At 66.8% G+C, this 57,671-nt stretch carries 46 protein-coding genes and 1 pseudogene (1 of these 47 running past the window's edge); 24 read left to right on the top strand and 23 right to left on the bottom strand.

Annotation, left to right across the window (positions count from 1 at the left end):
* Positions 1-69, top strand: the 3' portion of a protein-coding gene (locus tag AACX88_RS13140) for a DUF1684 domain-containing protein (RefSeq protein WP_339393393.1). 1,431 nt of this gene lie to the left of the window's left edge; only the last 69 of its 1,500 coding nucleotides appear in the window; its start codon lies off the left edge, out of view; its stop codon occupies positions 67-69.
* A gap of 91 nt (positions 70-160) precedes the next feature.
* On the opposite strand, the gene AACX88_RS13135 is transcribed toward AACX88_RS13140, so the two are convergent.
* The gene (locus AACX88_RS13135) at positions 161-2,158 is read right to left on the bottom strand and encodes a M13 family metallopeptidase (RefSeq protein ID WP_339393392.1); all 1,998 of its coding nucleotides are present in this window, start codon (positions 2,156-2,158) and stop codon (positions 161-163) included.
* A 53-nt stretch (positions 2,159-2,211) separates the two neighbouring features.
* Here AACX88_RS13135 and AACX88_RS13130 point away from each other — a divergent pair, with 53 nt between their 5' ends.
* Together AACX88_RS13130 and AACX88_RS13125 are read left to right on the top strand one after the other, a co-directional pair.
* Positions 2,212-2,718: a low molecular weight protein-tyrosine-phosphatase gene (locus AACX88_RS13130; RefSeq protein WP_339393390.1), complete on the top strand. Its 507-nt coding sequence runs from the start codon at positions 2,212-2,214 to the stop codon at positions 2,716-2,718.
* 89 nt (positions 2,719-2,807) lie between these two features.
* Positions 2,808-3,440 (top strand): copper resistance CopC family protein, encoded by a 633-nt coding sequence (locus tag AACX88_RS13125; RefSeq protein ID WP_339393389.1) that lies wholly within the window; start codon positions 2,808-2,810, stop codon positions 3,438-3,440.
* Between the two features lie 520 nt (positions 3,441-3,960).
* Here the strand turns inward: AACX88_RS13125 and AACX88_RS13120 are convergent.
* The 6 genes from AACX88_RS13120 to AACX88_RS13095 form a co-directional block, all read right to left on the bottom strand.
* Positions 3,961-4,683 carry a GOLPH3/VPS74 family protein gene (locus AACX88_RS13120; RefSeq protein WP_339393388.1) on the bottom strand — a complete coding sequence of 241 codons (723 nt, stop codon included), beginning with the start codon at positions 4,681-4,683 and terminating at the stop codon, positions 3,961-3,963.
* A 172-nt stretch (positions 4,684-4,855) separates the two neighbouring features.
* Entirely contained in the window at positions 4,856-5,533 is a 678-nt protein-coding gene (locus AACX88_RS13115) for a response regulator transcription factor (RefSeq protein WP_339393387.1), read from the bottom strand.
* Positions 5,530-5,937, bottom strand: a complete 408-nt coding sequence (locus tag AACX88_RS13110) for an ATP-binding protein (RefSeq protein ID WP_339393386.1) — start codon at positions 5,935-5,937, stop codon at positions 5,530-5,532. Before AACX88_RS13110 ends, AACX88_RS13115 begins: the two co-directional genes overlap by 4 nt.
* A 15-nt stretch (positions 5,938-5,952) precedes the next feature.
* Entirely contained in the window at positions 5,953-7,020 is a 1,068-nt protein-coding gene (locus AACX88_RS13105) for a sensor histidine kinase (RefSeq protein ID WP_339393384.1), read from the bottom strand.
* A 76-nt stretch (positions 7,021-7,096) separates the two neighbouring features.
* On the bottom strand, positions 7,097-7,621 hold the full coding sequence (locus AACX88_RS13100; protein ID WP_211978266.1) for a hypothetical protein: 525 nt from the start codon (positions 7,619-7,621) through the stop codon (positions 7,097-7,099).
* 114 nt (positions 7,622-7,735) lie between these two features.
* Positions 7,736-8,671, bottom strand: a complete 936-nt coding sequence (locus tag AACX88_RS13095; protein ID WP_339393382.1) for a LysR family transcriptional regulator — start codon at positions 8,669-8,671, stop codon at positions 7,736-7,738.
* A 77-nt stretch (positions 8,672-8,748) separates the two neighbouring features.
* Between AACX88_RS13095 and AACX88_RS13090 the strand changes: the two genes are divergently transcribed.
* On the top strand, positions 8,749-10,506 hold the full coding sequence (locus tag AACX88_RS13090; protein WP_339393381.1) for an FAD-binding protein: 1,758 nt from the start codon (positions 8,749-8,751) through the stop codon (positions 10,504-10,506).
* 2 nt (positions 10,507-10,508) lie between these two features.
* Here AACX88_RS13090 and AACX88_RS13085 read toward each other — a convergent pair whose 3' ends face one another.
* Positions 10,509-11,444 carry a helix-turn-helix transcriptional regulator gene (locus tag AACX88_RS13085; RefSeq protein ID WP_211978263.1) on the bottom strand — a complete coding sequence of 312 codons (936 nt, stop codon included), beginning with the start codon at positions 11,442-11,444 and terminating at the stop codon, positions 10,509-10,511.
* Positions 11,445-11,612: 168 nt separating this feature from the next.
* On the opposite strand from AACX88_RS13085, the gene mhpA reads away from it, so the two are divergent.
* From mhpA to AACX88_RS13045, 8 genes are all read left to right on the top strand, one after another.
* Entirely contained in the window at positions 11,613-13,274 is a 1,662-nt protein-coding gene (gene mhpA, locus AACX88_RS13080) for a bifunctional 3-(3-hydroxy-phenyl)propionate/3-hydroxycinnamic acid hydroxylase MhpA (protein WP_339393380.1), read from the top strand.
* Positions 13,271-14,434 (top strand): alpha/beta hydrolase family protein, encoded by a 1,164-nt coding sequence (locus AACX88_RS13075; protein ID WP_339393379.1) that lies wholly within the window; start codon positions 13,271-13,273, stop codon positions 14,432-14,434. The genes mhpA and AACX88_RS13075 overlap by 4 nt, the downstream gene beginning before the upstream one ends.
* 184 nt (positions 14,435-14,618) lie before the next feature.
* Positions 14,619-14,861, top strand: a complete 243-nt coding sequence (locus tag AACX88_RS13070) for a hypothetical protein (protein WP_211978260.1) — start codon at positions 14,619-14,621, stop codon at positions 14,859-14,861.
* Positions 14,858-16,528 (top strand): potassium-transporting ATPase subunit KdpA, encoded by a 1,671-nt coding sequence (kdpA, locus tag AACX88_RS13065; RefSeq protein WP_211978259.1) that lies wholly within the window; start codon positions 14,858-14,860, stop codon positions 16,526-16,528. The genes AACX88_RS13070 and kdpA overlap by 4 nt, the downstream gene beginning before the upstream one ends.
* A 1-nt stretch (position 16,529) precedes the next feature.
* Complete coding sequence (gene kdpB / locus AACX88_RS13060; protein ID WP_339393378.1) at positions 16,530-18,734, top strand: potassium-transporting ATPase subunit KdpB; 2,205 nt, start codon at positions 16,530-16,532, stop codon at positions 18,732-18,734.
* 102 nt (positions 18,735-18,836) lie between these two features.
* Positions 18,837-19,430 (top strand): potassium-transporting ATPase subunit KdpC, encoded by a 594-nt coding sequence (gene kdpC, locus AACX88_RS13055; RefSeq protein ID WP_339393377.1) that lies wholly within the window; start codon positions 18,837-18,839, stop codon positions 19,428-19,430.
* Positions 19,430-22,084 (top strand): DUF4118 domain-containing protein, encoded by a 2,655-nt coding sequence (locus AACX88_RS13050; protein WP_339393376.1) that lies wholly within the window; start codon positions 19,430-19,432, stop codon positions 22,082-22,084. The genes kdpC and AACX88_RS13050 overlap by 1 nt, the downstream gene beginning before the upstream one ends.
* Positions 22,081-22,761: a response regulator gene (locus AACX88_RS13045; protein WP_211978255.1), complete on the top strand. Its 681-nt coding sequence runs from the start codon at positions 22,081-22,083 to the stop codon at positions 22,759-22,761. Before AACX88_RS13050 ends, AACX88_RS13045 begins: the two co-directional genes overlap by 4 nt.
* A 51-nt stretch (positions 22,762-22,812) precedes the next feature.
* Here AACX88_RS13045 and AACX88_RS13040 read toward each other — a convergent pair whose 3' ends face one another.
* Positions 22,813-24,051 carry an MFS transporter gene (locus tag AACX88_RS13040; protein WP_339393375.1) on the bottom strand — a complete coding sequence of 413 codons (1,239 nt, stop codon included), beginning with the start codon at positions 24,049-24,051 and terminating at the stop codon, positions 22,813-22,815.
* A gap of 260 nt (positions 24,052-24,311) precedes the next feature.
* Between AACX88_RS13040 and AACX88_RS13035 the strand changes: the two genes are divergently transcribed.
* Positions 24,312-25,361 carry an LCP family protein gene (locus AACX88_RS13035; RefSeq protein ID WP_339393374.1) on the top strand — a complete coding sequence of 350 codons (1,050 nt, stop codon included), beginning with the start codon at positions 24,312-24,314 and terminating at the stop codon, positions 25,359-25,361.
* A 597-nt stretch (positions 25,362-25,958) separates the two neighbouring features.
* Here AACX88_RS13035 and AACX88_RS13030 read toward each other — a convergent pair.
* Together AACX88_RS13030 and AACX88_RS13025 are read right to left on the bottom strand one after the other, a co-directional pair.
* Positions 25,959-27,437: an MDR family MFS transporter gene (locus tag AACX88_RS13030; RefSeq protein ID WP_339393373.1), complete on the bottom strand. Its 1,479-nt coding sequence runs from the start codon at positions 27,435-27,437 to the stop codon at positions 25,959-25,961.
* Positions 27,438-27,442: 5 nt separating this feature from the next.
* The gene (locus AACX88_RS13025) at positions 27,443-27,808 is read right to left on the bottom strand and encodes a DoxX family protein (RefSeq protein ID WP_339393372.1); all 366 of its coding nucleotides are present in this window, start codon (positions 27,806-27,808) and stop codon (positions 27,443-27,445) included.
* A 134-nt stretch (positions 27,809-27,942) separates the two neighbouring features.
* Between AACX88_RS13025 and AACX88_RS13020 the strand changes: the two genes are divergently transcribed.
* Entirely contained in the window at positions 27,943-28,338 is a 396-nt protein-coding gene (locus tag AACX88_RS13020) for a winged helix-turn-helix transcriptional regulator (RefSeq protein ID WP_339393371.1), read from the top strand.
* A 172-nt stretch (positions 28,339-28,510) separates the two neighbouring features.
* Positions 28,511-30,187 (top strand): AAA family ATPase, encoded by a 1,677-nt coding sequence (locus tag AACX88_RS13015; protein ID WP_339393370.1) that lies wholly within the window; start codon positions 28,511-28,513, stop codon positions 30,185-30,187.
* A 179-nt stretch (positions 30,188-30,366) separates the two neighbouring features.
* On the opposite strand, the gene ykgO is transcribed toward AACX88_RS13015, so the two are convergent.
* Together ykgO and AACX88_RS13005 are read right to left on the bottom strand one after the other, a co-directional pair.
* Positions 30,367-30,489 (bottom strand): type B 50S ribosomal protein L36, encoded by a 123-nt coding sequence (ykgO, locus tag AACX88_RS13010; RefSeq protein WP_339393369.1) that lies wholly within the window; start codon positions 30,487-30,489, stop codon positions 30,367-30,369.
* A 77-nt stretch (positions 30,490-30,566) separates the two neighbouring features.
* Complete coding sequence (locus AACX88_RS13005) at positions 30,567-31,907, bottom strand: FCD domain-containing protein (RefSeq protein WP_339393368.1); 1,341 nt, start codon at positions 31,905-31,907, stop codon at positions 30,567-30,569.
* A 429-nt stretch (positions 31,908-32,336) separates the two neighbouring features.
* Here AACX88_RS13005 and AACX88_RS13000 point away from each other — a divergent pair, with 429 nt between their 5' ends.
* From AACX88_RS13000 to AACX88_RS12965, 7 genes and pseudogenes are all read left to right on the top strand, one after another.
* On the top strand, positions 32,337-33,797 hold the full coding sequence (locus tag AACX88_RS13000; RefSeq protein WP_339393367.1) for an MFS transporter: 1,461 nt from the start codon (positions 32,337-32,339) through the stop codon (positions 33,795-33,797).
* A complete protein-coding gene (locus AACX88_RS12995; protein WP_339393366.1) occupies positions 33,794-35,083 on the top strand; it encodes a class-III pyridoxal-phosphate-dependent aminotransferase in 1,290 nt (429 codons plus the stop codon). Before AACX88_RS13000 ends, AACX88_RS12995 begins: the two co-directional genes overlap by 4 nt.
* Before the next feature lies 1 nt (position 35,084).
* Positions 35,085-35,669 carry an urea carboxylase-associated family protein gene (locus AACX88_RS12990; RefSeq protein ID WP_339393365.1) on the top strand — a complete coding sequence of 195 codons (585 nt, stop codon included), beginning with the start codon at positions 35,085-35,087 and terminating at the stop codon, positions 35,667-35,669.
* A complete protein-coding gene (locus tag AACX88_RS12985) occupies positions 35,666-36,310 on the top strand; it encodes a DUF1989 domain-containing protein (RefSeq protein WP_339393364.1) in 645 nt (214 codons plus the stop codon). Before AACX88_RS12990 ends, AACX88_RS12985 begins: the two co-directional genes overlap by 4 nt.
* Positions 36,307-38,339: pseudogene (locus AACX88_RS12975) on the top strand (hydantoinase/oxoprolinase family protein). The gene AACX88_RS12985 and the pseudogene AACX88_RS12975 overlap by 4 nt, the downstream one beginning before the upstream one ends.
* A 17-nt stretch (positions 38,340-38,356) precedes the next feature.
* Complete coding sequence (locus AACX88_RS12970) at positions 38,357-40,072, top strand: hydantoinase B/oxoprolinase family protein (protein WP_339393361.1); 1,716 nt, start codon at positions 38,357-38,359, stop codon at positions 40,070-40,072.
* The gene (locus AACX88_RS12965; RefSeq protein ID WP_339393360.1) at positions 40,069-40,467 is read left to right on the top strand and encodes a nuclear transport factor 2 family protein; all 399 of its coding nucleotides are present in this window, start codon (positions 40,069-40,071) and stop codon (positions 40,465-40,467) included. The genes AACX88_RS12970 and AACX88_RS12965 overlap by 4 nt, the downstream gene beginning before the upstream one ends.
* A gap of 71 nt (positions 40,468-40,538) precedes the next feature.
* Here AACX88_RS12965 and pgm read toward each other — a convergent pair whose 3' ends face one another.
* The gene (pgm, locus tag AACX88_RS12960) at positions 40,539-42,182 is read right to left on the bottom strand and encodes a phosphoglucomutase (alpha-D-glucose-1,6-bisphosphate-dependent) (protein WP_339393359.1); all 1,644 of its coding nucleotides are present in this window, start codon (positions 42,180-42,182) and stop codon (positions 40,539-40,541) included.
* A gap of 187 nt (positions 42,183-42,369) precedes the next feature.
* Positions 42,370-42,696: a rhodanese-like domain-containing protein gene (locus AACX88_RS12955; protein ID WP_339393358.1), complete on the bottom strand. Its 327-nt coding sequence runs from the start codon at positions 42,694-42,696 to the stop codon at positions 42,370-42,372.
* A gap of 244 nt (positions 42,697-42,940) precedes the next feature.
* Between AACX88_RS12955 and AACX88_RS12950 the strand changes: the two genes are divergently transcribed.
* Entirely contained in the window at positions 42,941-43,717 is a 777-nt protein-coding gene (locus AACX88_RS12950; RefSeq protein WP_339393357.1) for a pyridoxamine 5'-phosphate oxidase family protein, read from the top strand.
* Between the two features lie 1,300 nt (positions 43,718-45,017).
* Here AACX88_RS12950 and AACX88_RS12945 read toward each other — a convergent pair.
* The 6 genes from AACX88_RS12945 to AACX88_RS12920 all read right to left on the bottom strand — a co-directional run bounded on the left by AACX88_RS12945 (position 45,018) and on the right by AACX88_RS12920 (position 50,830).
* Positions 45,018-46,499: an FAD-dependent oxidoreductase gene (locus AACX88_RS12945; RefSeq protein ID WP_339393356.1), complete on the bottom strand. Its 1,482-nt coding sequence runs from the start codon at positions 46,497-46,499 to the stop codon at positions 45,018-45,020.
* Complete coding sequence (locus tag AACX88_RS12940) at positions 46,496-46,855, bottom strand: (2Fe-2S)-binding protein (protein WP_339393355.1); 360 nt, start codon at positions 46,853-46,855, stop codon at positions 46,496-46,498. The genes AACX88_RS12945 and AACX88_RS12940 overlap by 4 nt, the downstream gene beginning before the upstream one ends.
* Positions 46,852-48,087 carry an NAD(P)/FAD-dependent oxidoreductase gene (locus tag AACX88_RS12935; RefSeq protein ID WP_422614445.1) on the bottom strand — a complete coding sequence of 412 codons (1,236 nt, stop codon included), beginning with the start codon at positions 48,085-48,087 and terminating at the stop codon, positions 46,852-46,854. The genes AACX88_RS12940 and AACX88_RS12935 overlap by 4 nt, the downstream gene beginning before the upstream one ends.
* Before the next feature lie 10 nt (positions 48,088-48,097).
* Entirely contained in the window at positions 48,098-48,787 is a 690-nt protein-coding gene (locus tag AACX88_RS12930; RefSeq protein WP_339393354.1) for a GntR family transcriptional regulator, read from the bottom strand.
* A 35-nt stretch (positions 48,788-48,822) separates the two neighbouring features.
* Positions 48,823-49,830 (bottom strand): proline racemase family protein, encoded by a 1,008-nt coding sequence (locus AACX88_RS12925; protein WP_339393353.1) that lies wholly within the window; start codon positions 49,828-49,830, stop codon positions 48,823-48,825.
* 76 nt (positions 49,831-49,906) lie between these two features.
* Entirely contained in the window at positions 49,907-50,830 is a 924-nt protein-coding gene (locus AACX88_RS12920; protein ID WP_339393352.1) for a dihydrodipicolinate synthase family protein, read from the bottom strand.
* 262 nt (positions 50,831-51,092) lie between these two features.
* On the opposite strand from AACX88_RS12920, the gene AACX88_RS12915 reads away from it, so the two are divergent.
* Positions 51,093-52,604 (top strand): alanine/glycine:cation symporter family protein, encoded by a 1,512-nt coding sequence (locus AACX88_RS12915; protein ID WP_339393351.1) that lies wholly within the window; start codon positions 51,093-51,095, stop codon positions 52,602-52,604.
* A gap of 21 nt (positions 52,605-52,625) precedes the next feature.
* On the opposite strand, the gene AACX88_RS12910 is transcribed toward AACX88_RS12915, so the two are convergent.
* Together AACX88_RS12910 and AACX88_RS12905 are read right to left on the bottom strand one after the other, a co-directional pair.
* A complete protein-coding gene (locus AACX88_RS12910; protein ID WP_339393350.1) occupies positions 52,626-55,901 on the bottom strand; it encodes a hypothetical protein in 3,276 nt (1,091 codons plus the stop codon).
* 583 nt (positions 55,902-56,484) lie between these two features.
* Complete coding sequence (locus tag AACX88_RS12905; RefSeq protein WP_339393349.1) at positions 56,485-57,525, bottom strand: hypothetical protein; 1,041 nt, start codon at positions 57,523-57,525, stop codon at positions 56,485-56,487.
* Between the last annotated feature and the right edge of the window lie 146 nt (positions 57,526-57,671).

Below are 57,671 nucleotides of genomic sequence, written 5' to 3'. Positions count from 1 at the left end.
AAGGCGCCCATCGGCAGCTGGGAGGAGTTCGACTTCCGCGTCGTCACGATGGTCCGTCGCCACCGGTAGAGGCCGCGCCCCCTGCCTCCGAGCAACCTTGAGGGCGCTGAGCAACCCGGCACAGGGTTGCTCAGCGCCCTCAAGGTTGCTCGGACGAGACCTACCAGATCGTCACGCGCTCCGCGGGAGCGAGGTACATCTCGTCGGTCTCCTCGACGCCGAACGCATCGTGGAAGACCGTCATGTTCTTCACCACCTGGTTGCAGCGGAACTCCTCGGGGGAGTGCGGGTCGATGCTCAGACGGCGGACGCGCTCCTCGGTGCGCATCTTCACCCGCCACGCCTTCGCCCACGCGGTGAAGAACTCCGCGGCCTCCTCCGCGCTGGGCTCCCGGCCGAGTTCGAGCTCGAGGGCCTTCCAGCCGATCGACAGTCCGCCGAGGTCGCCGATGTTCTCACCCACCGTGAGCGCGCCGTTGACGTGCTGGGACGCTTCGAGGCCCGCGGGGACGAGGGCGTCGAACTGGGCGATGAGGGCCTGCGTGCGCTCCTCGAAGCGCTCCCGGTCCTCGGCCGTCCACCAGTCGACGAGGTTGCCGTCGCCGTCGTATCGTGAGCCCTGGTCGTCGAAGCCGTGGCCGATCTCGTGGCCGATGACCGCGCCGATCGCCCCGAAGTTGTGCGCCGCCGAACCCTCGGCGTCGAAGAACGGGGGCTGGAGGATCGCTGCCGGGAAGACGATCTCGTTCATCACCGGGTGGTAGTACGCGTTGACCGTCTGCGGGGTCATCAGCCATTCGGTGCGATCGATCTCCCCGCCGATGCGCCCGATCTGGCGAGCATGCTCGGCGCGGGCCGCGCGACGGACGTTGCCGACGAGATCGGTGGGATCCACCTCGGCGGGGTACTCACGCCACTTGACCGGGTAGCCGACCTTCGGGGTGAACTTCGAGAGCTTGACCAGCGCCCGCTGCTTCGTCTCCTCGCTCATCCAGTCGAGCTCGGTGATCGACTTCTCGTACGCCTTGATGAGCATGTCGACGAGGTGGTCGATCGCGTCCTTCGCCGCCGGCGGGAACTCGGCCTCGACGTAGAGCTTGCCGACGGCCTCGCCGAGGAGGGACTCGACGAGCCCGACCCCGCGCTTCCAGCGGTCCCGCAGCGCCGGGGTGCCCGAGAGGGTGCGGGAGTTGAAGTCGAAGTCCTCTTCGACGATGTCGTCGGTGAGCAGCGAGGCGTTCGAGGTGAGCACGGACCAGCGCAGCCAGGTCTTGAGCGTCTCAAGGTCGGTCTCGGCCCACACACCCGCCATGCCCTCGACGAAGGAAGGCTGGCCGATGACAACGGTGTCGAACTCTCCGTCGATGTCGGCGGTCAGCGAGGTGAACCACGCGTCGAAGTCGAAGCCGGGACCGAGCTCGCGCAGCTCGGCCAGGGTGCGCTTGTTGTACGTCTTCTCCGCATCCCGGGTGGCCACGCGGTCCCAGTGGTGGCGGGCGAGCGCGGTCTCGAAGGCCATGACCTTGGCGGCCACCTCGGCGTCGGAGATCCCTGCGGCCTCACCGAGCCCAGCGAACGCGGACATCCTCTGCACGTGCGCGAGGAACTTCGTGCGCACCTCGGCGAAGTCGTCGTTGAAGTAGTAGTCCTCATCGGGCAGGGAGATCCCGGCCTGGACGAGGTAGAGGGCGTAGACGTCGGAGTCCTTCGCATCGGCGGTGACGTACCCGCCGAGGAGCCCGCCGATGCCCTCGGTCTCGAGGCGGCCGAGGAGGTTCGCGAGCTCGGACTTCGACTCGGCGGCGTCGATCGCGGCGAACGTCGCCTCGAGCGGGGAGACCCCGAGGTCGTTGATGCGCTCGAGGTCCATGAACGAGGTGAAGAGGTCGGCGACCTTCTGCCCCTCGGATCCCGGCTCCTGCTCCGCGTCGACGGTGTCCTTGATGATCGCCCTGACCTTCGTCTCCGCGGTGTCGAAGAGCTCACGCATCGCCCCGTCGCCGGCCCGGTCGTCGGGGATCGTGAACGCGTCGATCCACCGGCCGTTGATGTGGCGGAAGAGGTCGTCCTGCGGGCGCACCGACTCGAGCGGGGCCAGGTCGGCGGCGGAGCCCGCGGACTCCGGATTGACCGGGGAGTTCGAGGTATGAGATGTCATGGTGCAACAGTATCGTGGACACCGGTCCAGCCCGCTGAGTGAGGAGTGAGAGTATGCCCCTGCCGTCCGTCGTGTTCGTGTGCACCGGCAACATCTGCCGGTCCGTCACCGCCGAACGCGTCCTTGAGCGTCATCTTTCCGACACCGGCGCCGAGGCGGTCGTCGACTCCGCCGGGATCAGCGACGAGGAGGAGGGCAACCCGATCGACCCCCGGCAGGCCCGGGTGCTTGAGGCGGCGGGCTACCGCACGGAGGGTCATGCGGCCCGGCAGATCACGCGGGAGTGGCTCGCGAAGCGCGACCTTGTCATCGCGATGACCGACCGACACCGCCGTGCCCTTGAGGGGCTCATCGCCGACCTGCCCGCCGAGGCGCGCCCGGAGCTGCGGATGCTGCGCGAGTTCGATCCGGAGGCCGCCGGTCAGAGCCCCGTCCCCGACGTCGCCGACCCGTGGTACGGCGGTCGGTTGACAGATTTCGAAGAAACTCTTGAGACAATGGTGAGGTCCGTGCCGGGAATCACAGATCACCTGCACGTCGTCGCCGGGCAACCTCGGTGATACTGACATCAGGGATACTGACACCAGGGACGAGGTTGCCGGTCGGCTGGGCGTCAAGGCACCCGAACATCGTTGAAGGAGAAACTCGCATGACTCGCACACAGAGGTCCGCTCTCAGGCTGGTCTTCGCCGCACTCATCGTCGCCGCCCTGAGCGTCGTCGCGGCGGCACCGGCCAGCGCTCACGACCAGCTGATCTCGACGAACCCCGAGAACGGGGCACAGCTCGACAAGCAGCCCGAGTGGCTCGAGATGAACTTCTCCGGCGAGATCCAGGCCGTGGGCTCCGAAGTCATGGTCAAGGTCGACGGCACCGACGTCTCCGCAGGTGAGCTCACCGCCGAAGGCAAGAAGCTCTCCGTCGCCCTGCCCGACAACCTCAAGCCCGGCGCGTACACCGTCGTGTGGCGCGTCGTCTCCTCCGACGGCCACCCGATCTCCGGCAACTTCGCCTTCACGATCGGCGACGCCGAGGGTGCCGGCGGCTCCGTCGAGGCGACGACGCAGGCCGGTCTCGGCGGCGCGGTCGTCGATGAGCCGGGTCAGAACACCGAGACCCGCGGTGAGATCGGCGAATCGACCGGCAGCGACACCGGCATGTCGACGCCGATGATGGTCCTCCTCGGCGTCGGTGCCCTGGCGATCATCGTCATCGTCGTCCTCCTCATGCGCCGCAAGGCCCAGGGCCTGCCCGGCACGAAGGACGACACGACGAAGGACTGACGCCCGGGCCCGTGCTGTGGCTCTCGGCCCGGCCCGGCGCGGCGCGACAGACCGCGCTCGAAGCGGCGCAAGGCGCGCGGCAGGAGATACGGCGCGCGGCGTGGCACACGGCACGCGTCGCTCTGCACGGCGCGACGCGGCACAGGGCGTGACTACAGCGCTCGGCGCGGCACACGGCGCTCTGCGCGGCACACGAGGTCCCCGGATGAACGCATCCGGGGACCTCGTGCATTCACGGTAGCCTGTCGTTCAACGCGGGGCTCGAATATCGACGCGTCCGCGAATCGTGGCTCGCTCGATCCACGCGGGGCCGGAAATCCGCGTCGCCCGCGACGCGGAATTCGTGCTCGGCGTGGATCGACGGTGGTGAGAGGTGCGTGGGTCGGGCGGCTTGAGTCCGTGGACGGTACAGGTCGACTCAGCCGTCCGGGGCCACCGAGGCACGGATCGACTCAACTGTCCGGGCCCGCCGCGGCGCGGGATGGCTCAGTCGTCCGGGCCCGCCGAGGTACAGCTCAGTTCAGCTGTCCGGACCCGCCGAGGCGCGGGCGACGCGGGCCCCGGTCGCGCGGTCGCGCGCGGACAGGGCTGTCGTGTCATCGGTAGCCTGCCTCGCCGAGGCGGCCGCCGCCTCGACGATGTCGCGCACCGGTTCCGACGCCCACGCGGCCATCGCGACCTGCTGGGCCACCTGTCCATCCCAGGTCAGCGGCGGGGAGACCTCGTCGGCCGCCTCGGCGGCATGGAGGAGGGCGATGATCGTCCCCGTGCGCACATCCGGCTGGCCCCCGCCGTCGAGGACCGCAGCGAGCGCTGCCCGCAGACGTTCTTCAGGGCCCGGGTCGACGACCTCCCACGACGAGGTGGGGAAGAGGCCGAGGAAGCGCGAGCGGTGATGGTCGAGGATGCCGTGGTTGCCGAGCCGGACGAGGAGAACATCGTCGAGACGGGGCAGCAGGATCGGCAGCGCCGAGGCGAGCGGACGCTCCTTCTGTCCGAGCAGAGCGATCGCGTTGACGAACATCGGATCGGTGGGGCGGGGGACCTCGGCGGGTCGGATGAACGGCGAACTCGGATCGGGTCCGGGGAGGATGTCGACGAACCCGGCCTCGGCGAGGTCGACGAGGAGGGCTCCGGTGAGCGCGGACTCGAGGCCCGGGGTGATCGTCGGGACCTTCCCGCTCTCGGGCAGGAGGAGCAGCATGAGGTCCTCGCTGATGAGGAGGGTGCGGCGAGCGGTCATCGTCGGGTCCTTCGTCCGTGGGCTGGAGGGCTGGAGTACGTGGGCTGGAGTGAGGGTCTTCGTGGGCTGGTGGGTTCGTCGGTGGGCTGGTAGGTGAAGCGGCGTGGATCGAGTCGCGTGGCGCGGTGCGGATCGCCGCGAACTTGCCACCGGCGTCCGGGTTCCGTGGGAGTCAGTGTAGTCTCCGGTCGCGGTCGCCGGGCTGTGGTCGGTGACCGCCGTCTCCACGGGCGAGAGCGATCGCGTCGCTGCGCCGGCTCACCCCGAGCTTCGCGAAGAGGGAGTTGATGTGGGACTTCACGGTCGAGACTCCGAGGAACAGGTGCTCGGCGATCTCGGGATTCGTCGCCCCCTCGGCCATGAGCCGGAGGACATCGGCCTCGCGCGCCGTAAGTTCGGGGAACCGTTCGTGCAGGGAGACGGGGTGGGCTTCGGGGAGGCCGGCGACGACCCGACCGGCGATGCGGGCATCGAGCGGAGTTCCTCCGGCCGCCGTGGCCCGGATGGCGGCGATCATCTCCTCCCGGCCGGCATCCTTCGTGAGAAATCCGGCGGCCCCAGCCCGCAGCGCCGAGTCGATGCTCGCATCGTCGCCGAAGGTGGTGAGCACGAGGACCTTCACCCCTGGACGGGCCTGCGCGAGTCGCGCGGTCGCCTCCGCCCCGCCGAGGTTGGGCATTCGCAGGTCCATGAGGACGACGTCCGGGGTGAGCTCTTCGGCGAGGGCGACGGCCTCAATTCCGTCGGATGCTTCGCCGATCACGTCGATGCCGTCGGCGAGGGAGAGCACGGTGACGATGCCGTCGCGGACAAGCGCCTGGTCGTCGGCGACGAGGACGGTGATGCTCAACGTTCGGCCCCTGCCTGTGCGGCGGACTCATCGGGCGACGCCAGGTCCACGGCAGTCGAAGGTGCGAGCGGGATCCACGCTGTGGTCTCGAAGGTCAGTTCGTCGACGAGGCGACCGTGCGCTCCACCGCCGAGTGCCTCACAGCGCTCCCGCATGCCGCGCAGCCCGAATCCGCCGGGCCCGCTCGTCGTGGTGGTGGCGGCACTGGTGGGAGTCGTGGCACCGGGCGTAGTCGAGGCATCGGTGGGAGTCGTGGCTTCTGCGGGAGTCGAGGAGTCTGGGGGACCCTGGGATGTCGGCGAATCATCGACGACGGGGTTGCGGGCGGTGACGAGGACGACCGGGACGATGTCGGACTCGGTCTCGTCGGTCCCGGAGCCGAACGGCCGCTGGTCGATCCGCACCTCGAGGGTGACCGGTCAGCCGGGGGCATGACGGCGGGCGTTGGTGAGCATCTCCTGGACGGCGCGCAGCAGAGCCTCGGTGCTCGACGGGCTCAGCCGCTCGAGAGCCCTGGCCTGACTGTCCGGCACAGCGCCGTCCTGCCCACTCGGCGCAGCCCCGGCCGGCCCTTCAGGCACAGCCTCACCCTGCCCCTCCGGCAGCGTCGATTGAACCTCACCGCCGCTGTCCCGGTGGGCGCGCAGCAGTTCGCGGGTGCCGTCGAGCAGATCCTGCTGCGGCGTTTCGCGGAGCGCCGCGACGGCTCGGCGCGATTCGCCGAGGCCCTCGGCGGCCAGCCCGCGGGCCCGGTCGATCCGGGTCTCGAGTTCGTCCCAGCGCCTGGCCTGCGCCAGAGCGGCGGCCGCATCGAGCTGGAGCGTCAGCGCCCCCAACGAGTGCGCGAGCACGTCGTGGAGATCGCGGGCGATCCGGGCGCGTTCGGTCAGGGCGGCCGTCGTCGCCCGTTCCCTCTGCAGGGTCAGCTGTTCCTCGAGAAGCGCCCGCGCCTGCCGTTCGGACTGGATGCGACCGGCGCGCAACCGGGTGAGCAGCCCCACCCCGGCGCCGACGAGGAGATTGATGATCACGAGCTCCGCCGGCGCCCCCACGACGAGAGCCGATACCGTCAGGCCGCAGACGTCGGCGACGATGGTCAGCGTCACGAGCAGCACCGAACGGTCGGACCGGCGCAGGAGTCGGACGAGTCCGGCGATCGCCAGGGGCACCATCGTCGTCTCGGGGGCGAACGCCAGAGCACACGCCGTGACCTGGGAGACGACGAGGAGCAGGGTGCCCGTCGTGTGCTGCCTCGGCGAGGCCTCCCGGTAGTCGTCGGTGAGCGCCCCGAGGAACATCTCCGCCACCCACAGGGCGACCGCCGCGAGAGCCGCCGCGCGCAGAGCGGGTTCGGTGACCTGCCAGGAGTTGACGGCGAAGAACACGCCGAGCACGATGCCGAGGCCGAAGGTCAGCGCCTTCGCCTGGCGGGATCGAAGCCGGATGCCTCCGCGCGCGTCGTGACGGCGGGAGGGATCCGGCTTCATGGCGGCGATCATACCGCACCCCGGTGCGTCCGAGTCTCCACTGACGATCATGTCGACCGGCTCGGGATCAGCGGGGTCACTGCCCGCTCTGGGCGGCAGCGGGAACGGTGTGCGTGAGGCCCGAGTGCGCCCGCTGGACGGCGATCTGGGTGCTCGTAAGACGGGCGAGGCCGAGCGAGATGAGGAACAGGCCCGTGACCGAGACGAGCTGAGGTGAGATCAGGGCGGCGATCCCCACGTTCATGCCGATCCGAACGATGATGAAGCCGATCCACAGGCCGACCCCGAGCCAGCCTCCCCGGACCCGGACCTGGCCTGCGGCATCCGTCTCGACCGCGGAGAGCCTGCCCATGACCCATCCGCCGGCCAGCGAGACGAGGACGGTGAGCGCGATGACGAGCATCGCCGAGACCAGCGAGGCTTTGCTGCCCTGCAGCTGGAGCGGCAGACTTGCTACTCCGATGATGATGACGACCACGGCGATGCGCGTCATCCTCGCGGCGCTGCGCCAGCTGAGCTGACGGAAGAGGATGAGAGCGAGCACCACTGCGATGAGGAGGACATCGACGATCGACATCCAGGGGACGGTGGAGAGATTCATGACTGGGCCTCCAGACGGGCGACGGGATCGCCCGGTGCGATCCACTGCCCCCATCCTTCGCCGCGCCGCCGCCCACGCGAACCACCCGCGGGTGGAGATCCGGGTGGAGAAGCCCTAGACCTCCATCCGCACGTACCGGGCGAGCTCGGAATCAGCGGCGGTCAGTGCCCGTGCCGTGCTCAGCACCGTCCTCTCCATCGCCGAGGCGGCCGCCGTGGGCCGGACGTCCGCGCGGGAGGCGAGGCTGACGATGCGGGAGAGACCGGGATCGACGAGGCGGATCGACCGCAGGCGGGGCCGGTCGACGAGGACCATGGCCGGGACGATCGCGAGCCCGAGTCCGCGTTCGACGAACCGGATCGCCGCATCCATCTCGACGCCTGCGACGACGACATCGGGGGTCAGTCCCGCCGCCTCGAATGCCGCCGAGGTGGCCTCCCGGAGGTCGTACCCGTGATGGAAGACGACCTGCGGACGGGCGGCTACCTCGGCGAGGGTGATCGTGTCCCCATCGTCCCCGTCATCGCACGCGGTGATGACGACGAGGTCCTCGCGCAGCACCTCCTGCATCTGCAGCCTGGGCGTCTGAGCGCCGAGGTCGACGGTGCGGGTGATGAGCGCGAGGTCGAGCTGCCCGGCGCCGAGGGCCTCGACGAGTTCGCGCGATCCCTTCTCCACGACCTCGAGCTCGATGCCGGGATGCTCGGCATGGAACCGGCTGAGCGCCTCGGCGACGAGGCTCACGCACAGCGTCGGGGTCGCGCCGAGGCGGACCCGGCCCTGCCGCAGCCCGGCGAGCTCGTCCATGTTGAGGCGGATCGCCTCGGCGTCGGCGAGCATCCTCCGCGCCGTCGGCAGCAGGGCGGCCCCGGCCGCGGTGAGCGTGATGTGCCCGCGGGCGCGGTGGAAGAGCTCGGCACCGAGCTCCTTCTCCAGGGTGGAGATCTGCCGGGACAGGGACGGCTGGGCGAGGTGGAGGGTCGCGGCGGCCTTCGTGAAGTGCCCGGTGTCGGCGACCTCGACGAAGCTCGCGAGCTGTTCGAGATTCATGGCAATAGCGTATCGCTATCGTGTTGAGTCAAACAATGCATTGGACGTATCGAATAGGCAATCCTAACGTGGAACGCATGAGCAGAGAACAGGGCAATGCCCGAAAGAGAGAACACTCGCTGTCGACCTCGGTGCTCGTCATCGGCACCGGCGGATCCGGCCTCCGTGCGGCCATCGAAGTTGCGGAATCAGGTGCCGATGTCATCGCCGTGGGCAAACGGCCGAAGTCCGACGCGCACACCTCGCTCGCCGCCGGCGGCATCAACGCCGCGCTGTCGACGATGGACCCCGAGGACTCGTGGCAGCAGCACGCGGCCGACACGATCAAGGAATCCTACGACCTCGCCAACCCGCGCACCGTCGAGATCGTCACCCAGGGCGCCGAGCAGGGCATCGCCGACCTCGAACGCTACGGCATGAACTTCGCCCGCGAAGAGGACGGGCGGATCTCCCAGCGCTTCTTCGGCGCCCACACCTGGCGGCGCACCGCCTTCGCCGGGGACTACACGGGACTCGAGATCCAGCGCGCGCTCATCCACCGCGCCGAAGAGCTCGACATCCCTGTCCTCGACACCGTCTACATCACGAAGCTCCTCGTCTCTGGCGGCCGGATCTTCGGCGCCTACGGCTTCGACCTCGTCGACGGCACCCGGTACCGCATCCACGCCGACGCCGTCATCCTCGCCGCCGGCGGACATAACCGCATCTGGCGGCGGACCTCCTCACGCCGGGATGAGAACACCGGCGACTCCTTCCGCCTCGCCGTCGAAGCCGGCGGCCGCCTCCGCGACGCCGAACTCGTCCAGTTCCACCCCTCGGGCATCCTCGAACCCGAGAACGCCGCCGGGACCCTCGTCTCCGAGGCCGCCCGCGGTGAGGGCGGCATCCTCCGCAACGCCCTCGGCGAGCGGTTCATGGAACGCTACGACCCCGAACGGATGGAGCTCTCGACCCGTGACCGGGTCGCGCTCGCCGCGTACACGGAGATCGCCGAGGGACGCGGGACGGAGAACGGCGGCGTATGGCTCGACGTCTCCCACCTGCCGCGCGAGACGATCATGACCCGACTCCCGCGCGTCTACCAGACGCTCATGGAGACCCAGATGCTCGACATCACGACGAGCCCGATCGAGATCGCCCCGACCGCGCACTACTCGATGGGCGGGGTGTGGGTCGACCCCGTCGACCACAGCACCGACGTCGAGGGCCTGTGGGCCATCGGCGAGGCCTCGTCCGGGCTGCACGGGGCCAACCGCCTCGGCGGGAACTCCCTCATCGAGCTCCTCGTCTTCGGCCGGATCGTCGGCCGTTCCGCCGTCGCGTACTCCGATGAGCTCGAGGCGCAGGTGCGGTCCCAGGAGTCCCTCGCCGAGGCGCGTGCTGAGATCGATGACCTGCTCGCCTCCGATGGGGCGGAGAACGTCCGGGCCCTGCAGCGCGAGGTCCGCAATCTCATGACCGAACACGCCGGCGTCGTCCGCGATGAGGCCGGTCTGCTGGCCGGGCTCGAGAAGCTCGCCGCGATCGAGGAGCGCATGGCGGGCGTCGGCATCCACCCTGACATCGCCGGATTCTCCGACCTCGCCCACGCCTTCGACCTCAAGTCCTCGGTGCTCGCGGCCCGGGCGACCCTGGAATCGGCACTCGAACGCCGGGAGACCCGCGGCTGCCACAACCGCAGCGACTTCCCGGAGCTCGATCCGGAGCTCACGGTCAATCTCGTATGGTCACCGTCGACCGGTGTCGTCCGGGAGACGATCCCGGCCGTCGACCCCGAGGTCGCCGAGCTCATGCACACCGGTGAGATCAGCCAGGAGGGCAAGCTCGTCGAGTGAGGTCACCGCCCGGCGCGGGTCTGCGAGGGCTGTTCGCCGAAGACGCGCCGGTAGGCGGCGGCGAAGCGGGAGGGATGCGAGAAGCCCCACCGGAACGCGATGTCGCTGATCGGCTCCTCCCCGGCGAGGATGTCCGCCCGTGCCGCATGGAGACGCTCCTGCTGCACATGGTCGAGCGGGGAGGTGCCGAGCTGTTCGCGGAATGCCCGTTGCAGGGTGCGCACGCTCAGGCCGGCCGCCTCGGCGATGTCGGTCACGGTCAGCGGTTCGCCGAGGTGGTCGGCGATGTGATCGAGGGCCAGCCGCACCCGCTTCGTCGTCGCCGGACCCGCGCTCGCCGCGGAGTCCTCCGCAAGCCCGAGGTCGGGGTGGCCGAGGACGAGCTGGGTGAGGAGGAGGTCCTCGACGGATTTCGTCATCAGCTCAGGCATGTCACCGCCGGCACGGCCACCGGACACGAGTCCCTGGAGGACCCCGAGCCACGCGCCGAACCCCGGGCCCAAAGGCAGGGAGTGGCTGCGGAAGCGGGGCGACGGAGGTGCCGCGCGACCGAGCACGGACTGGCTGTGGGCGCGCAGCACCGCGGGGTCGACGCGCAGGTGGATCTGGTCGTACTCGGCGCCCAGGGGCATCCGCACCCGGGCGCCGGGGAGGAGGATCGCGGCACTCGAGGCGGGGGCGACGGGGATCGAGTCGGATCCGATGTCGACGCGGGCACTGCCTCGGCGGGCGATGAGGAAGCCGAGGTAGTCCTCGTGTTCGGGCAGGTCGACCCTGACCTCGGTGCCGAGGGAGAACTGGAGGATCCGCAGCCGTTCAAGGTCGAGCTTCCAGACTTCGGGCGCGAAGGAGCCCTCGTCGACGCCGAGCAGCCGGTGCGGGCTCAGCGAACGACCGACGTCGCGTTCGAACTCCCCGACGCCTGCAGGCTTGGTCACCCCGGTCATGGTCCCCGATATTACCGCGCGGGTGTTGCGCAGCTCACAGATTCGTGTCGCAGATCGGACAGCGGTGTCGCACATCGTGTCGTCGGGGGCGTGAGGGATTCCTATCGTGAGGACACGGTTCTAGAGAGAACCTGCCATGTCAGACACGAAGGAGTGCCCATGAGCACCACCGATCAGCGCACCGTCGGAAGCGATCCCACCGAGGCGGCCGCGTCGACGACCTATGACGTCGCCGTCGTCGGCTACGGTCCCTCGGGACTCGTCCTCGCCTCGGCGTTGGGCCGGCGCGGCCACCGCGTCGTCGTCATCGAACGCTGGAAGACCCTCTACGGGCTCCCGCGGCTCAACCACATCGACGGGGAGGTCGCGCGCATCATCCAGAACGTCGGCGACGTCGAGGTCGCGCTCAAGGGATCCGCCCCGGCCGACGAATACGTCTGGCGCAACGGCGCGGGCGAGAAGCTGCTCACCGTCGACTGGTCGGGGGAGTCCTCGGGCTTCGCGGCGCACTACACGATGTACCAGCCCGACATCGAGGACGCGATCGACGCCGACGTCCGCACCCGCGACAACGTCGACGTCCTCCAGGGGTTCAAGGGCATCGACTTAAGCCAGGACGCCGACGGCGTGACCCTGCGCGTGCGCCCGTGGTCGCGGGACGATGAGACCGCAGCCGACCACGGTGAGGACGACCTGATCATCCGCGCGAAGTACATCGTCGGCGCCGACGGGGCGAACAGCTTCGTGCGCACGGCGCTCGGCATCGACCGCGACGACCTCGAATGCAACGACGTGTGGCTCAACCTCGACACCGAGAAGGTGCGCGATCTGCCCGAGCGCTTCGACGTGAGCACCCAGTTCTGCGACCCCCTGCGCCCGAACATGTCCATGCCCATCGGGCCCGGGCGGCAGCGCTTCGAGGTCGCCGTCCTGCCCGGTGAGAACCCGGAGGAGGCGCTGACCGAGGAGCATGCGTGGAAGTGGTTCCGGGAACGCCACGACCTCGGTCCCGAGGACGTGCGCATCCTCCGGCACATCGTCTACGTGTTCTCCGCCCGCACCGCGCACCGGTGGCGCGACGGCCGGGCCTTCCTCATCGGGGATGCCGCCCACACGATGCCGCCCTACATGGGGCAGGGCGCGTGCTCGGGCATGCGCGACGGGCTCACGCTCGCGTGGAAGCTCGACCTCGTCCTCCGCGGGCACGCCGACGAGGCCTTCCTCGACACGTACGAGGAGGAGCGTCGCCCCCACGTCGCCGCGATCCAGGCCGGAAGCATCGCGCTGGGTAAGATCGCGAACATGCTCGACGTCGATGCCGCGAAGGCCCGCGATGAGGCGTTCTTCGCCGGTGAGACGCTCGATGCGCCGCCGTTCCCGACGATCGAGTCCGGGTACCTCGCCCGCGGTGAGCAGCCGTATGCCGGCACCCTCTCCCAGCAGGGCAGGATCGCCAAGGACGGTGCCACGGCGCTCTTCGACGACATCATCGGCAACGGCCTCCACCTCGTGACCTCGGGTGATCCCGCGACCGTGCTGTCGGCGGAGCAGTTCGACCGCCTCGCCGAGGTGGGGGCCGCCGTGGTCTCGACCGCGCCGGGCACCCCGTGGTCGGTGACCGATGTCGACGGCACGTACCGCGACTACTTCGCCTCGACGGACTCAGAGGTGTTCATCGCCCGCCCCGACTTCGTCGTCTTCGGCACCGGGGCGATGGCCGATGCGCCGGCCCTCGTCGACGACATGATCGCCCAGCTGCGCTCGGGTGGGCAGGATGCGGCGGCGTCGCGTTCGTCCTTCGCCGAGGCGGGGGTGCGATGACGCGAGCCGACCACCCGAGCAGCGGGGTGTGGCGCCGACCCGATGTGTGCACGTTCGCCGCGCACGCTCCCGACGAGCACGGCGGCGAACAGAACGGCGCAGGCCAGTCCAGCGCTGAGCTGCGCAAAGAGCTCGATGCGCACTGGCGGGCCATGCCCGCCCAGCGGCTGCTCGACGGCGGCATGGTCCACGGTGACGTGCTGCGTCTGCAGGCGGCCACCGACTCGGGACAGCGGTGGGACGAGGCGGCCGAGCACCTCGGTGAGGCGCAGTTGCTCCGCGCCGAGGCGGCCGCCGGACAGGGCCGCACCCGCACCGCGATCGACGCCTACAGGGCCGCGGTCGCCGACTTCCTCTTCGCCCAGATGCCACTGCCCGACGGCGACCGGAAGTCCGCGCTCTACTCCCGGGCCAGGGCGGCACTGACCGCGATCACGCAGATCCCTGCCTCGGGTCTGCGGCGGGTCGAGGTGCCGTTCGCCTCGGGCAGCCTCGTCGGTTGGCTGCGCGTGCCCGCTGAGGCGCGGGCGAGCGTCATCGTCTTCGGCGGCCAGAGCGGCTGGGGTGCGACGTACTACCGGCTCTCCGATGCGCTCGCCGACCGGGGGATCGCCACGCTCATGGCCGAAGGCCCCGGTCAGGGGGAGAGCCGGCTGGTCTCCGGCATCCACCTCGACGTCGACGTCCCCGCGGCCTTCTCGCATTTCGTCGACGCCCTCGAAGCCGTTCCCGAGCTCGAGGGGCGGCCGGTGGGGATCTGGGGCAACAGCCTCGGCGGGACCTTCGCTGCGATCACGGCGGCGGCCGACCATCGGATCACCGCGACCGTCGTCAACGGGGGATTCGCCGCCCCGACGCTGCTGCCGTTCCAGACCTTCCGGGAGCAGGCGGCGATGCTCGGCTCCGACGACGAGGCGGCGATCGAGGCGAACTTCGCCCGCCTGGCCTTCGACCCGGAAACCGACCGGGTCAACGGCGGGATCCTCGTCATCCACGGCGGTGCCGACCCTCTTGTCGACCGGGAGGACCAGACGCCGTTCCTGAAGGCGAGCGAGGACTCGACCCTCCTCGAATGGCCGGCCGGGGACCACACGATCTACAACGACAGCGAAGCACGCACCGCCGCGGTCGCCGACTGGCTCGCCGACCGCCTGAGCTAGGGCGCAAGCCAGGTCGCAACGCCCGATCCTGGAGGTGTCAAAAGTGCGTTAGGAGGTGTTAAGACGGTGTCAAGATCGGCCCCGACGGCCTCGGGGCGCATGTGAGATGGGTGAGTACCGCACGACGGCGCACTGCGCCGCCGTGCACTGATCGCCAGCTCACGAGAAACCGAGGCCCCACCGTATGGATGCCCCCTTCGCCGATCTCCTCTTCCTCCTGCTCGCCCTCGCGACGATCGTCGGGCTCGTCGCCCTCGCGAAGGTCTTCGAGAAGGTCACCGCCGAGAGCGCGAGAACCGCGCGCGCCGCCGACCCGACCACCCCCGGCACCCAGCCGGGCGCAGGTTCCCCCGGCTTCCAGCCGGGAGCAGGCTCCCCCGGCTCCCAGCCGACCACCCCCGGCACCACGGGGGAGGCCCGCGCATGACCTGGCTGACCGGCATCACTCAGATCCTCCTCGTCCTCGGCCTCCTCGCGGCCGTGCATGTGCCCTTCGGCAACTACATGGCCGGGGTGTTCCTCTCGACCAAGGACACGAAGGCCGAGTCGCTCTTCTACCGGCTCACCGGCGTCGACCCGAAGTCCGAGCAGCGGTGGAAGACCTACTTCCTCTCCGTCCTCGGCTTCTCCCTCGTCTCCATCGCCGTCCTCTACGGTCTGCTCCGCCTCCAGGAGTTCCTGCCCCTGTCCAACGGCAAGACCGCGGTCGCGCCCGACCAGGCATTCAACACCGCGATCTCCTTCGTCACGAACACGAACTGGCAGTCCTACTCCGGTGAGGCGACGATGGGCTTCCTCACGCAGATGGCCGGCCTCGCGGTGCAGAACTTCGTCTCCGCCGCCGTCGGCATCGCCGTGGCCGTTGCCCTCATCCGCGGGCTTGCGCGCCAGCGCTCGCTGTTCATCGGCAACTTCTGGGTCGACCTCACCCGCACCGTCATGCGCATCCTCCTGCCGATCTCCGTGATCTTCGCGATCCTCTACATCGGCCTCGGCGTCATCGACAACCTCACCCCCGACCAGGTGGTGCGCACCGTCGCCGGCGGTGCCGAGGCCACGCAGACGATCCCGGGCGGGCCGGATGCCAGCCAGGAGGTCATCAAGCACCTCGGCACGAACGGCGGCGGCTTCTTCAACGCGAACTCCGCGCACCCGCTCTCGGCCCCGAACGCCCTGGTCAACCTCGCCAACGTCTTCCTCATCCTCCTCATCCCCTCCGCCCTGCCGCGCACCTTCGGCGTCATGGTCGGCAGCCGGAAGCACGGGTGGGCGATCCTCGGGGTCATGGCCACGTTCTTCGTCCTCTCGCTCACCGCCGTCATCCTCACCGAGACCACCCTGTCCACCCCGGCCACCGATGCCGCCGGGGCGGCGATGGAGGGCAGGGAGACCCGCTTCGGCGTCATTCCCTCGGCTTTCTTCGCGGTCTCGACGACCCTGACCTCGACCGGTGCCGTCGACTCCTTCCACTCGAGCTACTCGGGGATCGGCGGCGGGGTGCTCATGCTCAATATGATGCTCGGCGAGATCGCTCCCGGCGGGGTCGGCTCGGGCCTCTACGGCATGCTCGTCGTCGCGATCGTCGCGGTCTTCGTCTGCGGCCTCATGGTCGGCCGGACCCCGGAGTTCCTCGGCAAGCGGATCGGCCGCACGGAGATCACGCTCGCCTCCGCCGTCATCCTCATCACCCCCACCCTCGTGCTCGCGGGCACGGCCGTGGCGACGATGTGGCCCGGTGCCGCCGACTCGATCCTCAACACCGGCAGCCCCCACGGCCTCTCCGAGATCCTCTACGCCTTCACCTCGGCGGCGAACAACAACGGATCCGCGTTCGCCGGGCTGAACGCGAACACACCGTTCTTCAACACCGCCCTGGGTCTGGCCATGCTCATCGGCCGGCTCGCCCCGATCTGCGCGGTCCTCGCCCTGGCCGGTGCGTTCGCCGCCCAATCCACCGCCGAGGCGACCCCCGGCACCCTGCCCACCCACCGACCCCTGTTCGTCGGGGTCACCGTCGGCGTCGGACTCATCGTCAGCGCCCTGACGTTCCTGCCCGTCCTCGCCCTCGGCCCGATCAACGAAGGACTCCTCTGAGATGAAGACCGACCTGTCCACCACCTCCACGCCCCACCTCGTCGAGGACACCCCGACGCCCGCTCCCGGCGCAGACCACCGGACCACGGCGACCCACCGGCCGACGAGCACGGGCCGTTCGATCACCCTGCCCGCCCTCGCCCAGGCCACCGTCCTCGGGCTGAGGAAGTTCGACCCCAGGGTCGCGTGGCGCAACCCCGTGATGTTCCTCGTCGAGATCGGCGCGGTCGTCACACTGGTCCTCGCGATCGCCGATCCGACCCCGTTCACGTGGGCGATCAGCGTGTGGCTGTTCCTCACCTGCGTCTTCGCCAACACCGCCGAGGCGCTCGCCGAAGGCCGAGGCAAGGCGCAGGCCGACTCCCTGCGGGCGAGCCGGGTGAGCGCGAACGCGACCCGCATCCTGCCCGGCGGCACCCGAGAGACGATCCCCGCCTCCCAGCTGCGGGCCGGGGACACCGTGCTCGTGACCGCCGGTGAGGTCATCCCCGGCGACGGCGACGTCATCGAAGGGGCAGCGACCGTCGACGAGTCCGCGATCACCGGCGAATCCGCGCCCGTCATCCGGGAGGCCGGCGGGGACCGGTGCGCGGTGACCGGGGGGACGAAGGTGCTCTCCGATTCGATCACCGTCTCCGTCACCGCGAGCCCCGGGGAGTCCTTCCTCGACAAGATGATCGCGATGGTCGAAGGCGCGAGCCGGCAGAAGACCCCCAACGAGGTGGCCCTCGGCGTCTTCCTCTCCGTGCTCACCCTCATCTTCATCCTCGTCGTCGCCACCCTCGCCCCGATCGCGGCGTTCTCCGGCGCCCCGCAGTCGCTGACCGTGCTCATCGCCCTCCTCGTCTGCCTCATCCCGACGACGATCGGGGCGCTGCTCTCGGCGATCGGCATCGCCGGCATGGACCGGCTCGTCGCCGCGAACGTGCTCGCGAAGTCCGGTCGCGCCGTCGAGGCCGCCGGCGACGTCTCGACCCTGCTGCTCGACAAGACCGGGACGATCACGATGGGCGACCGGCAGGCCACCGACTTCGTTCCCTTCGGGGGCACCACCGATGAGCAGATCGCCGAGGCGGCCCGCCTGTCCTCCCTGGCCGACGAGACCCCGGAGGGGCGGTCCGTCGTCGCCCTGGCCGAAGGCGAGTTCCGCATCGACGCAGCCGGACTCGAGGCCTTCCCCGACGCCGAGTTCATCCCGTTCTCCGCCTCAACCCGGCTCTCAGGCATCGTCCTCCCCGGTCAGGCGGGTGCCGGGTCCCGCACGGTCGTCAAGGGGGCGGCCCGGGAGGTCATCGCGTGGGCGATCGACCGCGGTGCGGACATCCCCGCCGAGGCGAGTGCTGAGGTCGAACGCATCAACACGGGAGGCGGCACCGCCCTCCTCGTCGCCGAAGCCGTCGACAGCGCCGCCGACACGACCGCCGCGAACGGCACCGCCCTCCTCGTCGCCGAAGCCGCCGAGAAATCCTCGGCCCGGGTCCTCGGGGTCATCGACCTCCGCGACATCGTCAAGCCGGGCATGGCCGAGCGCTTCGCCCAGCTGCGGGCCATGGGCATCCGCACGGTGATGATCACCGGGGACAACGAGCTCACGGCCCGGTCGATCGCGAAGGAGGCCGGGGTCGACGACTACCTCGCCGAGGCCACCCCTGAGGACAAGCTCGCCCTCATCCGGTCCGAGCAGGTCGGCGGCCGGATGGTCGCGATGACCGGGGACGGGACGAACGATGCGCCCGCGCTCGCGCAGGCCGATGTCGGGGTCGCGATGAACACGGGCACGACCGCGGCGAAGGAGGCCGGCAACCTCGTCGACCTCGATTCGGATCCGACGAAGCTCATCGACATCGTCCAGATCGGCAAGCAGCTGCTCATCACCCGGGGTGCGCTGACGACGTTCTCGATCGCCAACGACGTCGCGAAGTACTTCGCGATCGTACCCGCGATGTTCCTCGCAGCCTTCCCCGGCCTCGGGGCGCTCAACGTCATGGGTCTGCACAGCCCGGAGTCGGCGATCCTCTCCGCGGTGATCTTCAATGCGATCATCATCCTCGCCCTCATCCCCGTCGCCCTGCGCGGGGTGCGGTTCCAGGCGACGACCGCCTCGGCGCTGCTGAGAAAGAACCTGTTCGTCTTCGGCCTCGGCGGGCTCATCGTCCCCTTCATCGGGATCAAACTCATCGACCTCGTCATCAGTCCCTTCCTCTGACAGGTCACCACACCCCCGTCCGCGGCGGCCGGGTCTCACGCCGCCGCGGCGCCCACCCCAGCACTATCCACCCGCATCCGTACCTCACAGTCAGGACCTCCCATGCTCATCCGCCAGGCCTTCACCGGGCTCCGGGCCCTCCTCGTCTTCACCCTCCTCCTCGGCCTCGCCTATCCGCTGGCGATGGTGCTCATCGCCAAGGTCGTGCCCAGCCAGGACTCGGCGATCCGGAACGCCGACGGCGTGGTCGTCGGCTCCGCGCTCATGGCCCAACCGGTCACCGGCGACGACTGGTTCTACCCCCGGCCGTCCGCCGGGGACTACGACGGACTGTCCTCGGGCGGGTCGAACCTTGCGGCGACGAACCCCGAACTCGTCACCGCGATTACCACGCGGAGGGCTGAGATCGCCGAGCGCGAAGGCGTCGATGAGGCCTCGATCCCCGCGGATGCGGTCACCGCCTCGGCGTCCGGTCTCGATCCGGAAATCAGTCCTGAGTATGCTCGACTGCAGATCGCTCGGGTCGCCAAGGAGACCGGGCTGAGCAGGGAGGAAGTCGAGACGATGGTCGAGGCCAACACGAAGCAGCCGCTGCTGGGCTTCATCGGCGTGCCCCGCGTCAACGTCGTCACCCTCAACAACGACCTCGCGAACGACTCCGGCGCCCGCATCGACCTCGCGGACCCGCAGAACTGATGGGCTCACCTCGGCGGGGGAAGCTCACGGTCTTCCTCGGGTATGCACCCGGAGTCGGCAAGACCGTCGCGATGCTCGAAGCCGCCGCCGGGGCCAGGGACGCCGGCCGGGACGTCGTCGTCGGCATCGTCGAGGACCACGGTCGCGCCCACACGGCCGCGCTCGCGCAGGGGTTCGAGACCCTCGACCGCGCCCAGGTGCCCTACCAGGGACGGACCTTCGAGGAGCTCGACGCCGAGGCGGTCATCAATCGGGCCCCGGAACTCGTCGTCGTCGACGAACTCGCCCACACGAACGTGCCCGGGTCGGGGGAGCGGGAGAAGCGCTGGGAGGACGTCGCGGCGATCCTCACCGCCGGCATCGACGTGTTCACCACCGTGAACATCCAGCACCTCGAATCCCTAGGCGACGTCGTCGGGTCGATCATCGGCCGCGTCCAGCACGAACGGGTCCCCGACCCGTTCCTCCGCACCGCCGATGAGATCGAACTCGTCGACATCTCCCCGGTCGCCCTGCGCGCCCGCCTGTCCGAGGGCAACATCTACGCCGCGGCGAAGGTCGATGCGGCGATGTCGAACTACTTCCGCCTCGGCAACCTCACCGCGCTGCGCGAACTCGCGCTGCTGTGGTTGGCCGACCGCGTCGACGAAGGCCTCGAGGAGTACCGGGACGCCAAGGGCATCCGCGACACGTGGGCCGCCCGCGACCGCATCATCGTCGCCGTCACCGGCGGGGCCGAATCGGTCACCCTCATCCGCCGCGGCCTGCGCATCGCCGGGCGGGTGGCCGGGCGCGAACTCCTCGTCGTCCACGTCGTCGAACCCGACGGCACCCGTTCGGCCACGGCCCCTGACCTCATGCGGGCCCGCGAACTCGCCGAGGGCAACAACGCGACCTGGCACACCGTCGTCGGCGACGACGTCGCGAAGGCCCTCGTCGAGTTCGCCCGCACCGTCAACGCCTCCCAGATCGTCCTCGGCGTCTCCCGCACCCCCTGGTACGGCCGCATCTTCGGTCCCGGCGTCGCCGGCCGCGTCATCAGCACCGCCGCCGACATCGACGTCCACATGGTCACCCACGCCCAGGCCGCCCGCGTGTGGCGGCCCAGCCGGGAGACCCGGCCGGCCAACCCGATCTCGAAGGTGCGCCGGATCGCAGGCTGGGTCATCGGTGCGCTCGCCCCCTTGGCGCTCACCGCCCTGTTCATCTCGCTCGGCCCCGGGGCGGCGTCGCTGAGCATGAACTTCCTCAGCTTCATCACCGTCGTCGTCATCGTCGCCCTCATCGGCGGACTGTGGCCGGCACTCATGACCGCGCTGCTCGGCACCGCGCTCATCAACTGGTTCTTCACCCTGCCCATCGGCTCGTTCACGATCGCCGAGGTCGAGAACATCGTCGCGCTCATCATCTTCATCGCCGTCGCCGTGGCCGTGGCCACCGTCGTCGACCTCGCCGCCCGCCGGTCCCGGCAGGCCCAGGCCGCCGAACACGAGGGGTCGGTGCTCAGCGAACTCGCCCGGTCGATGATCGCCGAGGGCGACAGTCCCGAGTCGATGGTCGAGAGCATCCGCACGACCTTCGTCCTCGACGGGGTGGCCGTGCTGACGAAGGATGAGACCGGTGAGTGGGCGGTGACCGCGGCGGCGGGGGAGCCGGTGACGGACCGCGCCGAGGCGACCGAGACCTTCGACCTCGACGACGACACCGCGCTCATCCTCAAAGGGCAGCCGCTCAGCGCCGGCGAACAGCGGATCCTCGACGCGTACGCGGGCCGGCTGCTCCGTGTCCTCACCGAATCCGAGCTCGCCGCGACCCGCTCGCAGGCCAGGGAGCTGTCGGCCGGCAACGCCGTGCGCACGGCCCTGCTCACCGCGGTCTCCCATGACCTGCGGACCCCGCTCGGGGCGATCAAGGCCGCCGCCTCGACGCTCATGCTCGAGGAGATCGAGCTCAGCCCCGAGGACGAACGGCTCATGCTCGCCACCATCGACAACGGCACCCAACGGCTGGAGAAGCTCATCGACAACCTCCTCGACATGAGCCGCATCCAGTCCGGTGCGGTGACGATCTCGACGTCCCCGGTGCCCGTGGCCGATCTCGTCTCCTCCGCCCTCGCCGAGGTGGGCGTCGAGAATGTGCCGAACGACGTCAGCGTCGACATCGACCCCGACGCGTGGGTCGACGTCGACTTCGGGCTGCTCGAGCGGGTGCTGGTCAACATCGTCGAGAACTCGCTCAAGTACGGTGGGGGAGCGCCCGTGACGATCGATGACTCGACCGGCGCCGAGGCGGTCTACCTGCGGATCGCCGACTCCGGTCCCGGGGTGAGCGACGAAGCCCTGGAGACGATCTTCACCCCGTTCACCCGCCTCGATGAGTCGAATGCGAAAGGACTGGGCCTCGGGATGGCCGTGGCACTGGGGCTGTGCCGGGCGATGGGCATCGACCTGACCGCCGAGCACACTCCCGGCGGCGGGTTCACCGCGGTGCTCACCTTCCCCCGGTGCGCACAGACCGCCTCGGCGGACGGTGTTGACCCCGCACCGGCGGAGAACGACATGATCGGCAGGGTCCCGGGAGCCGCCTCGGCGAGAGACGACGAACTGCCGGCAGGAGCCGATGACGAACTGCCGGCAGGGGGACGGGGCCGATGAAACGAGTGCTCATCGTCGAGGACGACACGGATATCGCCACGGCTGTGGGGATCGGTCTGCAGGCGAAGGGACATGAGGTCGTCGTCGCCGGCACCGGTCGGCGGATGAACGAGGTGCTCAGCGAGTCCGAGATCGACGTCATCCTCCTCGACCTCGGGCTGCCCGACGTCGACGGGATGGAGCTCATCGCCCAGGTGCGGCGGTGGAGCGAGGTTCCTATCGTCGTCGTCTCGGCCCGGCACGATTCGCACGGGAAGATCGCGGCCCTCGACGCGGGTGCCGATGACTATGTGACGAAGCCGTTCTCGCTCGGCGAAGTGCTCGCCCGGTTGCGGGCGATCGAACGGCGCACGGGGAAGACGGGGGAGACCGGTCTCGTGCGCACGGCCGATGGTCGCGTCGTCATCGACCTCGCCGCCCACCTCCTCGAGGTCGAGGGCGAACCGGTGCACCTCACCCCGATCGAGTGGAAGATGCTCGAGGTCTTCGTCAAGCACAAGGGCGCGCTCGTCGAAGCGCAGACCCTGCTCACCGAGGTGTGGGGGCCGGAGTTCGGCAAGGAACGGAACTACCTGCGCGTCTACATGTCGCAGCTGCGGTCCAAACTCGAAGCCGACCCCGCCCGCCCGCAGTACCTTCATACGCAGATGGGCATCGGGTACCGCTTCACGCCGTAGGTGTCGAAGCGCCTGAGCGCGGGACGCTGGCTGGCCCCGCAGCGCCGCCGCCTAGTCCGCGATCCGGGCCCGACGGCGATCCTTCTCGATGCGAACCTCGTGGCTCGACCGTGAGGGGTTGAGCAGTTTGAGGAGGGTGAGGGCGAGGATCGCGCCGAGCACCGCGCATCCGGCGGGCAGGAGCATCGCGGTGTGGGCCCCGTAGTGGTCGATGAGGTTGCCGGCGATCGCCGAACCGAACGCGACACCGAAGCCCAGGGACGTGCCTAGCCACGCGAAGGCCTCGGTCAGCCGCCTCGGCGGGGCGAGCTGCTGGATGACGGAGTTCGCGCCGACGAGGCTCGGGGCGATCGTGAAGCCGACGACGAAGAGGATGAGCCCGAAGGTGAACATGTCACGGGCGAGCAGCATCGTGCACGTGCCGATGGCCAGCAGGGACACCGTGACCCCGAAGCGGTGGTGGGTCGCGGAGTTCCAGTTCCGCGCCCCGTAGATCGTGCCGGAGATGAGCGAACCGAGGGCGAAGGCGCTGAGCAGGAAGCCGGCGAAGGACTTCACCCCCTGTTCGTCGGAGAACGCGACGGCGATGACGTCGATGGCGCCGAAGTTCACGCCGAGGAAGACGTTGACGATGATGATCGTGAAGATCCCCGGGTTGGAGAAGACGTGGCCCTTCGCCTCGGTGGAGCGTTCGATCGGTGGGGGTTCGGTCGTCTTCTGGATGTAGAGCAGCGCCGATCCCACACCGGCGGAGATCATCGAGAGGATGATGCCGGCAGGCGGCCACACGGCGGTGGCGAGCACCGTGGCGAGCACGGGTCCGGAGACGAAGAGGAGCTCATCGGCCACGGACTCCCAGGAGAACGCCGTCTGCAGCTGGTTGGGTGTGGTGACCAGATGCGACCAGCGCGAGCGCACGAGCGAACCGACGGAGCCGACGGTGGCGCCGCCGATGCCGGCGAAGACGAAGGTGAAGCCGACCCACCAGTCGAGGTAGACGGAGACGATGAGCAGGGTCAGGGCGATGAGGTGGACGATGACGATCGGCACCATGACCTTCGCCTGGCCGCGACGGTCGACGAGGCGCGCGATCCCGGGACCTGCAAGGGCTTGGACGATCATGTACACGGCGGCGACGATGCCTGCCAGGCCGTACGAACCGGTGACGCCTTGGATGAAAAGGACGATCCCGAGTCCGAGGACAGCGATCGGCATTCGTGCAACAAGACCTGCCAAGGAGAACTTGAGAGCACCGGGAAGCGACAGAATTTCCCGATAATTTTTGAACATCAGACGAGTCTATCCCCGCAGGCGCGGCCCGCAAGCGCGAACCCGGGCGGATGAGCGGCATCTCACCACCGGCTTCTTCTCACCTTCGCTTTCCACCGCCTCGGCGAGCCCACAAGCGGCCCTGTCATCAGGGGCGGAGCCGGTCACGCCGGCATCCGCCGCAGGTCACCGGCGCGTCACGCGACCCCTATACAATGGGCGGGATTGCTCAATTCTCCCCGACGGCCAGCGTGCCGCCCCGAACCCCTCCCGGAGTGCCGATGACGGACAACAGCTCGTTCGATGACATCTTCGACAACCAGAACGACGAGCCGCAGCGGCCCCGCCGCAAGAAGAAGCGCGTGTGGCGCAAGGTCCTCGTCGGTGTCCTCGTCGTCGTCGTCCTCGGCGTGCTCGGCGTCGGCGTCTACCTGTGGAACGTCGGCCGGACCTTCGACGACAAGGCCAACCAGCTGAGTGACGAGCAGGTCTTCGGCACCCAGTCGCCCACGGCCAACAAGCAGGAGGGCGGGACGAACATCCTCCTCCTCGGCTCCGACGAGCCGATGAAGAACGTCGACGTCAACTCCTCCCGCGGGCTGCGGTCGGACTCGATCATGGTCATGCACCTGCCGGAGAACGGCTCGAACGTCCAGGTCATGTCGATCCCGCGTGACAGCTGGGTGAACATCGAGGGCCAGGGCAAGGCGAAGATCAACGCGGCACTGTCCTACGGCGGTCTGCCGCTGGCGGTGAAGACGGTCTCGGACTTCATCGGCACCCCCATCGACCATGTCGCGATCATCGACTTCCAGGGGTTCAAGGGACTCACCGACAGCCTCGGCGGGGTCCGGGTCAACTCCGAGCAGGCGTTCACGCAGAACGGCTACACGTTCACCAAGGGCGAGAACCTCCTCAACGGCGACCAGGCCCTGACCTTCGTCCGCGAGCGCAAGAAGTTCAAGGACGGCGACTTCCAGCGCGCCCGCAACCAGCAGGCGTTCATCAAGGGACTCGTCAGCGAGCTCATCTCCGCCGACACCCTGTCGAACCCGAAGAAGATCCAGGACATGGTCACGCAGTTCGCGCCGTACATGTACGTCGACTCCGGGCTCAACGCCCAGTACATCTCGTCGACGGCGTTCGCGATGCGCGACGTCCGTCCCAGCGACATCCAGTTCTTCACCGCCCCGACCGCCGGTGTCGGCCGGTCTGCCGACGGTCAGTCGATCGTCAACGTCGACAAGGCCGAACTGAAGAAGGTGCAGGACGCGTTCAAGAACGACACCCTCGCCGAGTACGTGAAGAACGCCCCCGAAGCGCATCTCTGATCCCTCGCCGAGGCGGTCCCGTCTGGGCCGTCGACGCGCAGTGACAGCGGAACCCCGTCCCAGGTGATCCTGGGGCGGGGTTCTGCTGTGTGCCGCGGAATCCGCTCAGCCTCGCCGAGGCGGGACAGCCTTCAGCCGAGCTGATCGGACAGATGAGGCGAAGTACCTCTGATGTGTCGAGCGCAGAGTCTCCTCATCTCGGCTCGAGAGAACAGCCAATTCCCAGTCGGAGCCGAAGTGAGTCTGAGACAACTCCATACGCCGCCGGACTGCGTCCTTGGACTCATCGAACTTCTCCAGAACCACAAGCTCAGCGGTGCGCTTGTTATAGGCGAGGACGAATTTAGTCATCACGGTCCCCTCTCACTATCGCGAGCAGCCTTTGCTCCATGTCCTGCAACGCCCGCAGGATCGGCTCCTCGCCCTTCTTGTTTTCATCGTACTTGGACGCCAGGATCTCGCGTGTGGCTTCGTCGACTGGTGTGGCCGCAATCGAAATTTCTCCCAGACACCGCGAACCCCGTCCCAGGTGATTCTGGGGCGGGGTTCTGCTGTCTGCCGCGGCATCCGCTCATCCGCGCCGAGGCGGAACCGAGGTCACGCCCGTGCAGCCGGTGCCTGCCGCGGTGCCGGCTTGCGGACGAACCAGCTGCCGACGACGGCGATGAGGGAGAGCACGGCTCCGGCGAGGAACGCCGTCGAGACGCCGTCGGCCTGGGCGACCACCGGGGCGGCGCCGCTGCCTGCCGCTGCCAGCGTGCCCAGACTGAGGACGGTGATGAACAGAGCCGTGCCGATGGCGCCGGCGACCTGCTGGATCGCCCCGACGGTGGCCGAACCGTGCGAGTACAGCTGCGGCGGCAGCGACCCGAGCGCGGAGGTGAGCAGCGGGGTCATCATCATCGCCACCCCCAGCGACAGGCCCACATGCCCGAGGAGGACGAACCATGCGGGGCTCGTCTCATCGAGTCCGGTGAGCGCCCAGAGCACGGCGCTGGCGATGAGCGCGCCGGGGATGACGAGCGGGCGCGGACCGAACCGGTCGAAGAGTCGCCCGACCAGGGGTGCGGCCAGGCCCATGGCAAGGCCGCCGGGCAGAAGCATGAGACCGGTGGTCACGGCGTCCAGGGCGAGGACGTTCTGCAGGTAGATCGGCAGGAGGATGATCGAGCCGAACATCGCGGCCATCATGACGACGACGAGGCCGATCGCCAGCCGGAACGTCCGCGACCGGAACACCCGCAGGTCGAGCAGCGCCCGGTCCCCGCGCTGGAGAACGAGCTGGCGCCGGATGAAGAGTCCGAGGCCCAGCACGCCGAGGGCGAGAGCCGCCACGGCGACGGGAACCATACCGGGATCAGCCGAGCCGAGGGTGCTGAAGCCGTAGACGAGTCCGCCGAAGCCCAGAGCCGTCAGCGGCAGTGAGACCCAGTCGAGCGGAGCCGTGGTCGTCTCGCCGACGTTGCGCAGGCGCAGGGCGCCGATGATCATCATGAGGATTGCGACCGGCAGGATGATCCAGAAGAGGAACGGCCAGGACAGAGTGCTGAGGATGAGGCCGGAGAGCGTCGGGCCGAGTGCCGGGGCGACGGCCATGACGATCGTGATCCGCCCCATGAAGCGGCCGCGTTCGGACTCGGGGACGACGGTCATGATCGTCGTCATGAGCAGCGGCATCATCATCGCGGTGCCCGAGGCCTGGATGACGCGGGCGACGAGGAGGACGGAGAACTCGGGCGCGAGGGCTCCGAGCAGTGTGCCGGCGGTGAAGAGGCTCATCGCCAGGAGGAACACCTGCCGGGTCGTCAAGCGCCTGAGCAGGAAGCCGGTGGTCGGGATGACCACGGCCATCGTGAGCATGAATGCCGTCGTCGTCCATTGGGCGACGCTGAGAGTGACGTCCAAGTCGGTGACGAGGTGCGGGATCGCCACACCCATGACCGTCTCGTTGAGAAGGGTGACAAAGGCGGCGCCGAGGAGGAGCCAGATCACGCCCGTGCCACCGGACCCGGGAGCGGACTCCCGGGTCCGGACCGGGGCGGGCGCCGCCTCGGCGAGGTCAGTGGATCTGCGCATCGGGATCAGGCTCCGATCAGGCGGAGGACCGCGACGAGGAGGGCGATGACCATGAGGACGATGTTCATCGTGAACTGCTCACCGTGGCGGCGGTGGGCGAAGATCGCGAGGAACTGGATCGCGGCGAGACCAAGGGCGGAGACGACGGTCAGCCACGGGAGGACGCCGAGGAGTGCGGGGAGGATGACGCCGATCGCGCCGAGGATCTCGGCGATGCCGATGACGCGGACCTGTCCCGGCGTGTAGTCGAGGAGGGTGGGCATCGGCTTATCGGCGTTGTGGGGATTGATGACCTTCATCGTTCCCGCCATGAGGAAGAGCGCTGCGAGCAGGCCCGAGAGGACCCAGGTGAGGATTGTCAGTGCGAGCATGGACCAACCTTTCATTAGTTACTGGTGGTAACCTAGATACCGTTGGTGATTATTCCCGATGGGGTGGCACGCACAGCAACCTCACCAGGGCACACAGAGGTAACCATTTGGCCTGGCCGGGGACGGAGGAGACGATGAGCGAGCAGGTGCATGAGCCGCGGATGCAGTCGATGTGCGAGGGGCCGCAGGGTGACCCGGAGGTGTTCCGGTCGATCCTCGCGCGAGTGGGCGACAAGTGGTCGATGATGCTCATCGGCATGCTCCAGGAGGGGCCGCGTCGGTTCACCGAGCTCAAGGCGATGACGCAGGGGATCTCCTCGCGGATGCTCACGCAGACGCTGCGGCAGCTCGAGCGTGACGGGCTCGTTAAGCGGGAGATGTTCGCCGAGATCCCGCCGCGGGTCGAATACAGCGTGACCGATCTGGGGCGCTCGCTCATTCCCGCGGTGCTCGCGATCGCCGAGTGGGCGTCGGCGCACACGAATGAGATCGCTGCGAACCGTGAGGACTACGACGCGGCGGTCGAGTGATTGACGTCCACGCGGGGACGTCGGGACACGGGGACACAGCCACGCGGTGTGCAGTGGGACAGGCGTCCCCGTGGACGCCTGTCCCACTAGTGTACGGACACGAGAAGGGCGCCGGTTCCAACCGAAGTCTTGTGAAGCGCCCCGTTGATGCATGAGGTGGCATCATTGGCGTATGAACAGCGGAGCAGAGTGGCAAGTGCCTAGAATTGACAATGACAATCCGCTAATTTTGGAGATCAAACAAGGAGAAGTCGTACTTTTTGTTGGACCGAATGGAGCAGGAAAATCGGCGCTCAACTATTGGATGTACACCAATAGTAGCAGCTCAAAAACCAAAAGATTGCTCGGCCATCGGCAGATTTGGCTAAAGTCCTCTGGTCCAGAGGTGACACGTAGCGATTACCAAAACACAAAAAGCTCGGTTGAGCACATGAATCGACAGCGTGTGTCGCGAATTCAAGATTTTCGCGGCGATGACAGGACGATTGGTCTACTTTTTGACCTCGCAGCAAAAGTAAACGGTCGGAATTCTCGAATTGCTGATCTGGCAGACTCTGGGCGAATTACCGAAAGGAAGGAGCCTTTGGAGCCTTCGCCGCTGGCGCAGATCGACGAGATTTTTCGCCATTCGGGTATGGATTGCAAGTTCTCTATTAACGATCATTTTGAGTTTGTGGTTACCCGTTCAACAAAGACTTACCCGATTGCTGAAATGTCTGACGGGGAAAAGTCGGCGCTAATTCTAGCTGCGGAAGTCGTGCTTTCGGATCCGGGCACTGTACTTCTAATTGATGAGCCCGAGCGTCATCTGCATCGAGCGGTATCTCCCGATTTCATTCGAGCGCTTGCAGCTTCCAGGATTGACGTGTCGATTGTATTGTTCACCCACGATATCGAGCTTTTAGATGCTATGACAGCGGAAAATGCGCAGGCCTATTATGTTCGTTCGGTGAACTGGAGTAGTGGGGATCCAAAGGCCTGGGATATAGTCTCTCTCGCTGAGCTTCCTGACTCAACTGAACCTTTGAGAAGAGCGCTATTGGGTGGCAGGACCCGGCTGATGATGGTGGAAGGCGACGGCCGGAGTCTTGACAAGCCGCTCTATGAATCCTTGTTCCCTACATGGACAATAGTCCCAAGTGGAGGTAGCGATCAAGTCATTAGGGCGGTCGCGGGATTAAATGAGCAACGATCTTTTCATTGGATTGAGGCGGTTGGAGTAATAGACGGAGATTGTATGGGAGATGAGGCTAGGGAGGTATATGAAAAAAAGAACATTAAAGTGCTTCCCTTCAATGAGGTCGAAAGCATATACTATTTGCCGGAAATTGCAGAGCGAGTATCCGAAAATCAGGGAGCGACCTTCGGTTGTGACCCGGAAACTCTGCTGTCAGCGGCAAGAGATGAGGCGCTTAAGTCGATCAAAAATGAACAAAGTTTGATGAATCTCGCAAAAGATAATTCTATTAAGATTATTCGGCGAAGCATTTTTGAAAGAATACCGAAAAAGACCAGTCTCGGCACTGACAAGGATCTTACTATTACAATCGATTCCCCAGTGCTTTCTGAGTTCGATTTGGCTGAGAAGCTCGTCGCTGAAGGTGATCACAATGCGATCGTCAATCGATTCTCGATCAAAAGTTCGCCGTACTGCGATAAAATTGCGAAAGGGCTTCGATTTAGTTCAAAAGAGGACTACGAGGCGGCTGTTCGTGTGACGATGAAGAACGATGAGGAGCTTGTGAACCGCAGTCGTCAAGCCGTGGGGCCGATACCGGCCGGATCGCCGGCCACCCACACGGCCGAGATCGCTGCGAACCGCGAGAACTACGACGAGGCCGCGGACTGATCGTTGCAACGAAAAACGTCCCCGCGGGGACGCTCCGACCCTGCGTCGCGATGGGACGTCCCCGCGGGGACGCTCCGACCCTGCGTCGCGATGGGACGTCCCCGCGGGGACGCCCGGACGCACAAGGGCGCCGGCTCCCATTGCGGGAGCTGGCGCCCTGGTCGATCGGTGTCCGGGTCTCAGCCCTGACGCGACTTGAATCGCGGGTTGAGCTTGTTGATGACGTACGTGCGACCGCGACGACGCACCACCTGCGACCCCGGGGCCTTCTTGATCGAGCGAAGTGAGTTCCGTGCCTGCATAGCAACCTCCTGAATGTTGATTGCCTACTCAACAGAGAGTCGGCTCCGAGTATTCCGCGGGGCCGAATCGGGCGATCTCAGATCTTCGAGGACACGAGGGTCTCGGCGTCCCCGCCGAGGCGGGTGATGACGCTTTCGATCGACGAGAAGATGTGCTCCTCAATGATGTCGGCAGCCCCCACCTCGTCGCCGGCTTCGATCGCCTCGAGGATCGGTTCGTGCTCGGCGGCGACATCGCCGAGGTCGGAGTACTCGGCGTCATCGAGGGTGAGCGCCATGAGGATCTGCCCCTCGAGGGTGCGGAAGAGGTTCGTCAGCGGTTCGTTGTCCGCGGCCAGACACAGCGCCTCATGGAACTTGAACTCCGAGACCGCGACCTGGCGGGCATCGCCGGAGGCCGCCGCGGCCGCGATCTCGTCGATGAGTCCGCGGAGGAAGGAGACGTCGACCTTGCGCTTGACGACGAGCCGGACTGTCGTGCGCTCGAGCGAGGTCCGCACGTTGTAGAGGTCGACGAGCGATTCCGCGTCGAACTCCATGACCACGGCTCCCTGGTGCGGGCGCTCGCGGACAAGTCCCTCTTCGGAGAGCCGCCGGATCGCTTCACGGACCGGGGCGCGGCTCGTGTCGAGTTCGGCGGCGAGGTGGACCTCGTTGAGTCGCGACCCCATGGGGTAGTGACCGCTGATGATGTTCGTCCGGATCGTCGCGTACACGAGGTCGGCCAGCCGGGGTCGTCCGCTGCCGGAATGGTCCGCCGAGGCGGGGGCCGGGATATCGACGGCCGTGGCCAGCGTGGTTGTACCGTCTGTCGTCGAACCGCCTGTCGTCAGACTGTCTGCCACCTGCCGGGCGCCAGCTGCACTCGCGTCGATCGGTCGCTCGGACTCTTGCGCGTGGTCGGGATCGACGCCGTCGTGCAGTGATCTGCCGCAATGCGGGCAGAACGACGCAGATCGGCCGTCGCTTGAACCCACTGCCGTCTCCGGACCTGCGTCCCGTCGACCGTCCTGACTGCCGGAGCGCGTCGGCTGGGGGAGTCCGATCTCCCGGAGGACTTCGGCGACGCTCGTGTGGCTCAGCGGTGTGCCCTCGCGGGCGAGTCGTGCGGAGATCTGGTAACTCGAGAGGCCGCGCAGCCGCAGCTCGACGATCCTCTCGCGTGCCCGGTCCTTCGCCGGGGAGAGTCCGCGCGGCGGGCCGGGCTTCTTCGGGTCGGCGAACATCTCGACCTCACCGCGACGGAACTTGCGGACGAGGTCGACGACGGTCCACCGGGAATAGCCGAAGCGCTCGGCGATCTCAGCATGGGTGGCGCCGTCGACGAAGAACGCCCGCAGTGCCTCGTAGCGGCGGTGATTCATCTGCTCCGGTGCGGAGAACCAGTCCGAGTCGGGTTGTGCCGATCCATCTGCCATGATTCTTTTCTATCGCAAGGAAACCAGCTTTTCCAGAGGCGATCTCCCGCGCTGGCGGACGCCAGGTGCCACCGCAGCAGAGATTCGTCATCGTTCAATGCGGAGACCGGCCTCTGACCTCGACAGACGGGCGACGGTTGCCGTCCGCGGCGCCCGTCTCACTGGGTGAGCCTGAATCCGCCTGCTCAGCAAATGCCCAGCAGACAGATCAGCACAATTGTGTTGGTCGTAGTGGGAAGAAACGGTCGAACTGAGGCGCACAATTACTGGATCCAAAGCAGAGCGAGGCCGCGCATACCGTGAGTCGAACCGCCGTCCACTCCTCCGCAAAATGCTCCCGATCAACGAATAAGTGTCGACATTTCGTTGACCGGCAGACGCCCGCCCTCCTAATGTGACTGTCGACACCAGTTGATCGGAGGATCGACCATGACAGGCCAGACGAGTACGGACACCGGAGCCGCGCCCGCACCCCAGAAGAGCATGCTGCGACGCTCGATCATCGCCAGCGTGTCCGGCACGACGCTCGAGTGGTACGACTTCTACCTCTACGGCACGGCTGCGGCGCTGGTCTTCCCGAAGGTCTTCTTCCCCGAGTACGACGCGCTGACCGGAACGCTCTTCGCCTTCTCGACCTACGCCGTCGGATTCTTCGCCCGCCCAGTGGGCGGAGCGGTCTTCGGACACTTCGGCGACCGTATCGGACGCAAGACCGTCCTCGTCTTCACCGTCTCCCTCATGGGCGGTGCGACGTTCCTCATGGGACTCCTGCCGACCTACGACCAGGTGGGCATCGCCGCGCCGCTCATCCTCGTGACCCTGCGCTTCATCCAAGGGTTCGGACTCGGCGGCGAATGGGCCGGCGGCGCCCTGCTCATCGCCGAACGCGCCCCCAGCGACCGGCGCGGCTTCTGGACGAGCTTCGTCCAGGTCGGAGTGCCCATCGGCAGCCTCATGTCGACCGCGGCCCTCGGCGTGCTCTCGGCGACACTGAGCGAGGAGGCGTTCCTCAGCTGGGGCTGGCGGGTGCCGTTCCTCCTCTCCGCCGTCGTCGTCCTCATCGCTCTCATCATCCGCGCCAAGGTCACCGAGACCGAGACGTTCGCCGACCTCGCCCGGAAGGGCGCTGCCGTGCAGAAGTCCCCGGTCGCCGAGGTGATCCGCCGGTCCCCGAAGCGCATCATCCAGGTCATCGGCCTCCGCGTCGGCGCCGACATCTGCTACTACACCTTCGTCGTCTTCGTCGTCACCTACGTCACCGTCTTCCTCGGCATGGACTCGCAGGTGGCCCTGCGCGCCGTCCTCGTCGCCGGCATCGTCGAGCTTTTCCTCTACCCGGTCTGGGGGCGCCTGTCGGACCGCATCGGCCGCAAGAAGGTCTCGATGATCGGCGTCATCGGCTGTGCGCTCTGGGCGGTGGCGTTCTTCTCCCTCCTCGACACGAGGTCCCCGCTGCTCATCATCCTCGCCGTCGTCGGCGGGCTCACGCTCCAGGCCGCGATGTACGGCGTCTCGGCGCCGTGGATCTGCGAACTCTTCGACACCGACATCCGCTACTCCGGCGCCTCGATCGGCTACCAGTCCGCCGCCATCGTCGGCGGCAGCCTCGCCCCGATCATCGCCGTCGCCCTCCTCCGCCAGTTCGACACTCCGTGGGCGGTCGTCGCCTACCTCCTCGTCGGACTCGCCGTCACATTCGTCGCCGTCCTCACGATCCCCGAGACCAAGGGACGCGACCTCACCCAGCCTCTGCGTCCGCCTGGACGTGCAGGCGCCCGCCGGGCCGCCTCGGCGATGTCCGCGCAGGGAACCGGATCCGCACAGCGGACCGGATCCGCACCGAGAACCTCAGCCACACAGCTGCTGTCAACGAAGGGAGAAGACCAATGACCAACCGTCTCATCTACACCGGCCTCAACGCGGGACGCAAGCCTCTGGCCAGCGTCGTCGGAGGACAGGGAGTGCGATTCCTGCTCTCCGACGGACGCGAGGTGCTCGATGCGAGCAACACCGGCGGACCGCTCGGACACAACCATCCAGCCCTCGTCGAGGCGGCCACGAAGGCACTGACGGCCCCGGTCATCAACGAAGGTTGGTTCTGGGAGGAGCGCGAGCAGGCCGCCCAGGACCTCATCGACATCGCCTTCGCGGGTGAACACGACTGGGTCGGCGGAGTGCGCTTCGCGCTCAGCGGCAGCGAAGCCAACGACCTCGCGCTCTCCTTCGCCCAGGCCTACACCGGGCGGAAGAGGATCGCGACCCGCGAACGCGCCTACCACGGCACCGCCGGACTCGCCCGCGCCGTCACCGTCCAACCCCAGTGGCACGGCGGGCTCTCCGTCGCAGGCGGCGGCACCAGCCCCGCCCCGGCCACCGCCGAGGTGACGGTCCTCCCCGGACCCACGCATGCCACGTGGGGCGGCACCAACGCCTCGACCCCCACCGCCGCCGACCTCGCGGCCCAGGGCCTCGACGACGTCGCCGCGACGATCATCGACTACACCCAGGGCGGGGTCTACTACGACCCCGACTACCAGAACGCGATCGCCGAAGCCGCCCGCGCCGCCGGATCCCTGTGGATCGCCGACGAGGTCGTCACCGGTCTGGGACGCCAGGGCCGCTGGTTCGCGTTCCAGGGCGCGGACTCCCGGCCGGACATCGTCACCCTCGGCAAGCCGTTGGCCGGCGGCATCGCCCCCGCCGGTGCGATCGTCATGTCCCAGGACATCATCGACTCGATGTCGGACAAGACCTGGCAGACCTACAGCACCTTCCGCGGCCACCCGGTCGCCGTCGCAGCCGCCCGCGCCCACCTGCGCATCGTGCAGGAGGAGAACCTCATCGCCCGCGCCGCCGAACTCGAAGAATCGTTCGCGAAGAACCTCACCGCCATCGCCGAGGCGCACCCCAGTGTTGCCCGGGTCGACGGCAGCGGCATGCACTGGACCGTCGAACTCGCTGGCCCCGATTGGCGCACCTGGGACGGCACCGCGACCGAACCGCCGCTGGCCTCCCGCGTGGCCGCCCGGGCCCTCGAGGCCGGGGCGATGATCGGCACGAGCGGTGAGCAGACCTCGCTGTTCCTCGCCCCCTCGCTCATCATCGGCGATGATGATCTCAACCAGATCTTCCAGGCCCTCGACCACGGTCTCGAGCTCGCCGACGAGGAGGCATGAGATGACCCAGTCCACTGACACCGTCACCGTGCTCGGGCCCGGGGAGACGACGACTCTCACAGTGCCCTACGGTGCGGTCCTGCGCCTGCGCGACGTGGGCGGCGGCGCCTGCGGTCAGCTCGTCGTCGTCAACCACGGCGACGCCCGGGAGCGGTTCTCCGCCCCGAACACGATGCTGCTGAATAAGAAGGTCTACTTCGATGAGGGCTCGGTGCTCCACTCCTACCTGTGCAACCCGATGATGACGATCACCGACACCGACGTCACCCACGACGCCCTGCCGGGGACCCTGGCCAACCGCGGTCCGCGCCCCGGCGCCGAACTGCTCGCCCGGGAGGCCGCGGGGCTCGGGCTCGCACCCCACCAGGTGCCGTACCCGTTCCTCGCCTTCACCCATCACACGATCACCGACTCCGGCTACGTCGGGGCCGCGGTATCCGTCTCGAACCCCGGCAGCTTCATCGACCTGCGCGCCGAACTCGACGTCGACGTCGTCATCGCGAACACCCCCGACCTCCTCGGCGAGGGAATCGGCGACGAGCCGCCGGGAGTGCTCGAGATCGAACTGCTCAAGGAGGACGCATGAGGACCGAAGACCTGCCGGAGATCCACCTCGATACGACGATCCCGGCCCGCCGCGGCGACCTGTTCCGCCTGGCGGCGGGACAGACCCTGCGCTTCATCGACGTCGACGGGCAGCAGTGCTCCGACCTCATCGCTTTCGACGCGAACGACATGACCCGGGCGATGTCGCCGACGATGAGTGTGGCCGTCAACGACGGTCACCTCTACCTCGGCGAAGGGGACTGGCTCGTCGACGACGACGGGGACGTCATGCTCACGATCGTCGCCGACACGGTGCAGGACCACGACATCCTCTGCGGCAGCTGCAGTCCCGGACTCAACCGCACCCGCCACCACGGTCGCGGCGCCGGGAAGCGGACCTGCCACGTCAACTTCGTCGAAGCCCTGCGCGAGTACGGGATCCCCGCCGAGGACGTGCCCTACTCGTTCAACATCTTCATGAACTACCCCGTCGGCCCCGACGGGGACATGGAGTACGCGACGTGCAAGTCCGTGCCCGGGGACTACATCGACCTGCGGGCCGAACGCGACCTCATCGTCGCCATCTCGAACTGCCCGCAGGAGCTCACCCCGCTCAACGGCTTCAACCCCACGCCCAGTCGCGTGATCATCTATTCGACAGAGGAAGGAACGGACGTATGAAGCGCGCTGGAGTCGACGTCGGGGGCACCTTCACCGACGTCGTGGTCATCGACGAGGACGGTCAGGTCACCCAGAACAAGGTCCCGTCCAACCCGCAGCACCTCGAACGATCCGTCGTCGACGGGCTCGTGCGCACCCTCGGCGGGGATGAGCACACCGCTGACCTGGGGTTCCTCGGTCATGAAACGACGGTGGCGACGAACGTCACACTGGAGCGCACCGGTCCCCGGGTCGCGATGATCTGCACCCGCGGGTTCCGCGACATCATCGAGATCGCCCGCCTGGCCCGGCCTGGTGAGAAGCTCTACACGCTCAAGGACGTCATGCCCGACCCGGTCGTCGCCCGCGCCGACTGCTTCGAGGTCACCGAACGCGTCGACGCCACCGGTCAGGTCGTCGCGGCCCTCGACGAGGCCGACGTCCGTGAGGCGATCACGACGATCGCGGCCCGCGGCATCACGTCCCTGGCCGTGTGCCTGATGTTCTCCTTCCGCAATCCCGGCCATGAGCGGCGGATCCGTGAGATCGCCGCCGAGGTGGCCCCGGAGATCCAGGTGTCCCTGTCCTCCGAGGTGTGGCCCGAGTTCAGAGAGTACGAGCGGGCGAGCACGACCTCGCTCAACAGCTACCTCAAACCCTCCGCGTGGAAGTACCTCTCGAAGCTCCAGGACGCGTGCGCTGCCGCGTTCCCGAACTCGAGCCTGTGGGTCATGCAGTCCAACGGCGGCCTGACCACCGCGGACTCCGCCTCCGACCAGCCGGTGCGACTCGTCATGTCCGGGCCCGCCGGTGGGGTCATCGGCGCCCGATACGCCGCCCAGCAGACGGGTCTTCCCAACCTGCTCGCCGTCGACATGGGCGGGACGAGCTTCGACGTGTCCCTGCTCCAGGGCGGGCAGGCCACCCTCGTCGATCGGCAGGAGGTCATGGGTCTGCCCCTGCAGGGGCGGGCACTGGACATCATGACGATCGGCTCCGGCGGCGGGTCGATCGCCTGGGTCGATGCGGCCGGGCAGTTCCGGGTCGGTCCCCGCAGCGCCGGCGCCTACCCGGGACCGGCCTGCTACGGTCGCGGCGGGACGAACCCACCGTCACGGACGCGAACTACGTGCTCGGTCTCTTCTCACCCGATTCCCCGATCGCCGGCGGCGACCTCGAACTCGACTACGACGCCGCGTACACGGCGTGCGCGACGCTCGGGGCGAAGCTCGGGCTCACGGCTGTGGAGACCGCGTGGGGGATCAGGCAGATCGTCAACGCCTCGATGGCCGGTGCCGTGCGCACCGCCTCGGTGCGGCGGGGGCTCGACCCGCGTGACTTCGCGCTCCTCGGATTCGGCGGTGCCGGGCCCCTCCATGCCGCCGACATCGCCTCGGAGATGGGCATCACCGATGTCGTCATCCCCGCCGTCGCCGGTTGCTTCAGTGCCCTGGGCATCGCGATCACCGACGCCGTCCACGACTTCGTCCACACGCAGTCGCGACTCGTCGACGCTGATGCCTCCAGGGATGCCGGAGACGACCTGCGATCGCTCATGGACCAAGGCGCCGAGGAGCTGCGCGACAGCGGCATCGACGACGCCCTCCACCAGTTCGAATGCTCCGCCGACCTGCGCTACCAGGGGCAGAACTCGACGCTCAACGTCCGCCTCGGCGAATCCGGGGACCTCACCGGACCCGGCGAGGCCTTCCACGCCGAGCATCTGCGGCAGTTCGGGTACGAGATGCGCGATCAGCCGCTCGAACTCGTCAACCTCCGGGTGCGGGCGATCGGCACGATCGGGCAGGACTTCGAAGCCTCCCGGACCGCCGAGGCGACCGTCCCGAAGTCGCAGGGCGCTAGGGAGATCGTCACCTCCCCCGGGGAGACGGCGAGCGTTCCCGTCTACGACCGCGACCTGCTCACCCCAGGCGCCGAGTTCGCAGGCCCCGCGATGGTCACCTCACGCGACACCGCAGCCGTCATCCCGCCGAGCGCCCACGCCCGCGTCGACGGCGGCGGGCACCTCAGGATCGGATTGGCACGATGACACAGACAGGAACCCCAGTGAGCACTTCGATCGACCGCATCACCCTCGAGGTGATCAGGAACGGGCTGCTCACCGCGGCCGATGAGATGAAGAACGTCGTCCTGCGCACCGCGTACTCGAACCTGTGGAAGGAGGCCGGGGACCTCTCGTGTGCGCTGCTGCGGCCCACCGGCGAGGTCGTCGCGCAGGGTTCGGCGGACATCCCCATCCACCTGCCGACGATGCCGTTCAGCTTCGCCGGGCTGACCGAACGCTTCCCCGTGGAGACGATGCTGCCCGGGGACGTGTTCATCCACAACGACCCGTTCCGCGGCAACAACCACCTGCCGGACTTCTTCATGTGCAAACCCGTGTTCTTCGACGGGACCCTGCTCGGCTTCGCGGCCGTGCGCGGGCACTTCATCGACGTCGGCGGCAACGGTCCAGGCTCGTATTCGTCGACGGCCCCGGACATCCAGGCCGAGGGCTTCCGGATCCCGCCGATGCGCGTGTGGAAGGAGGGGGAGCGCAACGAGGAGCTCGTCGGGCTCCTCGAATCCAACCTCCGCAACCCGCGCGAACGCATCGGCGACCTCCAGGCCCAGTACGCCGGCTGCAACACGGGTGAACGTCGCCTGCAGGCGCTTGCTGAGAAGTACGGGGCACAGACGCTGAGCATCGCGATCGAGAGGGTCCTCGACGACGCCGAGACCCTCGCCCGTGCCCACATCGCGGAGATCCCCGACGGCCGGTACGAGTTCGAGGACTTCTGCGACGGCGACGGCATCGTCAACGAACCCTTCGCGATCCGGTGCGCCGTCGAGGTCCAGGGTTCCGACATCGCCATCGACTTCGACGGCACCTCACCGCAGACCCACGGGGGCATGAACATGGCCCTGTCCGTGTGCTACGCCGCCTGCGTCTACGCGATCAAGGCGCTCACCGACCCGGACAGTCCCGCGAACTCCGGGGCCTACCGCCCGATCACGGTGACCGCCCCGGAGGGCACCGTCGTCAACGTCAGCTATCCCGGCGCCGTCGTCGCCGGCAACCATGAGACGTCTGCCCGGGTTGCCGACTGTGTGACCGGGGCCCTCGCCGAGGCGCTGCCGGACAGGGTGGTCGCCGCCGGGGCCGGGAGCACCGGGGTCCTCGTCTTCGGCGGGCATGACGCCGACCGTGACTTCATCTGCGTCGAGATGCACGGTGCGGGCCAAGGTGGGGGAGCCGGCGCCGACGGGGGGAACGCGCACCGCGTCAACATCGCCAACACCGGCAACACCCCCACCGAGGCGCTCGAACTCGAGTATCCGATGACCGTCATCGAGTACCGGATCACCGACGACGCCGGTGGGGCCGGGGAGTTCCGCGGCGGCTGCGGCATCCAGCGTCGGGTCCGGTTCAATGCACCGGGGTGGATCACGATCGTCGCCGAACGCGGCACCGTCGCCCCCTACGGGCTCTTCGGCGGTGGTCGTCCCGAACCGACGCAGGTCGTGCTCACCCGGGCCGACGGCACGGTCGAGGAGCTGCCGACGAAGACGGCGCCGCTGCTCGTCGCCGCCGGTGATGAGCTGTTCCTCAAATGCGCGGGCGGCGGCGGGTACGGGGATCCCGTGGACCGCACCGTCGAGGCGCTGCAGGCCGATGTCGACAACGGCTACGTGTCTCCGGATGCGGCGGCGACGATCTACGGAGCCGTCGTCCTCGAGGATGCCGGACGAGCGGATGGGAAGTGGGTGGTCTCCCGATGACCGACGACCAGCAGAATGCCGGTGACCAGGGGACGAACGCCGAGGCGATGCGGACCGTGCAGACGTACCTCGACGGGCTCTACGCCGGCGACGTCGACCTCCTCGGTGAGGCGTTCCATGAGAAGGCCAGGCTCTTCAGCGCGACCGAGGACGAGCTCGTCGCCCTCGACGTGCCCGCCTATCTGGCCATCGTCGCCGGTCGGCCGTCACCGGCCAGTCGCGGGGACGCCAGGGTCGATGAGATCGTCGAGGTCAGTCCCGCGGGACCGTCGACCGTCCACGTCCGGGTGCGCAACCGCTACCTGCCGAAGCAGTTCACCGACGACCTCGTCATCGTCGAGGACCGCGGCCGGTGGCAGATCGTCAGCAAGGTCTGGCACTACGACCTCATCTGAGGGCAGGCGCGAGCGCGCGGTCCGCACTACGTGCACCCCTGCGCTCGCCGCCGCCTCGCGGTGCTCGGGCTCTACTTCCCGAGCACCCCGTCGACGAGGATCCGGGCATCGTTCTGGACGGCACGGAGGTGGTCCTCGTCGCGCAGGGACTCGGCGTAGATCTTGTAGACGTCCTCGGTGCCCGACGGTCGCACGGCGAACCATGCGTTGTCCGTGGTCACCTTGAGCCCGCCGATCGGAGCGTCGTTGCCGGGTGCCGTGGTGAGCACCGAGGTGACGTCCTCCCCGCCGATCGTCGACGCGGTGACCTGCGAGGGTTCGAGGGCACCGAGGCGGGCCTTCTGCTCGCGGTTGGCCGGGGCGTCCTGGCGAGCGTAGGCGCTCGTGCCGAACTTCTCGGCAAGCTTCGCATAGCGCTGCGAGGGAGTCTGCCCGGTCTTCGCCGTCATCTCCGAGGCGAGGAGGGCGAGGATGATGCCGTCCTTGTCCGTCGACCACACCTTGCCGCCTCGGCGGAGGAAGGAGGCACCGGCGGATTCCTCACCGCCGAAGGCGAGCGTGGAGTCGAGGAGGCCGGGGACGAACCATTTGAAGCCGACGGGGACCTCGAAAAGGCTGCGGCCGTGGGCGGCGACGACGCGGTCGACGATCGAGGAGGTGACCAGGGTCTTGCCGATCGCGGCAGTGCTTGGCCAGTCGGGGCGGTTCTCGATGAGGTAGTCGATCGCGGCGGCGAGGTAGTGGTTGGGGTTCATCAGGCCCGCATCGGGGGTGACGATGCCGTGCCGGTCGGCGTCGGCGTCGTTGCCGGTGGCGATGTCGTAGTCGGCGCGGGAGGCGATGAGGCCGGCCATCGCGAACGGCGAGGAGCAGTCCATGCGGATGTTCTCGTCCCAGTCCAGGGTCATGAACGACCAGGTGGGGTCGAGCTCGGGGTGGACGACGGTGAGGTTGAGGTCGAAGTCCTCGGCGATCGCCGCCCAGTAGTCGACGCTCGCGCCGCCGAGCGGATCCGCGCCGATTTTCAGTCCCGAGTCGCGGATGAGGTCCATGTCGATGACCGAGGAGAGGTCGCCGACGTAGTTGGAGATGAAGTCGAAGTTCTCGGTGTTCTCGAGGTGGAAGGCCCGCTGGAAGCTCGTGCGCGGGATCTTCTCCCAACCCGCTTCGAGGTAGGCGTTGGCGCGGTCGGCGATCCACTTCGTCGCCTCGGTGCCGGCGGGGCCTCCGTGGGGCGGGTTGTATTTGATGCCGCCGTCGGCCGGAGGGTTGTGGCTGGGGGTGATGATGATGCCGTCGGCCTGCGCGTCGGTGACCGACTTCCCGGCGTTGAAGCCGAGGATCGCGTGGGAGACCGCCGGGGTCGGGGTGTAGCCGTCGCGTTCGTCGATGAGCGCGGGGACGCCGGCTGCAGCGAGGACCTCGAGAGCGGTGAGGAACGCCGGTTCGCTCAGGGCGTGGGTGTCACGGCCGAGGAAGATCGGCCCGCGCACTCCGTGGTCCTTGCGGTAGTCGACGATGGCCGCGGTGATCGCGGCGATGTGGGCTTCGTTGAACGCCCGGTGGAAGCTCGACCCGCGGTGTCCCGAGGTTCCGAAGCTCACGGCCTGGCCCGGGACCGAGGGGTCGGGGACGAGATCGTAGTAGGAGTCGAGGAGTGCGGGGACATCGATGAGGTCCCTGTCCTGGGCCAGCTGGCCGGCGCGAGTAGTCATATGCCTACCTTGCCAAACACTGCTGGCCGGTCACAGTCAGCGCACCCGAGTTCTTGCATCGTGGACGCAGGGGCCCACCTCGGACGAAAGGACTCAGGAGGTGGTCAGCGGGCATCCAGGGTGGAGGGGTCGGCCCCGGTCGTAAGCAGGGTCGGTCCCGGTCGTGTGCAGAGACGCGGGCTCAGGTCTACTTGACCCAGGGTTCCTGTCCGGTCTCCGAGACGATGGGCTTGCCGTTGTCGATGTTCCACGACCCCATGCCGCCTTCGACGTTGAACGCGTCGAACCCGTTCAAGTTCAGCCATGCCGTCGCGCGCAGCGAGCGACCGCCGGTGCGGCAGATGATGTACATGTCGTCGTCGAGCGGCAGATCGTCGAGGCGTTCGGGCAGTTCGCCGAGGGGAACATGGATCGCGCCCTCGATGTGCCCGGCCTCCCATTCGTCGTCCTCGCGCACGTCGATGATCGCGGCGCCGTCGGGGATCTCGGTCACGGTGACAGATGGTTCGCTCATGCCTCCCAGTCTAAGACCGTGCCCTGACGCTCGCATCGGCCCCATCCCCTCGCCGAGGCGGTCGTCCCGGGAGCCGGCCACTGCCGCCGCGTCGACGCTCAGTCCCGACCTGTGCCCGGCCACCAGTTGAAACAAGGACACTGTTCTTTTCTGCGTTCGCGTGTGAGAATGACGGCACCGCCGCGGTGCGACTCGTCCGCACTCCGGCGCAGGTCACCGGAACCCGTCTGCGAAGGGGAGCACCATGAGCCGCAATACGAATGAGTCCACCGGCGAGGAGAAGGCCCGCGACGTTGCGGCCGGCCTCGACCGTGCCGCCGAGAAGATCGCCGGCACCTCCGACATCGAGCAGGGAGCGAAGACCGGCTACACCGAGGCCGACGTCGAATCCCGCGCTCAGACCACGGCGACCGCCGAGGGCTTCACCCTCTACCGCAACCCCGACGGCTCGCACACCGCGATCGACGAATCCGCGACCGTCGGCTACGCGGCCGCGCCCCCGCAGCGCGAACCCACCGACCGGCGGCATCGCCGCGAGCAGCCCACCGAGGGCCTCGACCAGAAGGACGTCGTGCGGATCCTGCGCGACAGCAGGTACGTCATGCTCACCACCGCCCTGTCCGACGGCAAGTTGCTGGCCCACCCGATGGTGCCCCAGCAGGTCACCGACGATGCCGACGTGTGGTTCTTCATCGGCCTCGACGGCGACCAGGCGAGCGCCCTGCGGCAGAACCCGCACGTGAACATCGCCGTCTCCGAGGCGGGCAACTGGCTCTCGGTGGCCGGGATGGTCGAGTTCGTTGACAGCCAGGCCAAGGTCGACTACCTGTGGAACGACGAGGCGGCCGCCTGGTTCGACGGCGGCAAGGAGGACCCCAACCTCGGTCTCATCCGGGTCGTCGGCGACTCCGCCCAGCACTGGGGCCTCAAGGGCGGCAAGGTCGCCGGCATCGCGCAGATGATCAAGGCGAAGGTCACCGGTCAGCGCGCCGAGGGTAGCAGCCAGACGACCGAACTCTGAGGCAGCCCCTCGTTCAAGCCGGAGAGCACTTTTCGATCGTTCCTCGGGTCCAAAAGTGCTCTCCGGCTTGACCGAGAACGGTCTTCGTCTTCACAGGTCGAAGAACGTCGACAGCGGCACCGGCTGGGCGACCGGCCGCTCGAGAATCGGATCCGCGACGGCTGATACTACTTTCCGGTACGCGAAGCGCATCGCTTTTGTTGTGCGTTCATGACACTATTTGAGAATGACTTTTAGTGTTTCAGAGAGCTTGTCGACTGTGTTTTCCTACCTTGGGGATTGGCCATGGGCGACGTTGGCCGCGGTAGCCTCTGCAGGCTTCGCTGGGACGCAGATTGCCCTTACACGGCGCCAGACCGCCCGACGATCTGGGTCCGGACTTTCTGGACAATACTATGAACAAGCTAAAACGATTCCAGATGACTTTCAACCGGATGAACCCGGTCCCTGGTCCGACGCTCAGTTGGTCTTACGAATTGACAATGTTTTAAACGAACCATTTGTTTCAGTGATTGCGCTACTTCAATTAGCAGATGGTCGAACATTTCGGGCGTTCGCAGATTGGGTGCCACCAAACAGTGTGATGTACTGTTTAGTTGGAGATACTGACGAGCACGATTTTATCTCATTGAGAAGATCCAGCGTTGTTGAAATGACATACGTGGATAGTAGCGGGAAAGTGTGGCATCGTACCTCGACGGGAAGGCTTACGTCTGGATTCCACCCCTTAGTTCGCATTGCGTGGGGCGCTTATAGTAGGTTCCCTAGACTCGCGAAATGGTGGCCAAGAAAATTTTCTCCCCGAATGATTAATGGCAAGTTCAATTTTGCGGCTTCGTTTCGAGGCGTCGGGGATTTGTATTCGGATGACCCTCCATATAGCGGTGAATCATGGCATGTGTTTGAGGCTAGCCAAAGGACTGTCGAAGAGGACCTGGCATCAATTCCGCAGATCCAGTATGAACCCACCGAAAGTGAATGGAGAGATTGGGGCCCGGATGGCAAATGTAGGACGTCATAATTTCCGCCCAATGTAAGTAAATGACGCGGCGAAATGCCAGTCGACATTGTATTTTTCGTTTCTATGAGGGAGTTCGAGAGGTGAGAGGAAATTCATTTCAAATAGATAATTCTTGATCGTTAAAGTAAGATCTATTTTAGGGCGGTATTGCGCGTAGCTGGCTCGCTCTTGATTTTGGGTTACGCTCTTAGTGCAAAGTTCTGAAACGTACAATACCTGCGTTCGAATCGGGTGTTCTTAAACAGGAGCAATGTGAGCGAGAAACAAGATGAGACCAACTCACAGGTCGAAGAATGTCGACAGCGGCACCGGTTGCGCGACCGGCCGCTTCATCGTCTGCGCCAGTGAGGTCGTAGTCGCCTCGGGTGCGGCGGCGATCGCATTGTCGGCGTCCCCCGAACGGTTGGCATCGGGTGCAGCATCGCCGGAGACTCTTCGACCCGAAAGGCACGTCACCGCGAACCCGCACTCGCGTCCCTGACACCAGCCCATGCCCGCCTGCGTCATGTTCTTCTGCGCCCTGGCATCGGCGGCAGCCAACTCGTCGCGCGCCCGGACGATCTCCCCCGCCGACACCTCTTCGCACCGGCATACGATCGTCTCCTCCCCGAGGCGGCCCTGCCACCCAGCAGGCACCGGATGGGCCATGTGCATCGATGCGGCGAACGCCCGGTGGCGCGCGATCGTCGACCGTTCGGACCGCAGGGTCGGTCGCGGACGACCAGTCACCTCGGCGGCGGCGATAGCTCCGGCCGTACGACCTTCGGCGACCGCGAGGACGGCACCGCCGACCCCGGTGACCTCGCCGGCGAGGAGGAGTCCGGGCACCGATGACCGCTGGGCCCCATCGACGACGGCGACGAGCGACCCGTCGACGTCGACGCGTGTGCTCGCCCCGAGCGCGACCGGCAACTCGAGCTGCGGGGTGAACCCCCACCCGAGTCCGACCGCGTCGATGCCGTCGAGGATCCGTTCGGTGCCGGGCACCACCTCGCCGAGGCGGTCGATCCGTGCCGTGCGCACGGCCTCGACCCGGACCTCGCCGAGGATCTCCGTGACCACGGTCTGAGTCCGATACGGGATGCGCTCGCGGAGGAACGTCCACGCGTAGCTGGCACCTTCGACCGCCTTCTCCGGCACCCCGACGGCCGACCTCACGTGGGGAAGCCACCCGGTGAGGCGGGACGATTCGAGGACGGCGGCGACCTCACCGCCGAGCCGGACGACGGTGTCGGCGACGGGGAGGAGGAACGGGCCGGTGCCGGCGATGACGAAGCGCCTGCCGGGCAGCAGGCCGTTCTGCTTCGCGAATCCTTGGACGCCGCCCGCGGCCATGACCCCGGGCAGGTCCCAGCCGGGGATCGGGATCTGCCGGTCGTAGCCGCCGGTGGCGATGATGAGCCGAGTGGCTCGCACGACCGGGTCGAGGCTGCGTCCGGGGCCGTGGCTGGGCGCGAGGCGGAGGACGAACCCGCCGGTGTCGGCCGTGACCATCCACACCGAGGTCGAAGGCCGGAAGTCGATGACCCCCGTGGCGATGCTCGCATCGAATGCCGCCCGCAGCGCCAGATAGTCACCCCACCCGTGGTGGAGTCGGCCGTCGTCGCTCGCCGAGGCTTCGGTCCGGTGCCGCCAGAACTGACCTCCGGGTTGGACGGCAGAGTCGAAGACGACGATGCTCCTCGCCCCGCCTGCCGCTGCGGCATTCGCAGCCGCCAGGCCCGCGGGTCCGGCGCCGATGATCGCGATGTCGACGCTCATCGGTCGTTCCTGCCTTCTTCAGGGATAGTCCCGCCGCCAGCGTTGCTCGCTGGAGAAGCTTCGGCTGCCGGATGTTCTCCGCCCTCCCGCCGCTCTCCGGGAGCTCGGCTGCCTGCGCTGCGGATATCCATGCCCTCGGCGAGCGGGATCATGCAGGCGCGGTGTCCGGATTCGCCGTCGATGTCGACGAGGCAGTCGAAGCACACGCCGATGCCGCAGAAGAGCCCGCGCGGTCGGCCCGACCGGGTCGTCCGCCAGCCCGTGCGCCCCGAGGCGAGCAGGGCCGCGGCGACACTCGCTCCCGCCGGGGCGCTGATCGGCGAGCCGTCGAAGGACGCGGTCACCTCATCGCTCATGCCGACTCCTCCTTCGCCGAACCGTCGACCCACTCGAACCCGCTGTTACTCTCGACCCCGTCTAACTGCTCGACCCCGCCGAAGTTCTCGAACCTCTCCGGGGCGAAGGGTGCGAGGTCGAGATCGGTCTCGGCGCCGCTCATCGCCTGGGCGAGCAGCTTCCCTGTCCCGACCGACAGGCCGATGCCCGCGCCTTCGTGCCCGCACGCGTGCCAGAGCCCAGGCGCCCTTGGGTCGGGGCCGATGACGGGCAGATGGTCGATGCAGTACGGGCGGAACCCGTGATAGTACCGGAGGATGCGCGTGTTTGTGAGGAACGGGAAGAGTGCTGCGGCGTTGCGCGCGATCGCCCCGAGCGCCTCGGTGCTCACTCGCCCATCGAAGCCGACGCGCTCCCTGCTCGAGCCGATGAGGATCGTCCCACCCGGGGTGCCCTCGACGACGGGGCTCGACTGCAGGCCGTCGGCCGAGCTGCCGACGTTGTCGATGTACTCCGCGGCGTAGACCTTGTGTCCGATCATCGGCGGCAGGGGTTCGGTGACGAGGACGAAGCCGCGCCGAGGCAGCACGGCGAGGTCGACCCCGGCCAGGGCGGCGATCTCACTCGCCCACGTGCCCGCCGCATTGACGACATGGGCGGCGGAGAAGTCCCCGACCGGAGTCCGCACCCCGGTCACCCGGTCACCGGAGCGGAGCAGGTCGGTGACCGGGGCGCCGGTGACGACCCTGGCCCCGTGGTTTGAGGCGAGGGCGAGGAGATGGGAGGCGGCGAGCATCGGCTGGACCTGGGCGTCGTCGGGGTAGAACGCGGCGCCGAGTGCTGCCGGAGTGATGTGGGGTTCGGCCTCGCGCAGCTGAGCGGGATCGAGCGGAATCGCCTCGACCCCGAAGTCGCGTTGGGCGGTGGTGACCCGGTCGAGGGAGTTCAGGCTCGTCTCCCGGGAGGCGACGATGATGCCGCCCTTGGCTTCGAACTCCCAGAGGCCCGAGAACTCGGCGAGTTCACCCGTCCACAATCCCAGCGAGTACTGGGTGAGGGTGAGTTCGGGGCCGAGTTCCTTGTCGGAGACGAGGAGGTTGCCCTCGCAGCGCGACGAGGTGCCCGAGGCCGGGAGCCCGCGGTCGACGACCGTGACCCGCAGGCCCGCGAGGCTCGCGAAGTAGGCGACGGCGCAGCCGACGATGCCGGCGCCGATGACGAGAACGTCGCTGGTCCCGTCCGCACGCATCATGCCAGCCGCCTCATCCGTCACCCGCCCGGGCCGCTGCCGCGTCGTCCTCACCGGTCGCCCAGATCGAGCGGGCATGGCCGATGTGGGCGCGCAGGAGCGCCTCGGCGCCGGCCCCGTCGCGTTCGCGCAGCAGCCGGATGAGTTCGTGGTGCTCCTGCGCCGAGGCGACGAGCCTGCCCTCCCGGGCCAGGGCGGCGATCCCGTAGAGGCGGGTGCGCAGCCGCAGCGAGGTGGCGAGTTCGGTCAGCTGTGGATTGTCGGCGAAGGAGAGGACCCGGGCGTGGAAAGCGCGGTCCTGGGTGAGGTATTCGGTGAGGTCCTCCTCGGCGGCACCTCTGGCGCACGCATCGGCGAGGCGGGTGAGTTCCTCGCAGGCCTCCTCGGTGATGGCGGCGGCGACATCGTGCATGACGGGCGGTTCGATCAGGAGGCGGATCGCGGCGAGGTCGTCGAGGTCCTTCTCCGTCATCGTCGTCACCCGGAAGCCCTTGTTCTTCACGGTCTCGACGAGGCCTTCGCGGGAGAGGTCCATCATCGCCTCGCGCACCGGGGTTGCGGAGACGCCGAGCTGCTGGCCGAGGACGGGAGCGGAGACGAGCTGGCCTTCGGCGAGGTCGCCGGTGATGATCGCCGTGCGCAGGCGGGTGAGCACGGTCTCGCGGAGGTTCTGCGGGCGATCGAGGCGGGGGAGGTCCGGCACCGAGGCGTCCTTTCGTCGACTGCTTGACACGATACTCACAGGAGGAAGCCTGCCGGGAACGGGTCGGTCGGATCGAGGAAATACTGTGCGGTGCCCGTCACCCAGGCCCGTCCCGTCACGGTGGGGATGACCGCGGGTCGGCCGGCCACCGTGGTCTCCGCGATCAGCCGGCCGACGAAGCGGGAGCCGATATAGGACTCGTTGACGAAGTCGGTGTCCAGGGGCAGTTCGCCGCGGGCGTGCAGCTGCGCCATCCGTGCGCTCGTGCCCGTCCCGCACGGGGATCGGTCGAACCAGCCGGGATGGATCGCCATCGCATGCCGGGAGCGCTGGGCGTCCGAGCCAGGGGCGGCGAGGTAGACGTGGTGGCAGCCGCTGATGTCGGGGCGTTCGGGGTGGACCGGAGGGTCGGTCGCATTGATCGCGTCCATGATCGCCAGGCCCGCGGCCAGGAGGTCGTCCTTGTTGGACCGGTCCTCCCGGAACTCGATGCCGAGGTCGCCGGTGTCGACCATCGCGTAGAAGTTCCCACCGAACGCAAGATCAAAGGTAACAGTGCCCAGCTCGGGGACGTCCACCTCGGCGCCGGGGCGGTCGACGAAGGAGGGCACATTCGTGATCGTCACGGATTCGGCATGACCGTCGGTGACGGCCACCTCGGCGGTCACGAGCCCGGCCGGGGTGTCGAGGCGCACGGTCGTGATCGGTTCGCTCACCTCGACCATGCCGGTCTCGACGAGCACGGTGGCGACCCCGATCGTGCCGTGCCCGCACATCGGCAGGCATCCGGAGACCTCGATGTAGAGCACGCCCCAGTCGGCGTCGTCGCGGGTGGGTGGTTGGAGGATGGCCCCGGACATCGAGGAGTGGCCGCGGGGTTCGGTCATGAGCAGGGTGCGCAGGTCGTCGCGGTGGGCCATGAACCAGGTGCGGCGTTCGGCCATGGTCGACCCCGGCAGCACGCCCACCCCGCCGGTGATGACGCGGGTGGGCATGCCCTCGGTGTGCGAGTCGACGGCGTGGAAGACGCGGGACGTGCGCAAGGGGCCTCCTCGGTGAGCGCCGGGAACCGGTGACAGGCACCGGGACGTGGTCCTCGAATGATAGCCAGCGGAATCCTCAGACGGCGACGGGCTGGGTCTCGGTCGCGTAGCCCTTTGCGGCGGCGGCCTGCGTGTCGGCGACGATGCGGTCGACGAGCGGCTGAGCCAATGGCAGGCGCGGGGGACGGCAGATGCCGCCGCGCAGGCCGAGGACGTCCATCGAGAGCTTGATCGCCTGGACGAACTCGGTCTTCGAGTCCCAGCGCAGCAGCGAGTGGAGGTCGCGGTAGATCTCCTGGGCGCGGACGAGGTCGGCGACGTCAATGGAGGTGCACAGTTCGAAGAGTTCGATGCACGCCCGCGGGATCGCGTTCGGGTAGCCGGAGACCCAGCCGACGGCGCCGGCGAGCCCGACTTCGAGGACCGTGTCGTCGGTGCCGATGAGGATGTCGAGGTCGGGGGCGAGTTCCTTGATCTCGTAGATGCGGCGGGGGTCGCCGGAGAACTCCTTGACACCGACGACGTGGCCGGCGGCATGGATCTCGGCGATGAGTTCGGGGACGAGGTCGACCTTCGTGTCGATGGGGTTGTTGTAGGCGACGACGGGCAGGCCGACGGCGGCGACCCTCGCGTAGTGGTCCTTGACGATGGCGGCGTCGGCTCGGTAGGTGTTCGGGGGCAGCTGCATCACCGAGGTGGCCCCCGCCTCGGCGGCCTGCTCCGCCCAGCGCACCGACTGGAGGGCACCGTATGCGCCGGTGCCGGCCATGACGTGGAAGCCGGCTGGGCTGGCCTGAACGGCGGTGGAGATGACGCGGGCACGTTCGTCGTCGGAGAGCGTCTGGTATTCGCCGAGCGAGCCGTTGGGGGCGACACCGTCGCAGCCGTGGGCGGCCAGCCAGGCGACGTGGTCGGCGAAGGCGTCGTAGTCGACGGAGTAGTCGTCGGTGAATGGCAGGGCGGTGGCGACGATGACTCCGTGCCAGGGGGTGGTCGACATGAGTGTCCCTTTCGATCGGTCCGCATCTTCCTCGATGCTGTGTGACATGTTACTGTGCAATGGTACACACGGAAAGTGGCGTGTGTCACTCCCTGAAATGCCCGGACCATCCCCAGCCGATCGCAGGTGCCTCGCCGGGTGCCGATCCAGCACCCGGCGGGGCCCTCACCCCGGCCCCAACCACCATTCCCCATCACAGTCCCTATCAGCAGTCCCAGTCACCTGTCCCAGTCAGCAGTCCCAGTCACAAAGGAGTCGACGCATGGACGACCTGCTTGAGATCATCGGCACCATCAACACCGGCATCTGGAATCCCATGGCCTATATGGCCTTGGGCCTCGGTCTGCTCTACACCGTGTGGACCGGGGCCGTGCAGATCCGCCGGCTTCCCGACCTCGTCTCGATCCTCAAGGAGTCCGCGGGTGATGAGGAAGGCGGGATCTCGAGCTTCCAGGCGCTCGCCCTGACGCTCTCGAGCCGAGTCGGCGTCGGCAACATCGCCGGTGTGGCCACCGCGATCGCCGTCGCCGGTCCCGGAGCGCTGTTCTGGATGATCGTCATGGGCATCCTCGGCGGAGCCACGGCCTTCGCCGAGTCGACGCTGGCCCAGGTGTTCAAACGCCGGGTTGACGGTGAGTTCCGCGGCGGCATCCCCTACTACATCGAACGCGGGCTGGGGCAGAAGTGGTTGGCCGTCATCGCGGCCGGCGCCACGGTGATCCTCTACGCCGTGCTCGCCCCGGGTGTGCAGAGCTTCAACATCGCCAACAGCGCGAACGTCGCCTTCGGGGCGCCCGAATGGGTGACCGGCCTCATCGTCGCCGTCGTCTTCGGGATCATCGTCATCGGCGGGACGAAGCGGATCACGGCCGTCGCGGACAAGGCCGTGCCGTTCATGGCCGCCGGCTACATCCTCCTCGCGATCGTCGTCATCTGCGTCAACCTCGACAAGGTGCCCGCGGTCATCGCGCTCGTCTTCTCCTCGGCGTTCGGCGTCAACGAGGTCTTCGGCGGTATCGTCGGTGCGGCCGTCGCCTGGGGTGTGCGGCGGGCCGTGTTCTCCAACGTCGCCGGTGTCGGTGAGGGCAGCTACGCCTCGGCGGCGGCATCGGTGTCCCACCCGGCCAAGCAGGGCATCGTCCAGGCGTTCTCGATCTATGTCGACACGGTGCTGGTGTGCTCGGCGACGGGGATCATGATCCTCATGACCGACAGCTACAACGTCGTCACCGAGGCGGGACGGACCCTCGTGGAGAACCTCCCCGGCCTCGAGCCCGGCACTGAGAACACCCAGATCGCCCTCGACTCGGTCTTCCCCGGCTTCGGGTCGGTCTTCGTGGCACTCTCCCTCTTCCTCTTCGCGTTCACGACGCTCATCGCGTTCAACTACATCTCCACCTCGGCGGCGGCGTACCTCTTCAAGGGAACCGCACTGGCCGTGATCACCCGCATCATCCAGGGGCTCATGGTCGTCATCGCGTTCCTCTCCGCGATCCTGCCCGCGGACCTCATCTGGGGCATCGGCGACATCGGCTACGGGTCGTTGGGGTGGATCAACATGGTCTGCCTCGTCTTCCTCGCCCCGCTGGTGGCGAAGGTGCTGCGCGACTACACGGCGCAGAAGCGGATGGGCCTCGATCCCGTGTTCGACCCGGTCAAGCTCGGCATCCGCGGCGCCGACGCGTGGACAGGCGAGAACCCGCCCGCCGCCGTCGCCGTGGCCCAGGCGAACAATGCGCGGCTGCAGGGGAGCGGGGCGGACGCGCGCTTTTGATGCTCAATTGAGCTTATTCGGTCAGCTGGGCAGGCCATACTCGTCAGTTCCGCCCAGATCCACGGCATCCTCGAGTACCGCCTGAACTCGATCTTCGAGGTCGAGATTCCCTTGGGCGCCGAGCTCATTCATGTAAGCATCAGCCTGAGCTGCAAGCGCCTTGTCTGACGTCGACATCGCGTTAGCAATCACCACAGGCACTGCATAGCTATTCAGGTCAAACAAGGATTGGCCGTCTTCGCTGTGTGCGCTGAGCAATAGTTTTAGGACGGCCAGCGCAGCTGATGGATTTGTTGTCGACGCCTGCGCCAGCTCCTTTCCGATCCTGCAGCTCTTGGTCGTAATGCTAGGTTCAACCTCGATTACGTAATGCAAATGCGGTAGCCACCACTCTGACGAGAACGAACTGCTCTTCGCCAGCCAAAAAATGCCTTCGAGCTCCTTAATGCTTTCGGGGTGCTTCCGCGTGAGGGCTGTCCGTTCGTCCCAGAGGGTTATGAAGCGATCGCAAATCGTTTCGTCAACCGTCGTTGAGCCGTGGAATTTACGGGCGATTATAGTCAGTGCGGCACCGCGAACAGCGGGATTCGTTTTGCTGAAAAATGATTCAAATACGGGGTCGGTTTCGTCGATATGCCCGTAAACAAACGCGTCTATGACCCATTCGCCGATCCTCGTTAACGGGTCAGTTGTGGTTTTCCATCCAGCCGCAAGCGAATCACCGACGTCAATCGCTGCAAGCATCGCTGGAGTTAGCAGGTCGTACATCGAACCGTTGTAATAGTGAATCGCCAAGGCTGTCGTCAGGGTGATCTGCTGCTCCACGGAAATGCCGTCTCGAGTGCCGACCAGGTCATCCAGATGAGTCTTGATCCAATTCGGGGCTGCATTGAGAAGCGATCCAAAGCCTGCGCCCAACACTGCTCTACCAGCACCGTGTACGTCTGATCGCAATAATTCCCGTTCGATGGCTTTAAGGGCTTGGTCTCGGCTGTGAGCATTCTCGGATCTGGTGGCGGTGACGATTAACGCTCGAACTGTACTTGGCCACCGCCAATTCAGGGACATGGTGAACGGGTCCCATCCTGAGTCTTCGCGCCTGAACGAAGCGTAGTCCTGCCAGGCATTTTCGTCATCCGACTGATCAATCAGAATCTGCGCAAGTATTTCGCGGTATGCAACCGGGGCGACAAGTGTTCCTCGCCTATTAAGAATTTCCTCTATCAGGCCAATCGCGGCACCTTTCGCGCCCCCAAAGTCCTTATCATCATCCATGTCGCCGCCTTCAACGGGAAACGCTGAGGCAAGCGGGTGACTCAACACGTACTCTGCCAGTTCGACAACTTGTGGCCAGTCGAGTTCGATGTCGGCTTTGGTTGCGGCCTGCCACCCGCGCAAGATCGCGCGCAAGTATGTAGGTCTCAGTTGCTTCCCCAGCTGGGGCACGCCCTTGAGTGCAAGCGGATGGGTCGTGAGAAGACTTGAAAGCTCCCTGCCTTGACCCTCATGAGTTGGCTCAGGTCCCCATCCGTCTCCTTCATCGTGCCAATTGGCAAGGTGAGCGACGAGTTCCGCAGGAGCCAACGTTGCCATTTCATCGTGATGCGTATGTGGGTTCGGTCCGGTCCAACTTGTGATCCGACCTACCGGTTCAAGGGGGTCGTGGATCGCGCCGCTAGCGTGGTCGAGTTTCGCGAGATCTTCGCGCAGGTCTGCTGGCAGCGCCTCGTGACCAATTGCAGAGAGCCATCGGTGACGGGTTCGCTGAGCCGTAGCCTGAATGTTGTTGTTCCACTGCTGATCAGTGCAACCCTTCGGACGCGGTAGGTGCTCACTCATCCAGGCAATGTCAGCCTCGAATGCCCGTGTGAGGAACGGTGTCACCACTGAAGTCGAAGACGCATCGGCACGAACCGCAGCTTGCGCGAGTCGCGCGTACTCCACCCGTAGACACTCGTCGTATGACTCTTGATCGTCCATCAACCGCCGCGTTACGTTCAAAATCGCCTTGGCATCCCCACCGGCATCGAGCTCTTGACGAATCGCCTCTGCTAACACAAACATGGCGATCTTCCTCAACAACTTAACGTTAGTACTTAGCAAAACACCGATGGTTTCTTCAGGCTCGCTGCGAACGGTCGCAAGCGCAAGATCACGGACGGCATCGATTAGTGCGTCCTCCTGGCCGTCCGAATAGTCGTCGCGCTCGGCAATCGAAGACCGGATCATTGCACTGGAGTCCTGATCATTCGAAGAGTGTTCGGACGACTTGACAAATGCTGTCAGCCATCCAGCGAGAGCTCTGAGCGCTGTCTCGTGAAGAGCGAGAACCATCCGAGGCAATTCTTCTTCAAACCAGTACTCCTCCGGGAGCAGTACCGGATTATGAAAGTTCTCGGGGTCGTTATCTGGTTGAGGCTCGAACAATTTATTCGCTAGCCAACGACCAAGTTGCGGTTGACCGTTTTTGAGCAAATTTACAGCAAACGACACGAGCGACCGAGGCTCAGTTCTCCACCCGAATCCAGATTGTGCCCATGTCCGCAGAAGAGGCTCTAGGCGAACGCTTGATTTGGCAGGAATCTGAGAACCGATTTCTATAACGGCACGGCGAACCCAGACGTTGTTGCTCTCTTGCAGTCCAAGCACCACATCTACAACGTCGTCTGGCGCTTGTGGGGCGATCCGAGTCAGGTAAGACAGTTCGGGCCAGTACGCATCTCGCAAGCGTTCGGGGCTCATGTAGCGTTCGGGGCTCATGTGTTGCAGATCCGGCGGGTGCGCAAACGCTTGCTGGTCCGAGAGTGGGCGAACCCAAAATGGGTTCTCGAGGCCTTCGTAGAACACTCTCCGAAGCTGGTATGTCGGGATCTTAAGCAACGCCGCGCGCACGCGATCGGGAGTGGGAACCGAATAGCAGCCGCCTGTTTCTGTCTTCACCGCGTTGATCTCGGCGAGCAGGTCGTCGATGGAATGACGGGTAGCGAAGAACGCCGTAATAACTCCGTCGATGAGCTCCTCAAAGACGCCGAGGTGTTCCCGTATCTCGTCGTTGGTGGGCAGTTCGTTGTCGGAGACATCTTGCTCGTGCAGGTGAGCCCACTTCACGAAGTAACGACGAGACTCCATCCAGTGTGAGACCGCAACGTTGCTCGCATTGTCGTCGTCCGTGATCAGCGAAGCCACGTCGTCCCTGATGCGACGTTTCTCGCTGATCGCGGCCTTGAACAGTTTGGCCATGGCATCGGCCACTTCTTGAGGTACGGGAACCGGACCACCTTCACGGTCCAGTTCCATCTCTGGGTGCCTAGCGAGTAGATCTGGAAGGTCTTTGATTAGGTCGCCCGAGGATGGCTTGCTCTTGGGAGCAGGCGGTTGACCCATCGAAGCAAGCACCCGATTCATAACTTCCCTCATGCAATGACCGATGAAAGCGACGCGCGTACGCGCGCCCGGAACTCGAAGGTGTCCGCTTAGCAACATCAGTGCTGTTCGATATAGATCGGCCAGCTCTGGGCGCTTCATCTGCAACGAGGCCAGGATTCTCTGCTGCCTGTCGTCCATGTATTCTTCGGGCCCTACCATTGACTTCCGCTCCCGTAAAACTAGATCAAGCTTCCATAGCGATTGCCGGAGTGAAACCCATATTCGCTCGTCGAAAGGTGATGAGTGGCTTTGGACTGTAACGAAAAAGCTACTTCTTCGAGCGTGCTTAGCCGACGGTGATGTTTGAGTAGGTACGGCTGGGCAGGGTCCGGCCGCAGATGCCAGACATGATCATTGCACCGGGTGTGAGCTGCGCTGCTCCTCTTGAGCACGTGTAAAGCGATCCGGTGGGACTGGCACCATGTGTTGGTGGGGCTATCGTGTCTCTGAGCTGTCAACACGATTGGGACCGACTGGAAGTTGCTTCAAGGTAGTCGCGTTGGTGTTTGATCCGCGTCTCGGAATTGAGGAGGGACGCGAATGCGATGCGATCCGCGCCCTCCCTGATGCTGATCTTGCGTCCGAAACTCCGGCTCCACCTGTTTGGCCAGAAGGATGATACTGTGACGCCTGTTGCCACCGCGAGGACGGGAACTGCTGCCGCGGGAACGCTTGAAAGTAGGAGCAGCACAACGATGATAGCGGCGGCTAAGTAGACCGCGCAGATGACCCAGTAGCCGCTGGCCCGATTCACACGGTCAGAACCAGTCTTGATACTCACGAGTCCGAGAGCGCACCCGATGGCGAGAATCGCGGTAAGAGCGGTGAAAACAAAAGCGACGCGGGCGTACCACTCCCACGGTTGGCCGAAACCTTTGCTGGTGATCGTAATGAGCGAACCAACCAAAGAGAACAGGAAAATATTGAAAACGACGATGCGGACGCCGTGCTTCCGGCGTTTCACTTGGAGTTTAGCGAGGTTCTCGCCGGTGATTGTCAGTGAACGCTTCAACGAGTCGAGCTTCTCCGCCGGGGCGAAGACGATCAGGGCACCAAGCAGTGTCGCGACTACGAGGAGAAATGCAAACACGGGAACGAGGACGAACAGCGCGCCAGCTAGAGAAGGATCATTTACACAGGCGATCCCAATGATTGCGAATGCAGGAACAAGAGCACCCGTAAGAAGCTCGGCGGTGAATCCGAGGAAGCGCTGCGTCGGGAGAGCTAGCGGATTCCTCCCGGACTGCGAGGTCAAGACGACGCCATAGAACGCTAAGAAGATCGCAGCGTACGCGGTCAACCCAGTGCCAATGTGGTTAAGAGCAGCGGCACCAGCGACGGAAGCACGACTCAAGACCTCCTGATCATCTACCTGAGTTATCGGGGTGGCGAGCAGGGCGGCGGTTAGAATCAACGATGCTGAGCTGAAGATTGCAATCTCGAGAATCGCTTTGCGGAGCGGTCGACTTTGAACGGCGCTGTAGTCAGCTTCCATGACTGACATCGTAATTTGAGGCACTGACGTAGAGAATGTTAAGGACGGGAGTCCGGTGTGACCCCGGCCCTGACTGCCCCACTCGCGTGGTGTCTTTCTCGTGATCTGTCCACCGACTCTCGTCATGACCCCCCAGCCGGACGGGA

Origin of the sequence: Brevibacterium metallidurans, assembly GCF_037101285.1 — a bacterium.
Lineage (GTDB): Bacteria > Actinomycetota > Actinomycetes > Actinomycetales > Brevibacteriaceae > Brevibacterium > Brevibacterium metallidurans.
This window is presented reverse-complemented; position numbering and strand designations above follow the sequence as displayed.

Bases quoted from the DNA above. Each gene is read 5' to 3' on its own strand.
- AACX88_RS12955 (WP_339393358.1), bottom strand. From the start codon at position 42,696: ATGAGCGAACCATCTGTCACCGTGACCGAGATCCCCGACGGCGCCGCG.
- AACX88_RS13070 (WP_211978260.1), top strand. From the start codon at position 14,619: ATGGATGCCCCCTTCGCCGATCTCCTCTTCCTCCTGCTCGCCCTCGCG.
- kdpB (WP_339393378.1), top strand. From the start codon at position 16,530: ATGAAGACCGACCTGTCCACCACCTCCACGCCCCACCTCGTCGAGGAC.
- AACX88_RS12985 (WP_339393364.1), top strand. From the start codon at position 35,666: ATGAGGACCGAAGACCTGCCGGAGATCCACCTCGATACGACGATCCCG.
- AACX88_RS12915 (WP_339393351.1), top strand. From the start codon at position 51,093: ATGGACGACCTGCTTGAGATCATCGGCACCATCAACACCGGCATCTGG.
- AACX88_RS13000 (WP_339393367.1), top strand. From the start codon at position 32,337: ATGACAGGCCAGACGAGTACGGACACCGGAGCCGCGCCCGCACCCCAG.
- AACX88_RS13030 (WP_339393373.1), bottom strand. From the start codon at position 27,437: ATGCGCAGATCCACTGACCTCGCCGAGGCGGCGCCCGCCCCGGTCCGG.
- kdpA (WP_211978259.1), top strand. From the start codon at position 14,858: ATGACCTGGCTGACCGGCATCACTCAGATCCTCCTCGTCCTCGGCCTC.
- AACX88_RS13095 (WP_339393382.1), bottom strand. From the start codon at position 8,671: ATGAATCTCGAACAGCTCGCGAGCTTCGTCGAGGTCGCCGACACCGGG.
- AACX88_RS13100 (WP_211978266.1), bottom strand. From the start codon at position 7,621: ATGAATCTCTCCACCGTCCCCTGGATGTCGATCGTCGATGTCCTCCTC.
- AACX88_RS12940 (WP_339393355.1), bottom strand. From the start codon at position 46,855: ATGAGCGATGAGGTGACCGCGTCCTTCGACGGCTCGCCGATCAGCGCC.
- AACX88_RS13015 (WP_339393370.1), top strand. From the start codon at position 28,511: ATGAACAGCGGAGCAGAGTGGCAAGTGCCTAGAATTGACAATGACAAT.
- AACX88_RS13105 (WP_339393384.1), bottom strand. From the start codon at position 7,020: ATGAAGCCGGATCCCTCCCGCCGTCACGACGCGCGCGGAGGCATCCGG.
- AACX88_RS13125 (WP_339393389.1), top strand. From the start codon at position 2,808: ATGACTCGCACACAGAGGTCCGCTCTCAGGCTGGTCTTCGCCGCACTC.
- AACX88_RS13050 (WP_339393376.1), top strand. From the start codon at position 19,430: ATGGGCTCACCTCGGCGGGGGAAGCTCACGGTCTTCCTCGGGTATGCA.
- pgm (WP_339393359.1), bottom strand. From the start codon at position 42,182: ATGACTACTCGCGCCGGCCAGCTGGCCCAGGACAGGGACCTCATCGAT.
- mhpA (WP_339393380.1), top strand. From the start codon at position 11,613: ATGAGCACCACCGATCAGCGCACCGTCGGAAGCGATCCCACCGAGGCG.
- AACX88_RS13090 (WP_339393381.1), top strand. From the start codon at position 8,749: ATGAGCAGAGAACAGGGCAATGCCCGAAAGAGAGAACACTCGCTGTCG.
- AACX88_RS13020 (WP_339393371.1), top strand. From the start codon at position 27,943: ATGAGCGAGCAGGTGCATGAGCCGCGGATGCAGTCGATGTGCGAGGGG.
- AACX88_RS13035 (WP_339393374.1), top strand. From the start codon at position 24,312: ATGACGGACAACAGCTCGTTCGATGACATCTTCGACAACCAGAACGAC.
- AACX88_RS13075 (WP_339393379.1), top strand. From the start codon at position 13,271: ATGACGCGAGCCGACCACCCGAGCAGCGGGGTGTGGCGCCGACCCGAT.
- AACX88_RS13045 (WP_211978255.1), top strand. From the start codon at position 22,081: ATGAAACGAGTGCTCATCGTCGAGGACGACACGGATATCGCCACGGCT.
- AACX88_RS12905 (WP_339393349.1), bottom strand. From the start codon at position 57,525: ATGGAAGCTGACTACAGCGCCGTTCAAAGTCGACCGCTCCGCAAAGCG.
- kdpC (WP_339393377.1), top strand. From the start codon at position 18,837: ATGCTCATCCGCCAGGCCTTCACCGGGCTCCGGGCCCTCCTCGTCTTC.
- ykgO (WP_339393369.1), bottom strand. From the start codon at position 30,489: ATGCAGGCACGGAACTCACTTCGCTCGATCAAGAAGGCCCCGGGGTCG.
- AACX88_RS13135 (WP_339393392.1), bottom strand. From the start codon at position 2,158: ATGACATCTCATACCTCGAACTCCCCGGTCAATCCGGAGTCCGCGGGC.
- AACX88_RS12910 (WP_339393350.1), bottom strand. From the start codon at position 55,901: ATGGAACTGGACCGTGAAGGTGGTCCGGTTCCCGTACCTCAAGAAGTG.
- AACX88_RS12950 (WP_339393357.1), top strand. From the start codon at position 42,941: ATGAGCCGCAATACGAATGAGTCCACCGGCGAGGAGAAGGCCCGCGAC.
- AACX88_RS13130 (WP_339393390.1), top strand. From the start codon at position 2,212: ATGCCCCTGCCGTCCGTCGTGTTCGTGTGCACCGGCAACATCTGCCGG.
- AACX88_RS12935 (WP_422614445.1), bottom strand. From the start codon at position 48,087: ATGATGCGTGCGGACGGGACCAGCGACGTTCTCGTCATCGGCGCCGGC.
- AACX88_RS13005 (WP_339393368.1), bottom strand. From the start codon at position 31,907: ATGGCAGATGGATCGGCACAACCCGACTCGGACTGGTTCTCCGCACCG.
- AACX88_RS13040 (WP_339393375.1), bottom strand. From the start codon at position 24,051: ATGTTCAAAAATTATCGGGAAATTCTGTCGCTTCCCGGTGCTCTCAAG.
- AACX88_RS12990 (WP_339393365.1), top strand. From the start codon at position 35,085: ATGACCCAGTCCACTGACACCGTCACCGTGCTCGGGCCCGGGGAGACG.
- AACX88_RS12995 (WP_339393366.1), top strand. From the start codon at position 33,794: ATGACCAACCGTCTCATCTACACCGGCCTCAACGCGGGACGCAAGCCT.
- AACX88_RS12920 (WP_339393352.1), bottom strand. From the start codon at position 50,830: ATGTCGACCACCCCCTGGCACGGAGTCATCGTCGCCACCGCCCTGCCA.
- AACX88_RS13120 (WP_339393388.1), bottom strand. From the start codon at position 4,683: ATGACCGCTCGCCGCACCCTCCTCATCAGCGAGGACCTCATGCTGCTC.
- AACX88_RS12965 (WP_339393360.1), top strand. From the start codon at position 40,069: ATGACCGACGACCAGCAGAATGCCGGTGACCAGGGGACGAACGCCGAG.
- AACX88_RS13025 (WP_339393372.1), bottom strand. From the start codon at position 27,808: ATGCTCGCACTGACAATCCTCACCTGGGTCCTCTCGGGCCTGCTCGCA.
- AACX88_RS12945 (WP_339393356.1), bottom strand. From the start codon at position 46,499: ATGAGCGTCGACATCGCGATCATCGGCGCCGGACCCGCGGGCCTGGCG.